At 63.9% G+C, this 56,057-nt stretch carries 55 protein-coding genes (2 of these 55 only partly in view); 20 read left to right on the top strand and 35 right to left on the bottom strand.

Translation table 11 applies throughout. The features are described from left to right. The 6 genes from NDB2M4_RS06025 to NDB2M4_RS06000 form a co-directional block, all read right to left on the bottom strand. Positions 1–961, bottom strand: partial view of a histone deacetylase family protein gene (locus NDB2M4_RS06025; RefSeq protein ID WP_072371444.1) — the 5' portion only. Its footprint begins 767 nt before the window's first position; the window shows 961 of its 1,728 coding nt (coding positions 1–961); its start codon is at positions 959–961; the stop codon falls past the left edge of the window. Beyond that, positions 958–1,701 (bottom strand): hypothetical protein, encoded by a 744-nt coding sequence (locus NDB2M4_RS06020; RefSeq protein ID WP_072371441.1) that lies wholly within the window; start codon positions 1,699–1,701, stop codon positions 958–960. Before NDB2M4_RS06020 ends, NDB2M4_RS06025 begins: the two co-directional genes overlap by 4 nt. Before the next feature lie 33 nt (positions 1,702–1,734). Next, positions 1,735–2,970: a GGDEF domain-containing protein gene (locus tag NDB2M4_RS06015; protein ID WP_072371438.1), complete on the bottom strand. Its 1,236-nt coding sequence runs from the start codon at positions 2,968–2,970 to the stop codon at positions 1,735–1,737. 155 nt (positions 2,971–3,125) lie between these two features. Beyond that, the gene (locus tag NDB2M4_RS06010; RefSeq protein ID WP_083555847.1) at positions 3,126–3,536 is read right to left on the bottom strand and encodes a nuclear transport factor 2 family protein; all 411 of its coding nucleotides are present in this window, start codon (positions 3,534–3,536) and stop codon (positions 3,126–3,128) included. A gap of 178 nt (positions 3,537–3,714) precedes the next feature. Then, complete coding sequence (locus tag NDB2M4_RS06005; RefSeq protein ID WP_072371432.1) at positions 3,715–4,086, bottom strand: hypothetical protein; 372 nt, start codon at positions 4,084–4,086, stop codon at positions 3,715–3,717. Positions 4,087–4,236: 150 nt separating this feature from the next. Then, the gene (locus tag NDB2M4_RS06000) at positions 4,237–4,440 is read right to left on the bottom strand and encodes a CsbD family protein (protein ID WP_072371429.1); all 204 of its coding nucleotides are present in this window, start codon (positions 4,438–4,440) and stop codon (positions 4,237–4,239) included. A gap of 84 nt (positions 4,441–4,524) precedes the next feature. Here NDB2M4_RS06000 and NDB2M4_RS05995 point away from each other — a divergent pair, with 84 nt between their 5' ends. Further along, positions 4,525–4,920, top strand: coding sequence for a hypothetical protein (locus NDB2M4_RS05995; RefSeq protein WP_072371426.1), 396 nt, complete (start codon positions 4,525–4,527; stop codon positions 4,918–4,920). Positions 4,921–4,994: 74 nt separating this feature from the next. Here NDB2M4_RS05995 and NDB2M4_RS05990 read toward each other — a convergent pair whose 3' ends face one another. The 5 genes from NDB2M4_RS05990 to NDB2M4_RS05970 form a co-directional block, all read right to left on the bottom strand. Then, on the bottom strand, positions 4,995–5,270 hold the full coding sequence (locus NDB2M4_RS05990) for a hypothetical protein (protein ID WP_072371423.1): 276 nt from the start codon (positions 5,268–5,270) through the stop codon (positions 4,995–4,997). Between the two features lie 75 nt (positions 5,271–5,345). Beyond that, the gene (locus NDB2M4_RS05985) at positions 5,346–5,804 is read right to left on the bottom strand and encodes a DoxX family protein (protein ID WP_083555844.1); all 459 of its coding nucleotides are present in this window, start codon (positions 5,802–5,804) and stop codon (positions 5,346–5,348) included. Positions 5,805–5,815: 11 nt separating this feature from the next. Continuing rightward, positions 5,816–6,814 (bottom strand): energy transducer TonB family protein, encoded by a 999-nt coding sequence (locus tag NDB2M4_RS05980; protein WP_083555842.1) that lies wholly within the window; start codon positions 6,812–6,814, stop codon positions 5,816–5,818. Between the two features lie 245 nt (positions 6,815–7,059). Then, complete coding sequence (locus NDB2M4_RS05975) at positions 7,060–8,832, bottom strand: OmpA family protein (protein WP_083555839.1); 1,773 nt, start codon at positions 8,830–8,832, stop codon at positions 7,060–7,062. Between the two features lie 303 nt (positions 8,833–9,135). After that, entirely contained in the window at positions 9,136–10,617 is a 1,482-nt protein-coding gene (locus NDB2M4_RS05970) for a catalase (protein ID WP_072371418.1), read from the bottom strand. A 617-nt stretch (positions 10,618–11,234) separates the two neighbouring features. Here NDB2M4_RS05970 and NDB2M4_RS05965 point away from each other — a divergent pair. The 3 genes from NDB2M4_RS05965 (at position 11,235) to NDB2M4_RS19920 (ending at position 14,754) form a co-directional block, all read left to right on the top strand. Continuing rightward, positions 11,235–13,055, top strand: coding sequence for a methanol/ethanol family PQQ-dependent dehydrogenase (locus NDB2M4_RS05965; protein WP_072371415.1), 1,821 nt, complete (start codon positions 11,235–11,237; stop codon positions 13,053–13,055). Positions 13,056–13,275: 220 nt separating this feature from the next. After that, a complete protein-coding gene (rnd, locus tag NDB2M4_RS05960) occupies positions 13,276–14,451 on the top strand; it encodes a ribonuclease D (RefSeq protein ID WP_171988030.1) in 1,176 nt (391 codons plus the stop codon). Positions 14,452–14,550: 99 nt separating this feature from the next. Further along, on the top strand, positions 14,551–14,754 hold the full coding sequence (locus tag NDB2M4_RS19920; RefSeq protein ID WP_072371412.1) for a hypothetical protein: 204 nt from the start codon (positions 14,551–14,553) through the stop codon (positions 14,752–14,754). 17 nt (positions 14,755–14,771) lie between these two features. On the opposite strand, the gene NDB2M4_RS05950 is transcribed toward NDB2M4_RS19920, so the two are convergent. The 7 genes from NDB2M4_RS05950 to NDB2M4_RS05920 all read right to left on the bottom strand — a co-directional run bounded on the left by NDB2M4_RS05950 (position 14,772) and on the right by NDB2M4_RS05920 (position 23,353). After that, positions 14,772–15,683 (bottom strand): DnaJ C-terminal domain-containing protein, encoded by a 912-nt coding sequence (locus NDB2M4_RS05950; RefSeq protein WP_072371409.1) that lies wholly within the window; start codon positions 15,681–15,683, stop codon positions 14,772–14,774. A gap of 159 nt (positions 15,684–15,842) precedes the next feature. Next, entirely contained in the window at positions 15,843–17,381 is a 1,539-nt protein-coding gene (locus NDB2M4_RS05945; RefSeq protein WP_072371406.1) for a Ppx/GppA phosphatase family protein, read from the bottom strand. 26 nt (positions 17,382–17,407) lie between these two features. Beyond that, on the bottom strand, positions 17,408–19,606 hold the full coding sequence (locus NDB2M4_RS05940; RefSeq protein ID WP_072371403.1) for an RNA degradosome polyphosphate kinase: 2,199 nt from the start codon (positions 19,604–19,606) through the stop codon (positions 17,408–17,410). Positions 19,607–19,696: 90 nt separating this feature from the next. After that, entirely contained in the window at positions 19,697–20,383 is a 687-nt protein-coding gene (locus NDB2M4_RS05935; protein ID WP_072371400.1) for an HdaA/DnaA family protein, read from the bottom strand. A gap of 44 nt (positions 20,384–20,427) precedes the next feature. Next, positions 20,428–21,561, bottom strand: a complete 1,134-nt coding sequence (locus tag NDB2M4_RS05930) for an AI-2E family transporter (protein ID WP_072371398.1) — start codon at positions 21,559–21,561, stop codon at positions 20,428–20,430. 55 nt (positions 21,562–21,616) lie between these two features. Then, positions 21,617–22,168: a CDP-alcohol phosphatidyltransferase family protein gene (locus NDB2M4_RS05925; protein WP_072371937.1), complete on the bottom strand. Its 552-nt coding sequence runs from the start codon at positions 22,166–22,168 to the stop codon at positions 21,617–21,619. Between the two features lie 96 nt (positions 22,169–22,264). Next, complete coding sequence (locus tag NDB2M4_RS05920) at positions 22,265–23,353, bottom strand: DUF2066 domain-containing protein (RefSeq protein WP_072371395.1); 1,089 nt, start codon at positions 23,351–23,353, stop codon at positions 22,265–22,267. Between the two features lie 266 nt (positions 23,354–23,619). On the opposite strand from NDB2M4_RS05920, the gene purM reads away from it, so the two are divergent. From purM to NDB2M4_RS05880, 8 genes are all read left to right on the top strand, one after another. Then, on the top strand, positions 23,620–24,744 hold the full coding sequence (gene purM, locus NDB2M4_RS05915; protein WP_072371392.1) for a phosphoribosylformylglycinamidine cyclo-ligase: 1,125 nt from the start codon (positions 23,620–23,622) through the stop codon (positions 24,742–24,744). Positions 24,745–25,197: 453 nt separating this feature from the next. Next, complete coding sequence (locus NDB2M4_RS05910) at positions 25,198–25,884, top strand: recombinase family protein (RefSeq protein ID WP_072371390.1); 687 nt, start codon at positions 25,198–25,200, stop codon at positions 25,882–25,884. Positions 25,885–26,078: 194 nt separating this feature from the next. Further along, entirely contained in the window at positions 26,079–27,353 is a 1,275-nt protein-coding gene (locus tag NDB2M4_RS05905) for a porin (RefSeq protein ID WP_072371388.1), read from the top strand. A 176-nt stretch (positions 27,354–27,529) separates the two neighbouring features. After that, on the top strand, positions 27,530–28,507 hold the full coding sequence (locus NDB2M4_RS05900; RefSeq protein WP_139247093.1) for a hypothetical protein: 978 nt from the start codon (positions 27,530–27,532) through the stop codon (positions 28,505–28,507). Then, positions 28,504–30,207: an autotransporter outer membrane beta-barrel domain-containing protein gene (locus NDB2M4_RS05895; protein ID WP_072371382.1), complete on the top strand. Its 1,704-nt coding sequence runs from the start codon at positions 28,504–28,506 to the stop codon at positions 30,205–30,207. Before NDB2M4_RS05900 ends, NDB2M4_RS05895 begins: the two co-directional genes overlap by 4 nt. A gap of 85 nt (positions 30,208–30,292) precedes the next feature. Then, the gene (purN, locus tag NDB2M4_RS05890) at positions 30,293–30,970 is read left to right on the top strand and encodes a phosphoribosylglycinamide formyltransferase (protein WP_072371379.1); all 678 of its coding nucleotides are present in this window, start codon (positions 30,293–30,295) and stop codon (positions 30,968–30,970) included. Between the two features lie 230 nt (positions 30,971–31,200). After that, a complete protein-coding gene (locus NDB2M4_RS05885; RefSeq protein WP_244536052.1) occupies positions 31,201–32,601 on the top strand; it encodes a cytochrome P450 in 1,401 nt (466 codons plus the stop codon). A gap of 218 nt (positions 32,602–32,819) precedes the next feature. Further along, a complete protein-coding gene (locus NDB2M4_RS05880; RefSeq protein ID WP_083555837.1) occupies positions 32,820–33,173 on the top strand; it encodes a c-type cytochrome in 354 nt (117 codons plus the stop codon). Between the two features lie 534 nt (positions 33,174–33,707). Here NDB2M4_RS05880 and NDB2M4_RS05875 read toward each other — a convergent pair. Beyond that, complete coding sequence (locus NDB2M4_RS05875; protein WP_072371377.1) at positions 33,708–34,232, bottom strand: dihydrofolate reductase family protein; 525 nt, start codon at positions 34,230–34,232, stop codon at positions 33,708–33,710. Between the two features lie 42 nt (positions 34,233–34,274). Then, a complete protein-coding gene (gene ndk / locus NDB2M4_RS05870) occupies positions 34,275–34,697 on the bottom strand; it encodes a nucleoside-diphosphate kinase (protein WP_072371373.1) in 423 nt (140 codons plus the stop codon). A gap of 226 nt (positions 34,698–34,923) precedes the next feature. Between ndk and NDB2M4_RS05865 the strand changes: the two genes are divergently transcribed. The 3 genes from NDB2M4_RS05865 to NDB2M4_RS05855 all read left to right on the top strand — a co-directional run bounded on the left by NDB2M4_RS05865 (position 34,924) and on the right by NDB2M4_RS05855 (position 38,454). Further along, positions 34,924–36,117: a DUF4339 domain-containing protein gene (locus tag NDB2M4_RS05865; RefSeq protein ID WP_072371371.1), complete on the top strand. Its 1,194-nt coding sequence runs from the start codon at positions 34,924–34,926 to the stop codon at positions 36,115–36,117. 6 nt (positions 36,118–36,123) lie between these two features. Continuing rightward, a complete protein-coding gene (locus tag NDB2M4_RS05860; RefSeq protein ID WP_072371368.1) occupies positions 36,124–36,474 on the top strand; it encodes a DUF3147 family protein in 351 nt (116 codons plus the stop codon). Between the two features lie 63 nt (positions 36,475–36,537). Beyond that, a complete protein-coding gene (locus NDB2M4_RS05855; protein ID WP_072371365.1) occupies positions 36,538–38,454 on the top strand; it encodes an ABC-F family ATP-binding cassette domain-containing protein in 1,917 nt (638 codons plus the stop codon). A 227-nt stretch (positions 38,455–38,681) separates the two neighbouring features. Here NDB2M4_RS05855 and NDB2M4_RS05850 read toward each other — a convergent pair whose 3' ends face one another. Further along, positions 38,682–39,101, bottom strand: a complete 420-nt coding sequence (locus NDB2M4_RS05850) for a gamma-glutamylcyclotransferase family protein (RefSeq protein ID WP_072371362.1) — start codon at positions 39,099–39,101, stop codon at positions 38,682–38,684. 92 nt (positions 39,102–39,193) lie between these two features. Here NDB2M4_RS05850 and NDB2M4_RS05845 point away from each other — a divergent pair, with 92 nt between their 5' ends. Further along, positions 39,194–39,493, top strand: a complete 300-nt coding sequence (locus NDB2M4_RS05845) for a GIY-YIG nuclease family protein (RefSeq protein WP_072371359.1) — start codon at positions 39,194–39,196, stop codon at positions 39,491–39,493. Between the two features lie 171 nt (positions 39,494–39,664). Here the strand turns inward: NDB2M4_RS05845 and glyS are convergent, their stop codons facing one another. The 6 genes from glyS to NDB2M4_RS05815 all read right to left on the bottom strand — a co-directional run bounded on the left by glyS (position 39,665) and on the right by NDB2M4_RS05815 (position 46,683). Continuing rightward, a complete protein-coding gene (glyS, locus tag NDB2M4_RS05840) occupies positions 39,665–41,746 on the bottom strand; it encodes a glycine--tRNA ligase subunit beta (protein ID WP_072371356.1) in 2,082 nt (693 codons plus the stop codon). Positions 41,747–42,205: 459 nt separating this feature from the next. Further along, a complete protein-coding gene (locus tag NDB2M4_RS05835) occupies positions 42,206–42,436 on the bottom strand; it encodes a hypothetical protein (protein WP_072371353.1) in 231 nt (76 codons plus the stop codon). Next, a complete protein-coding gene (locus NDB2M4_RS05830; protein WP_072371350.1) occupies positions 42,436–43,389 on the bottom strand; it encodes a glycine--tRNA ligase subunit alpha in 954 nt (317 codons plus the stop codon). Before NDB2M4_RS05830 ends, NDB2M4_RS05835 begins: the two co-directional genes overlap by 1 nt. Positions 43,390–43,454: 65 nt before the next feature. After that, positions 43,455–44,111, bottom strand: coding sequence for a GNAT family N-acetyltransferase (locus NDB2M4_RS05825; protein ID WP_072371347.1), 657 nt, complete (start codon positions 44,109–44,111; stop codon positions 43,455–43,457). Between the two features lie 50 nt (positions 44,112–44,161). After that, positions 44,162–45,745, bottom strand: a complete 1,584-nt coding sequence (locus tag NDB2M4_RS05820) for an autotransporter outer membrane beta-barrel domain-containing protein (protein WP_072371344.1) — start codon at positions 45,743–45,745, stop codon at positions 44,162–44,164. Between the two features lie 167 nt (positions 45,746–45,912). Next, entirely contained in the window at positions 45,913–46,683 is a 771-nt protein-coding gene (locus NDB2M4_RS05815; RefSeq protein WP_072371341.1) for a helix-turn-helix domain-containing protein, read from the bottom strand. 57 nt (positions 46,684–46,740) lie between these two features. Between NDB2M4_RS05815 and NDB2M4_RS05810 the strand changes: the two genes are divergently transcribed. Then, positions 46,741–47,766, top strand: coding sequence for an MBL fold metallo-hydrolase (locus NDB2M4_RS05810; RefSeq protein ID WP_072371339.1), 1,026 nt, complete (start codon positions 46,741–46,743; stop codon positions 47,764–47,766). 237 nt (positions 47,767–48,003) lie between these two features. After that, positions 48,004–48,579, top strand: coding sequence for a glyoxalase superfamily protein (locus NDB2M4_RS05805; RefSeq protein WP_072371928.1), 576 nt, complete (start codon positions 48,004–48,006; stop codon positions 48,577–48,579). Positions 48,580–48,683: 104 nt separating this feature from the next. On the opposite strand, the gene NDB2M4_RS05800 is transcribed toward NDB2M4_RS05805, so the two are convergent. The 5 genes from NDB2M4_RS05800 to NDB2M4_RS05780 form a co-directional block, all read right to left on the bottom strand. Continuing rightward, complete coding sequence (locus NDB2M4_RS05800) at positions 48,684–48,887, bottom strand: hypothetical protein (protein WP_072371336.1); 204 nt, start codon at positions 48,885–48,887, stop codon at positions 48,684–48,686. Positions 48,888–48,970: 83 nt separating this feature from the next. Then, positions 48,971–49,189: a hypothetical protein gene (locus NDB2M4_RS05795; RefSeq protein ID WP_072371333.1), complete on the bottom strand. Its 219-nt coding sequence runs from the start codon at positions 49,187–49,189 to the stop codon at positions 48,971–48,973. A 52-nt stretch (positions 49,190–49,241) separates the two neighbouring features. Further along, positions 49,242–50,084, bottom strand: coding sequence for a S49 family peptidase (locus NDB2M4_RS05790; RefSeq protein WP_072371331.1), 843 nt, complete (start codon positions 50,082–50,084; stop codon positions 49,242–49,244). A gap of 95 nt (positions 50,085–50,179) precedes the next feature. Next, positions 50,180–50,983, bottom strand: a complete 804-nt coding sequence (locus NDB2M4_RS05785) for a tRNA1(Val) (adenine(37)-N6)-methyltransferase (RefSeq protein ID WP_072371328.1) — start codon at positions 50,981–50,983, stop codon at positions 50,180–50,182. Positions 50,984–51,145: 162 nt separating this feature from the next. Continuing rightward, positions 51,146–51,370, bottom strand: a complete 225-nt coding sequence (locus NDB2M4_RS05780) for a putative signal transducing protein (protein WP_072371325.1) — start codon at positions 51,368–51,370, stop codon at positions 51,146–51,148. A gap of 115 nt (positions 51,371–51,485) precedes the next feature. Here NDB2M4_RS05780 and NDB2M4_RS05775 point away from each other — a divergent pair, with 115 nt between their 5' ends. Both NDB2M4_RS05775 and NDB2M4_RS05770 read left to right on the top strand, forming a co-directional pair. Continuing rightward, positions 51,486–52,493: a polyprenyl synthetase family protein gene (locus tag NDB2M4_RS05775; protein ID WP_244536069.1), complete on the top strand. Its 1,008-nt coding sequence runs from the start codon at positions 51,486–51,488 to the stop codon at positions 52,491–52,493. 87 nt (positions 52,494–52,580) lie between these two features. Then, positions 52,581–53,072, top strand: a complete 492-nt coding sequence (locus NDB2M4_RS05770) for a hypothetical protein (RefSeq protein ID WP_072371320.1) — start codon at positions 52,581–52,583, stop codon at positions 53,070–53,072. A gap of 26 nt (positions 53,073–53,098) precedes the next feature. On the opposite strand, the gene NDB2M4_RS05765 is transcribed toward NDB2M4_RS05770, so the two are convergent. The 3 genes from NDB2M4_RS05765 to NDB2M4_RS05755 form a co-directional block, all read right to left on the bottom strand. Continuing rightward, positions 53,099–53,965: a 4-(cytidine 5'-diphospho)-2-C-methyl-D-erythritol kinase gene (locus NDB2M4_RS05765; protein WP_072371317.1), complete on the bottom strand. Its 867-nt coding sequence runs from the start codon at positions 53,963–53,965 to the stop codon at positions 53,099–53,101. Between the two features lie 77 nt (positions 53,966–54,042). Continuing rightward, positions 54,043–55,836 carry a tetratricopeptide repeat protein gene (locus NDB2M4_RS05760; protein WP_083555834.1) on the bottom strand — a complete coding sequence of 598 codons (1,794 nt, stop codon included), beginning with the start codon at positions 55,834–55,836 and terminating at the stop codon, positions 54,043–54,045. A 154-nt stretch (positions 55,837–55,990) separates the two neighbouring features. Continuing rightward, positions 55,991–56,057, bottom strand: partial view of an electron transfer flavoprotein-ubiquinone oxidoreductase gene (locus tag NDB2M4_RS05755; RefSeq protein ID WP_210186509.1) — the 3' end only. It continues 1,616 nt past the right edge of the window; only the last 67 of its 1,683 coding nucleotides appear in the window; its start codon lies beyond the right edge, outside the window; the stop codon is at positions 55,991–55,993.

Raw genomic sequence — 56,057 nt, 5'->3', positions numbered from 1 at the left:
AGATCAGCGCCTTGTCGTCGAGCTTCTGGCCCATGGCCTTCAGGTAGCCGACGAGGGCGGGCGTGTGCACGGCGGTGAGGTGATCCTCGCCGAAGTGGCGGGTGGCGACGCGCTCGATGGGGAGGCCTTCGAGGCCCTTGAGGATGGCGGCGACGCGCACGGGGCGCTCGACGTAGCCCTTCTCGCGCAGGTGATGGATGTTGTGGCGCTCGGAGACGACCATCTTGATGGGCAGCAGGTATTTGCCGCGCGTGGGGACGGCGCGCTCGGGCTGGGTGCCGATGGGGGCGAGGCGGACGGGGTTGTCGGCGAAGGAGCCGACGATGCGCATGACGAAGGGGTCGTCGGACTCGAACGCGTACTGGTCCACCAGGATGTTGCGGACGACGGCGCGGGCGTCGGATTTGGGCAACATGGGCTTGCGGCCGAGCGGGTCGAACAGCAGCGTCGTCAGGTAGCCGTCGTTGCGCGGGTTGGCGTCGACGTCCCAGAGCGTGCCGAGCACCTTCTGCACGTCGTAGCGGGCGTAGAAGCGCAGGCGGCGGCGGTTGATGGCGGCGCGCGATTTGTCTTTCAGCTTTTCGGGCTCGGCGGGGGGCACGTCGAGGAACATGCCTTTGGCACCGCGGGCGGCGAGCAGTTCGCGCAGGGCTTCGTAGAGGGCGATGCCGATGCCGCGGGCGGGGCGGCGCGGGTCGGAGGCGAAGTACTGCAGGTAGCCGTAGTTGAGCTCGGAGAAGTAGTAGACGAAGGCGAGGCCGGTGATGCGGTCGCGGGCGTCGGTGGAGAGCAGCAGGATCGGGTCGAAGGTGATGGAGCGGCGGTTGAGCAGCATGTAGGCGATGCGGTCGATCGCTTCGGCCTCGTAGGGGAAGGCGGCGCGGAACAGGTCGGAGGCTTCGGCGAAGCGGCGGCGGTCGGCGTCGGAGACGAGTTCGAAGAGCCGCCGGAACCTGATCATTCGGCGCGCTCCGTGTGCGGTTGCGCTGTTGCTGGGGGCGGCGGCTGCGGGTCGGGGAAGGCGAGCGTGTCGGCGGTGTAGGTTTCCGTCACCTGACTGATGGGCGTGCCGTTGGGCAACGTGAGGATGGCGCGGTGCTGCAGGACCTCGTGCGGGATCTGCAGGGTGCCGTTTGCGGGGGCGGCGGAGAGTGGCGTGTTGTCGTTGGCGGCGCGCATCTCCCAGCCGTCGGGTAGCGGCGACCATAGCAGCTTTGCCGATAGCGTGCGGCGGCGGAAGTCGAGCGGCTTCACAACGCGGCCGAAGGCGGTGTCGGTGGTGTCGAGCGTGGCGTTCATCTCGGGCGTGAGGCGCGAGGGGACGTACCAGTTCTGCGCCTCGGAGAGGACGTGGTCGCCGCACTTCAAACGCACGCGACGGAAGCGGACGGGCTCTGTGGCGCTGACGCGAAGAAGCTGGCGCTGCTCGGGCGTCGGCGGCTCATCGGCGCTCGTGACGCGCTCGGCGATGATGCGCGCGGGTGAGGCAAGGGCGTGCGTGGCGCACCAGCGGTCGAGAGTGAGCGTGGCGCTGTCGTTGGACAGCAACTCGACGTTGAGCGTCTGCAGCAGCGCGAGCGCTTCGAGGCGCGTTACGTAGTCATCGCGCCAAGAAGCAGGCGCAGGCGATCCGGCGCGCGCCAGCGTGGCGAGAAGCAGCAGCGCGAGCGGCGTCAGCGCGGTGCGAAAGATGAGACGCATTGGTTTCCACCGTCGAGGGATGCCGCGTATTCGTCACGCAGCGTCGAGATAGGTCGCCTCAAGGCGATTGCGACCGCCGTTCTTGGCTTGATACAGCGCCCGGTCGGCGGCGTCGATCATCGCCTCGACGGTGAGCGATGGGGAGACCGTCGCGGTGGCAATGCCGACGCTGATGGTCACGTACGGCAGGCCGTCGTGGCGGCCGAGATGGCGGATGTTCAGGTCGCGCACAGCGGAGCAGAGGCGCTCGCCCAGGATGCGCGCCTGATCGGCGTCGACGCCGAGGAGGCAAGCGATGAATTCCTCGCCGCCGAAGCGGGCAACCAGGTCGCTCCTGCCACGGATTCCGGATGCGATGGCACTGGCGACGAGACGCAGACATTCATCGCCGGCGAGATGACCGTAGTGGTCATTGTAGGCTTTGAAGTGGTCGACGTCGGCGAGCAGGACGGTTACCGGCATACCGAAGTTGTCGGGATTGTCGAAAATCGCCGCGCAGTGACGATTCGAGGCACCGCGGTTGGCGAGGCCCGTCAGCTCATCCGTGTCGGAGAGCGTCTTGAGCAATTCGCGATCGGCGTTGAGTGCCGCCGTACGCTGCGCCTCGCGCGCGCTGAGCAGATACTCGAACCGCTCATGACGCTGGATGCGATAGTTGGCGAGCAGACTGAAGGCTCCAACGAGCATTACCTCGATGCAAACGGCCCAGCCGAGTGGACCTTGCCACAAGGCGGCGGCGGCCATCGCGAGACAACAGATGACAGTCGAAATGCAGGCGAGACGGAATCGTGGAACGACCGTAGTGTTGCCGAATGCGAGGCCAAAGAGCGGCGACATGAACGCTGCGGGGGCCGACGGCGCCGCAGAGAGAAGCGGTACGCATGTGAGCACGATGGCAAGGAATGTGCCGCTCGCGACAACCAGCTTTTCGCGCAGATCCGGCGAGGCATGGCGTGCTGCGATCGCCGCGACAACGCACACAGGCAGAGCAGCGAGGCGAAGCCAGATCCCCTCGAAACCTATGTCGGGCAGAAAGGCAAAATCGGTCAGCGCAGTAAGCACGAAGGCGATACCACCGAACGCCATCGTGAACTCGAGGTGGCGCTGGCGGTCATCCGCAGTATCCTGCTCGTAGCGCCGCCAGAGGCGCTCGGAAAAAACGGTTGTGTAGGACGCCTGAAAGCGCGCGATCGCCTCATCCAGCATGCGGATGAAGTCCGGATCAACGGCTGCATTCTGGAGCGGTCGGCGTCTCGCGAGAAACGGCATTCTGACCTTGGATCGCTGGCTTACCTTGGATCGCTAGAACCCTGATTTGAATCTTATCCGCAGAGCAGATGCGGATTCGTATCCGTCGCGATGCGCGATGATGGGTTGCAGAGACAGCGTAAAGGAACAGTTGCCCTGCTCGCTCAAGCCTTTTTTCAATTTTGGCCAAACAGCCGCATGAAGGTTTCGATCAAGGCGGCGTCGACGAACTCATCCACCCGGACGACCAGCCCGTCGCGCACCGTGAACACCGAGCGCATCTGTCCCGAGAGAAGCTCACCGCTGGGCTTGTGCCGGTAGACGAACTCGATGCGTGTGCGCACGACATCTCCGCTTACGGAGAAGATGCGCGGCTTGAAAACGAGGTAATCGAACTGCTCGCGAATGCCGAGCATCTTCGCGGTGACGCTGTCACGGCCGCGCGTCTCCCCCCCGAGCAGCAAAGCGTCAGGTGAAACGTTGAGCGTGTAGACGATGTCTGGGTCCACGTAAGCCGCCATGCAGCCTGCGGGATCAGCCTGCCACTTGCTCAGCAGCGTTTCTGTGACTTCCAAAGGGGTTCGCATGCGCCCTGCTCAACCGGAGGATGGCGCGGAACTTAGTACAACGCGTGCGGGAATGTCAGTGACACCGATTACACTGGACCGGGAAAATTTGGCATTTCGCAGGGCTGGAAACCGGCGCAACTGCTCAGCGCATGGCTGCTTTTGCTAAGCCATATCAATCGTTTCGATGTTTCCACCGTTAGTGCAGGGCGGGGCGGGAAGTGTCGCTCAATTCGTCGCTTTGTTCCTGGAGTTGCTCGGCTAAGGCCTGAGCCACCTCAAGCTCGATGGCGTATGGGGCGTCATCGTCAAACCGGAGAAGCACCATCCGCTCTCCGGTTGCATGACCGACCGAGCAGGTCTTCGGCAGACGGGTCATTTCCGCAACCGCACCGGCGCGGGGCGCCATGGCGGCAATCGCTTCCAGAACCGGCACGAGATCTGCGGCCAGTCCGGCAGGAATGCTGAGTTCGCACTCCTCACCCTTGGAGTTCACGAAAGTGAGCTGAAAACGGCGCTTGTCCTGCGAAACTGCCGTCTCGGTGAGCGTAGTAGCATCGAATGTTTTCATCGCTGACCCCCCAGCCAAGCCTCGTTCCATTGTGGAATCGAGTCGAGGCCCGTCACAAGGGGCGGGCGGGGGGTAGGGCGATTTAGCGCTTTACCTGTGGTCAAAAAGAATAACGCGGCCAGTGGCCGCGTTATTCTTGTGCAGTTGCTGCTAGCTGTTGCTGTTGTTGAGCCAGCTATCAACGTCCTGCTTCACTTGGTCCTTCGCGTAGCCGTAGCGGGCCTGGATCTTGCCCTCGAGCTGCTCGCGGTTGCCGTTGATCTGAGAAAGATCATCGTCAGTGAGCTTGCCCCACTGTTCCTTGACCTTACCAGTGAACTGCTTCCAGTTACCTTCAACGCGATCCCAATTCATCGGGTATTACCTCCACATTTGAACACGGAGATAGAACGCGCGGAGCGGCGGTGCGTTCCAATCATTTCGAGCCACTTATTCAGTATGACGGATCAAATGGACAGCGTGCTGACATTATTTCAGGATCCCGCGTTCCGGCTCTGGTACATGCTGGGCGGAGCTGTGCTGTTAGCGCTGCCAATGGTCTTACTCGCGCGCTGGTATCACCGAGAAATCCTGAAGTCGCCGGGTGGCCGCGAATTGATGAAGCGGCAAAATCGCAATCCCGTTCGCAGGGGAAACGTCGTTGCGGCGTCATCGCAGCTCAATACCGGCATCGGCCTGATGAAGAGCATCTCACGCGGCCGTTTTGGCGATCACGCTCGGGCTACGCAGAACAAGGCGTACTGGGTCGTAGGCTTGTGGGTCGCGGCGAACGTCATCTATTTCGGACTGCTCATTTGGGCGGATGAAGTGGCCCGCTCGTCGCTCGCGCCCTGATACGGGTGCGCGGCACAGCACTGTTGCACTGCGCCGCGGACACCTCTTTTTCTTAGTCGTTCGAAGAGCGCGCGTTAGTTCGGCGCGTGATTGCCCGGCGTACGGTCGGACGTCTCGCCGCTCTTCGTCGTGTCGACCTGCGTGGGCGGTGTCGTGGTATCCTTCTGGGGCGTGCGATCGGACGTCTCGGCGCCCGGCATCTGGTTCGACGGAGCGCCCGTGCCCGCGGTTGGATTCATGGTGCCTTCCGTCTTCATCTTGCCGTCGGAGGCTTTGTAATTATCGTCGGCAAGTGCCGGCGAAGCGGCAAGCGGAATGGCGGTAAATGCGATTATCAGCAGTTTGTTCATAGCGTTTCTCTCCTTGGCTGCGTGAGAGGGAAACGCACTGATCACCGTCAGGTTGCATTCCGTGTACGGCTCGGCTCACAGCGCTGAGGCTGCGGTTATCAGCAATCCGCCGACGATCGCCGTATTAGAAGCGAAAACGCCCTTCAATGCCTCGCGAAGCTGGCCTTCAGGCTGGTCCCAGAAGTTCACAAGTACCAGGCTGGCGATGACCGTGAAGATGGCGAGGCCGATCGCTGCCGGCGCCACGGCGACGCCTACCATCAAACACGCGCCACCGATCAGCTCGAGCACGCTGGCGATGTAAAGGCATTCACGCGGCTTAGGCACACCGCGTGCTGCCAGCATCGCGGTGACATTCGCGCCAACAGGGCCGAAGTGATTTAGGCCCGCCCAGACAAAGAGACTGCCCATCAGCATCTGACCGATGGTGATGAGAATGCTGATGATGCTGGCGTCCATCGCGTGCTTTCCCTGATTGGTGAGGCTCGCCGCACTGGCGTAGCCACCGACTCGGCGCGTTGCGGCATCATGCATGCCGCCCGCGGTCAGCGGTAGATGTAGGTGACGGTGAACGTGCGATCGACGAGCGTCGCGTTTCTGGGAGGAAACGGGTAGGCGGTCTGGCGCGCGGCAAAGATGACGTTGAAGTCGAGATCGGAATCGCCGCCGCTCTTGAGCAGCTTGACGTCGGCGCGTGAGCCATTCTCGTTGAGCACGATGCGCACGGTGACGCGACCGCGTGCGCGCTCACGCGGCATCGTCTTCTGCAGCGCGCGAATGACGTTGCGGGCAAACTCGTCGTTTTCGCCCGAGCGCGTGATGCCCGGGGGCCGCTGCACGGCGGAGGAACTACCGGCATCCGACTGCGTCGCGGCGCCATCGTAAGGCACCGACAAATCGAGCGCCGAGGTCTGCGTGCGCTTTTTCTGCGGCTGCTTGGCCTGCTGCTTGGCGGGCGGCTTCTTCGCTGGTTCGGCCTTCTTTGCTTCCTGCTTGGGCGGCTCGGGCTTGGGCTCTTCCTGCTTTGGCGCCTCTTTGGGCTGTTTGAGTGCGTCGGCGGTCGGCGCGTCCTCGAGCGCGGGCAAAGCCTCGGCGGCGGCGTCAGGTGCAGGGGTCTCGACAGGCGGGGCCTCTGCGGGCTGCGCCGCCTCTGGCTCTGGCGTCGGCGGCTGGGGCGGCTCGGGAGGCGTCTGCTCGGCCTGCTGCTCGGGTTGCGGCTCTACCGGCTGCTGCTCGGGCAGTGCCGCCGTCTGCTGCTGCTGAGGCTGGGCGCCGGGAGGGGGCTGGGCCGGCGTCGGCGGCTCCATGCTGTCCTTGAGCGTCGCGCCATCGACGAGCTCGACGGCAATCGCATCGCTGGCGCCTTCAGGCGTGCCAAGCGTGCGCTGATTGGCGGAACCGATACCGATGATGAGCAGCGCATGCACCAGCATCGCGCCAGCAAAGCCCGCCCAGAACACGCGGTCGCGCCGACGCAGGCTGGCGAGGTGCTCACTCGTCGCCGCCGGCCGATCCACCGTCAGCACGATCCCCCCGGCGTTCATGCAGCTTGCTCGTCCCGTCCTGTTCGCGATTGCGGCATGGCGCGATGATTGCGCCGCCCTCGTGCCAGTTGTCCATGCGATCTAGGCATTTTCAACAACGCGACGGTCGCACGTGGGACACAGGGCGCGGAAAATTCACCGAAAAACGCAGAAAGGGCCCCTTCTCGGGGCCCTTTTCATCGTGCTCGGCGGCGGATCGGCGGTGGCAGCCCTTCGGGGCCGAGCTAATGCTGCAAACTGTAGAATCAGGGGCTGAGGTTGGCAACCGCCGGGATGTAGGTCGGGTCGAGCACCTCGGCGAGGTCCCACATCACGCGGCGGGCAGCGGCGTCCATGCTGGGGTCGCGGACGATGAGCTCGGCGCGGCTGCCCAGCGGGTCCTCGTACTCCTTCGAGTAGGGGAGCACGGGCTGGCGGCCGCCGCGGCCGATGGCGGCGATGCGGTTGGGGGCGACGCCCGAGGCGATCAGGTAGTCGGCCACGGCGCGGGCCCGCTGCTGGGACAGGTGGGTGTTGTTGGCGCGTGAGCCGCCATCGGTGTAGCCGTGCACCTCGACGCGCATTCCGGGGCAGGTCTCGACGAGGCGGGCAAGGCGATCGAGCTCAGGGCGTGCTTCGCTCTCGATGCGGCCGCTGCGCGTGAACGGCACGGGGTCGAACAGGCCGACGCGGCAGGGATCGTTCGAGATGTCATGGAAGCGCGAACCGCGGCGCTCCATCTCGACCGCGGGGGTCTTGGGGAGCTGCGGCACGCTGATGGCGCCGGTCTCGATGGAGTTCGAGTGCGGCTGCGTGGTAGCGGCGGTGTCGAGCAGGCCACGGGCACGAGCGGCGGCAACGGCGGCGATCGAGCGATCGATCTCGTTGTTGCGGGCGATACGGAAGTCCCGGGCACGCTCGGCTTCACAACGCGGGCTGGCGTCGGTTGCAGACTTGCAATGCGTCAGGCTGGCCTGAAGCTGATGGGCGCGCTCGGCTTCGCAGCGCGGGCTGGCGTCGGTTGCGGACTTGCAATGCGTCAGGCTGGCCTGGAGCTGATGGGCACGCTCGGCTGCACAGCGCGGGCTGGTGTCAGAGGCCGACTTGCAGTGCGAGAGGCTGTAGGACACCTCGGTGGTGTTCGCGCGATCGATGCGGCAACCGGGGGCGGAGTAACCGACAGAGCGGCAGTCGCTGAGCGCAACTTGCGGCGCCTCGATGGGCTGGCATCCAGCGGCTGCAGAATTTGCGCAGATCGATGCGGGATGACCGACGGCGGCGACGTAATTGTTCGGGACCTGGCCGCGCGCCGCGGCAACCGCCGCAAGCGAGGCATTGATCTCATTGTTGCGTGCTACGGCGAAGGCGCGGGCGCGCTCATCGGCGACGCGCTGCAAGGAAGCCGTGGCGAGTGCCTGCTGGGTGGCTGCGAATTCGCGAGCGCGCTGCATCTGGCACTTCGCGCGATCATCGTTGGCCAGCGTGCACGGAGCGAGGCGAGCCATGCGCTGACGCTGACGCTCGGCGGCAACGTTTGAAATCGAAGCGTTCGCGAGCGCGTTCTGGCGCGCCGCGAACTGACGCTGACGTTCGGCGGCGACGGAGCTGAGAGAAATCTCGATCAGAGCGTTCTGCTGGATCTCGAGACGGCGGGCTTCCTCGGCGCGGGCGCGGGCCATGACGGCTGCGCTCTCGGCTGCGCGGGCTGCCTGACGGGCGCGCACCTCAGCGGCGAGCGCCATGGAGGCGGCGGCCAGAGCGTTCTGGCGGGTTGCGAAGTCACGCTGACGCTCGGCGAGGCAGCGCGGCGTCTGCGAATCCGGCGTCTTGCAGTGCGTGGTGCTGAGATCGTGGCGGCTGATGCGCTCGACGCGGGCGATGGCCGCGTTGATTTCCGCATCGCGCTGACGCTGCATGGCGTCCTCAATTATGAGGCAAGCGACGAAATCGGAAGCGGTGGCGCAGTGGGTATGATCGGCCGCTACGGCCGGTATGGCGATCGTCGATAATAATATCGGCAGGAGCGGGCGAATACGCATGAACAGGTCCTCGGCTGCTGGGCGGGCGCGGCTAAGACGCGCTTGAAAGACCTGATCAAATTGCAGCTAATTTGCTTAAAATTCAGTGCGGTGTAGGACTAAGTTCAAGCCAACTCGTGACACAAAACGGAACGATCGGCGAAAAAGATCGCTGTACGACAGCAACTCTCACGGGGATCGGAATAGGGCCTCGTTGAGGCAAAGTCGGCGCGGTGCGTGCGCCTGCTGAACAACGCCGGGCCAAATAGAAAAGGCCCGCCGCGGAGATGATCCACGGCGGGCCTTCGATGCTTCGCGGACTGATTACTCGGCGGCTTCGGCAACCTCGGTCACAGTCACGCCCATGCGTTCGGCGACGCCGCGGCCGTAGGCGGGGTCTGCCTTGAAGAAGTGGGCGACCTGACGCTTGACGATCTCCTCGGGCACGCCCTGCATCGCCTCGGCGATGTTGTTCATGAGCTGAGCCTGCTGATCAGGGCTCATGAGGCGGAAGAGATCGCCAGGTTGCTTATAGTCGTCGTTGCCGTCGCGATGGTTGTAGCGCGTCGCATCGCCGGAGATCTTCAGCGGCGGTTCGGCGAAACGCTCGTCCTGCTTGGCGGAGCCGGCAACAGAGTTTGGCTCATAGTAGGCATCGACGTTGCCCGTCACCGGCGGGAAGAACCGCATCGGTCCGTCCTTGTGATAGTGGTGCACCGGGCACTTGGCGGTGTTCACGGGCAGATGCTCGTAGTGCGTACCGAGGCGATAGCGATGCGCATCCGCGTAAGAGAAGATGCGCGCCTGGAGCATCTTGTCGGGTGAGAACGAAATGCCGGGCACGACGTTCGAGGGCGAGAAGGCGGCCTGCTCGATCTCGTTGAAGTAGTTCTCCGGATTGCGGTTGAGCTCCATCACGCCGAGTTCGATCAGCGGGTAATCTGCGTGCGGCCAGACCTTCGTCAGGTCGAACGGGTTGTACCAGTGCTTGCCGACGTCGGCCTCGGGCATGACCTGGACGAACACGTTCCACCTGGGGAAGTCGCCGTCCTCGATCGCGCCGAACAGGTCAGCCTGATAGGATTCACGGTTCTTGCCGATGATGCCTTCGGATTCGCGATTGGTGTGGTTCTTGATGCCCTGCTGGCTCTTGAAGTGGAACTTCACCCAGAACCGCTCGTCCTTATCGTTGATGAACGAGTAGGTGTGCGAACCGAAGCCGTGCATGAAACGCGGGCTTTGCGGAATGCCGCGATCGGACATCAGGATCGTCACCTGATGCAGGCTCTCGGGAGACAGCGACCAGAAATCCCACATGGCCGTGGGCGAGCGCATGTTGGTCTTCGGGTGACGCTTCTGGGTGTGGATGAAGTCGGGAAACTTGTAGGGATCGCGAATGAAGAACACCGGGGTGTTGTTGCCGACGAGGTCCCAGTTGCCTTCCTCGGTGTAGAACTTCAGAGCGAAACCGCGCACGTCGCGCTCATGGTCCGCGGCTCCCATCTCGCCGGCGACGGTGGAGAAGCGGGCCAGCATTTCGGTGCGGGCGCCGGGCTGCAACGCCTTGGCCTTGGTGTACTTGGTGAGATCGCCGGTGATTGTGAGCGTGCCGAAGGCGCCCCAGCCCTTGGCGTGAACGGTGCGCTCGGGAATGCGCTCGCGGTTCTGATGCGCCAGCTTCTCGATGAGCTGATAGTCCTGCATGAGGACAGGGCCGAGCGGCCCAGCAGTGAGAGAATTCTGGTTGTCGGCGATCGGTGCGCCGGCGGTGGTGGTGAGCGTTACCTTGGGCGATTTGTCTGACATGGGGTGACTCCGGAGTGGCTCGTCGCTTCCCACTCAAGGGGCCGTTACCTTAGAGTGCTTGTAAAATGATCTTTCCTGAGATCGCCTATAAGGCAATCTTATTGGCGCGCTTAAAAATCTGCATAAATACTTATGTTTGCGGCCGGGCCACTGACGACCGTCAGTCAGTCGGACCCCCGGGCGCTTCATCCTACCGCACGTAACGGCTAGCGAGTCCTGAATCCCGTGGAGAATTGTCGTGTTCTCCACCAGGGCCACGCGCCAAAAGTTCTTCCCCCGAGACACATGTTGGGCCGGCGGCGCAATTGCAAGCGCCCGCACCATTGCTCGCGCAGGCTGCAGGGCGGTCTACGCACGTGCAGTTTCTGCCGCGCTTCCTCGCGCCACTCCGACTTTAGTCGATGCCCGAAAATCCATGCGCATGGCTGCCGTGCGTTGGCGCGCTACCTCTCACCATCCGTGTTCACTACTTCGTGATCGGCTCTGCGTGTTAGCCGAACATGTGTTTGCGCGCTCCCTTCATGAGGAACGTCTCACTCACCTTCTCGGCCACCCAGCGGAGCAGTGCCCGGCGATGACGTGATCGTCGGCAAAGATCTATGGGAAGGAGCGAGTGAATGATTGCTAGTCGATTGGTAGGAGCGATGGCCGCGACCGTCGCCCTCACGGCGACGGCGTTGGCCAACGATAGCGTCCTCAAGTGCATCGAGGATGCGAACAACTGGTGCATGCAGCAGGGCGATTACGCCAACACGCGGTACTCCAAGCTCGACCAGATCAGCACCGGGAACGTCGGCGAACTGCGCGTCGCCTGGACGTTCTCGACTGGCGTGCTGCGCGGGCATGAGGGCTCTCCGCTCGTCGTCGGCAATACGATGTACCTTCACACGCCGTTCCCGAACATCGTCTACGCTCTCAATCTCGACGACGAGAACCGGATCATTTGGAAGTATGAGCCGAAGCAGGACCCGTCGGTTATTCCGGTGATGTGCTGCGATACGGTCAATCGCGGCGTGCAGTACGCAGACGGAAAGATATTCCTCTACCAGGCCGACACATCGGTCGTGGCGCTCGACGCCAAGACGGGCAAAGAGGTGTGGAAGGCCGTCAACGGCGATCCGAAGAAGGGTGAAACCGGCACCAGCGCCGTGCTCATCGCAGGCGACAAGGTGATCGTCGGCGTCTCCGGCGGTGAGTTCGGCGTGCGGGGCCACATCTCGGCGTACGACATCGCCGATGGCCGCCGTGCATGGCGCGCATACTCGGTCGGTCCGGACAGCGAGATCCTGTTCAACCCAGAGAAAACGATGTCGCTCGGCAAGCCGGTCGGCAAAGATTCGTCGCTGAAGACCTGGAACGGCGAGCAATGGAAGCTCGGCGGCGGAGGCACCTGGGGCTGGTATTCCTGGGATCCGAAGCTGAACCTCATCTACTACGGCACCGGCAATCCCTCGACATGGAATCCCGCGCAACGCGCCGGACCCGATGGCAAGCAGATCGATCAGAAGTGGTCGCAGTCGGTCATCGCGCGCAATCCGAAGACAGGCGAAGCCGTCTGGGCCTACCAGTTCACTCCGTTCGACGAGTGGGATTACGACGGCGTCAACGAGATGATCCTCGTCGACGACATGGATGTGAAGGGCGCGAAGCACAACGTGCTCGTGCACTTCGACCGCAACGGCTTCGGCTATACGATCGATCGCAAGTCGGGAATCCCGCTGGTCGCGCAGAAGTTCGATCCGGTCGTCAACTGGGCAACGCACGTCGACCTCGACCCCAAGAGCCCGACGTACGGACGTCCCGCGGTCGTGGCCGCCAAGTCGACCTTCCTCAACGGCGAAGACTCCAACACCACGGACATCTGCCCGTCGGCGCACGGCACCAAGGACCAGCAGCCAGCTGCATACTCGCCGCTGACCAAGCTGTTCATCGTGCCAACGAACCACGTCTGCATGGACTATGAGCCGTTCAAGGTGGAGTACGCGGCGGGACAGCCGTATATCGGCGCCACTGTGTCGATGTATCCGCCGAAGGGCTCGCCGAACATGGGCAACCTCATTGCCTGGGATGCATCCGAGGGCAAGATCGTGTGGGCGAACAAGGAGCAGTTCTCGGTGTGGTCGGGCGCGCTGACGACCGCGGGCGGCATCGCCTGCGTCGGAACGCTCGAGGGCTACTTCAAGTGCGTCGACCAGAAGACGGGCAAGCTGCTCTACAAGAACCGCACGCCGTCCGGGATCATCGGCAACGTGTTCACCTACGGCCACAAGGGCAAGCAGTACATCGGCGTGCTGTCCGGGGTTGGCGGCTGGGCGGGCATCGGCCTTGCCGCGGGCCTCACCAACCCGACCGATGGCCTCGGAGCCGTCGGCGGCTATTCCGGCCTCAACGGCTATACCGCACTCGGTGGTTCGCTGACGGTGTGGTCGCTGCCATAAGCCCGAGCGCTGGCCACGGCCGGCCCGTGAGAAAATCAGCGGGCTGGTGCGCTTTGGCGCACCAGCCTTTTTTTCTGCCGAGTGAGCCGCCGGGACCGCCCGAAAAACCGCCCTTTGGGGGTGCCTAGTGTTGCATCCCCATCTTCCGGCCGCCGCCGTGGTGAGCGATGTTTCTGCCTACCCGCGACAAATCCGATTTGATGCGCTATACGGCGATCAAATGCGTATCGTCAGCACCTCAGAAGATCTCTCCCAAGCCGTCCGGCGCCTTTCGACGAGTGACTTCGTCACCGTCGACACCGAATTCCTGCGCGAATCGACGTTCTGGCCGCAGCTCTGCCTGATCCAGATCGCCTCGCCCGAGGAAGCGATGATCGTCGATCCGATGGCGCCCGGCATCGACCTCGCCCCGTTCTGGGAGCTGATGGCCGAGGAACGGGTCATGAAGGTGTTCCATGCCGCGCGGCAGGACATCGAAATCGTTTATGCCCGGGCAGGACTGGTGCCGCGGCCGGTGTTCGACACGCAGGTGGCCGCGATGGTGTGCGGCTTCGGCGAGAGCGTGTCGTACGTCAACCTCGTCAAGAGCGTGACCGGGGCCGACCTCGACAAGTCGTCGCGCTTCACCGACTGGAGCCGCAGGCCGCTCTCCGACAAGCAGCTCGAATATGCGCTCGGAGACGTGACGCACCTGCGCGAGGTCTATCGCCATCTCAGGGCCGACATCGACAAGGCGGGCCGCTCGGACTGGCTGAACGAGGAGATGGGCATCCTCACCGATCCCAAGACCTACGAGCAGCATCCGGAAGAAGCCTGGCAGCGGCTCAAGCTGCGGGTGAAGAACCGCAAGGCGCTGGCGGTGCTGATGGAGCTGGCGGCGTGGCGCGAGCGGCTGGCGCAGGCACAGGACGTGCCGCGTTCGCGCATTCTGCGCGACGATGCGCTGTACGACATCGCCAATCAGGCGCCGACGTCGGCGGAGCAGCTCAGCCATCTGCGCACGCTGAGCGAGGGCTTTTCGCGCTCGGCGCGGGCGCGCGAAATCATCGAAGCGGTGAAACGCGGGTTGGCGCGCGATACCAAGAGCGTGCCGCCGATCTCGCGCGGCGCCCAGCTTACGGCCGAGTCGACCGCGCTGATCGAGCTGCTGCGGGTGCTGTTGAAGGCATCGGCTGCGCGCCATCGCGTGGCGACGAAGCTGATCGCCGGCTCCGAGGACCTGGAGCGGATCGCCACCGAAACCGAGCCTGACATCCCCGCGCTCAAGGGATGGCGGCGGCGCCTTTTCGGCGAGGACGCGCTGCGGCTGAAGCGCGGCGAGATCGCGCTGACGCTGGCGGGCAGCGAAGTGGTGCCAATCGCGACGGCGAAGGCCGATCGGGAGCCCGCGGAATAAGATTCGCCCCTGCGTGCGAGCCAGTCGCGTAGAGATGACAGTCTCTGGCGCGCGGAGTAGTCTTCGCGCTCCGAAGCAACGCAATGGGTTCACCGAGCAATGCCGAAAACTGCTCCGCCGCGCTTGCCCGTCGCACAGCTCGCGTATCTCGCCGTGTTCGGCGTGTTCGTGTTCATCTATCTGCGGCGCGTGCTGAACGGGACGGCCACGGATCTCGACTGGATCACGCTCGGCGTGGCAACCGTGCTGCTGCTGGTGACGGCCTATCGCGTGTTGATTGCGCTGACCAAGCCCGGTGCGTAATGCCGGCGCGGGCCGGGCTATTTGCGACCGGGATCGTAGTGGTTCTTCTGGCGCCACTCGGAGAAGAAGTAGGCGAGCGTATCGTCGATGTTCTCCGGCAGCACGATGCGCACGGTGATGAGCTGATCGCCAGGCTCTGATCGGCCGGCGGCCTTGACGCCCTTACCCTTCAAGCGAAACACGCGGCCGGAGCTGGTCCCTTTGGGGATGGTGATCTGCACGCGGCCGGAGATGGTCGGGACTTCGACCTTGGCGCCGAGCACTGCCTCGTCGATCGTGATCGGTACGTCGATGAGGATGTCGTCGTCCTCGCGCTTGAACTGCGGATGCGGGCGCACGCGTATCTCAATCAGCGCATCGCCGGCCTCGGCCGCGCCAACACCGCGCTGGCCTTTGCCTTTGAGGCGAAGCACCTGCCCATCGGTGACGCCGGCGGGCACGTTGAGATCGAGCATGCCGCCGCTCGGCAGCGTGACGCGCTTGGTGGCGCCTGCCGCTGCCTCGAGGAAATCGACCTCGAGGGTGTAGCGGACGTCCTGGCCCTTGGCGGAGAAATTGGAGCGGGGGCCGCCGGCAGCGCCGCCGCGTCCCATGCCGCCGAAAATGTCGGAGAAGATGTCGCCGAAGCCGAACTCCTCGAAGCCGGCCGCCCCGGCGCCGGCACCTGCCCTGGCGCCATTGCGGGCATACTGACGGAAGCCTGGGTGGCGCGGCTCACCGCGGGCGTCGATCTCGCCGCGGTCGAACGCGCGGCGCTTGTCGGCGTCGCCTAGGATCTCGTAGGCGGAGGAGACCTTCCTGAAGCGCTCCTCGTTACCCTTGGAAATGTCGGGGTGGTATTCCTTGGCGAGTTTGCGGAAGGCGCGCCGAATGTCCTCGTCCGAGGCGTTCCGCGATACGCCCAGGGTTGCATACGGATCATCGGCCATTGCGAACGTCCTGTCCCCTTATGCCGACCCCCCGGTCAGCTGCCACAGTCTAGCAGGAAATATGGCGGCGGCAGGCCGGTGACAATGGGTTGGTGCTGACACCTGGGGAGAGAAGCATTGTTTGCGGATGGTGTGGCGCAAGTGGCGAGCAGGAAGCGGTTAACGGCCGATGCGGATTTCCGGGGTCTTTTCCACGAGCTGGGCGAGGGTATCGAAGCGGCGGCGCAGGCGCTCGCCGTCGAGGCCGGCATAGGCCTTGGGGATGGAGAGGACGAGCTTGTCGCCATCGTAGCTGAGCGGGGTTTCGTCGATGACGCCCGGCACTCCGACCGACAGCATGTGCGCGGTGCGGATGGCGGCGGCGATGATGCGGGCGCGCTTCTGGGCCCGTTTGGAGATGAGCAGCTTGAGGCGGGAGGAGAGGTCGTCGGCGTGCTCCTGGGAGGCGCCGGCGTGGCGATAGAAGATCGCCAGGGCCATGAAGACGCGGCCAGGGTGATCGATGCCGGAAAGTCCGGAGTGGGCGAGCAGGTTGAGGCTCTGCTCGCCGCGGTAGTCGGGGTGTTCGCGCCAGCCGATGTCAGAGATGAGGCAGGCGGCGTAGCGCAGACGGCGCTCCTCGGGCGTTTCCTTGGGACCGGGCGGCTCGAACAGCGCGTCGGTCCACTTGCACAGCTCCCAGGCGTGGTCCACGGAGCGCGACCGCAGGCTGGCGTATTCGGCGCAGAACGAGAGCAGAGGATCCTTGCGGCGTTCGTGCGCGGGCAGCAGCGAGTAGATGAGGCCCTCGCGAATGCCGAAGACGGAGAACACCACCTCGCTGGGGTTGAGCGCTTTCAACAGGCGCTCGAGGACGAAGGCTCCGTAGGGCAGCACCTCGCGGCGCGCCTTGGCCAGCTCGTCATAACCGGAAAGACCGGCGAGCTTCTTGGTCTTGCGCAGGAACTCGCAGAAGGAGATCGCGACCATGGTCGGGATGGCGTAGCCGTGCGTGACATGCAGCGGATAGTTGGTCTGCTCCATGTGCAGCTTGGCGATGGCGCGCCAGCTTCCACCGACGGCGAAGAACGGGCGGCCGGCACCCTGGCCGATCCAGGGGACGCTTGCCAGGGCATCATCGATGAGCGGCTGAGCCTTCTCGATCTTGTTGCCCGTGGCATCGATGAGCCGGAGACCGCCGACGGGAAGCGTGACGGCCTGCTTGGTCCGGTCCGCGGAAATGTCGATCAGTTCCAGGCTGCCGCCGCCCAGGTCGCCGGCAATGCCGTCCGGGTCGACGAAACCCATCATGATGCCTTGCGAGACGAGGCGCGCTTCCCGCTCGCCGGAAAGTATCTCGATGCGCAGGCCGAGCGCCTTCTCGGCGCGAGAGATGAAGTCAGCGCCGTCTTCGGCTTCGCGAACCGCGGCGGTGGCGAAGGCGCGCACGTTCTTCACTTCGAGGATGCGGGTGATCGTGCGAAAGCGGGAGAGCGCGGCAAGGGCGCGGTCGACGGCATCGGTGCCGAGGCGTCCGGTGGACGCGATGGACTTACCGAGGCCGCAGAGAACCTTCTCGTTGAACAACGGCGTCGGCGCGCGCACGGCGCCCTCGTACACCACCAGGCGCACGGAGTTGGAACCGATATCGATAACGCCTATGGGCTCGAGCTCGTGCACCCGGTTTTGCTCGCCGAACAACCGCTCCAAGCTCGTCAAAGGCAGCCCCGCTTCGTCTTTTTAAGTCAGTCTTTGTGCAGCATGCTGAAGCGGGGTGGAAAGTTCTCCTTGAGCGCCTGGCCACGTCCCGAAAGACTCGGGTTGGTGAGAAAGTAGCGATGCGCGTTGAAGGCTTCCTCGCCCGGTGCCGGATGAATGCGCTCCGAGGAGCCGTCCGACAAAATCCTCCAGCTCTGCTGGTTGTCCTTGAGGTTCGCGACCATGATCTGATCGAGCACCTGCTCGTGCACGGTGGGGTTCATGATCGGCACCATGGCCTCGACCCGGCGGTCGAGGTTGCGTGGCATCATGTCGGCGGAGCTGATGTAGACGGCGGCCTTCGGGGAAGGCAACCCCTGGCCGCGCCCGAACGCGTAAATACGGGCATGCTCGAGGAAACGGCCAACAATGCTTTTTACGCGAATGTTCTCGGATAGACCGGGGATGCCCGGACGCAGGCAGCAAACACCGCGGCAGATGAGGTCGATCTCGACGCCGGCCTGACTCGCCTCGTAGAGCGTGGTGATGATCTGGCTGTCGACGAGGGCGTTCATCTTCATCCAGATGGCGGCGGGGCGGCCGGCCTTGGCGTGCTCTATCTCCTCGCGAATGTGCGCGATGATGCGCTGGCGAACGCCGTGCGGGCTCGCAGCCATGGCCTCGAGCTCGGCGGGCTCGCCGTAGCCAGTGACGAAGTTCAAGATGCGCGTCACGTCACGGGCGATAGCCGGGTCCGTCGTGAACAGCGAAAGGTCGGTGTAAACGCGCGCAGTGAGCGGGTGGTAGTTGCCGGTGCCGATGTGGCAGTAGCTGACCAGCTCCGATCCTTCGCGGCGCACGATGATGCCGAGCTTGGCGTGCGTCTTCAGCTCGATGAAGCCGTAGACGACGTGCACGCCGGCGTTTTCCAGATCGCGCGCCCAGCGAATGTTGGCGGCCTCGTCGAAACGGGCTTTCAGCTCCACCACGGCGGTGACGGATTTGCCGGCTTCGACGGCTTCCTTCAACGCCTGCACAATGGGGCTGTCACGCGAGGTGCGATAGAGCGTCCACTTGATGGCCATGACGTTCGGATCGGCCACCGCCTGACGCAGGTACTGCACCACCACGTCGAAAGATTCGTACGGGTGGTGGACGATGATGTCCTTCTTGCGCACGGCGGCGAAGCAGTCGCCGCTGAACTCGCGGATGCGCTCGGGGAAGCGCGAGACGAACGGCTTGAAGAGTAGATCGGGCCGGTCGGCGACGATCAGCTGCGCGGTGTCGGCGAGCGCGAGCAGGCCGTCCTTGATGAAGACCGCGTCCTCGCCGACCTCCAGCTCCTCGATGACGAACTTCTTCAGGCGATTGGGCATTGCCGCTTCGAGCTCGAGGCGGATCACGTGGCCGCGGCGGCGACGCTTCAAAGCGGATTCGAACGAGCGGACGAGGTCTTCGGCTTCTTCCTGGATCTCGACCTCGCTGTCACGCAGCACGCGGAAGGCACCCTGGCTCTTGATTTCAAAGCCGGGGAACAGCTCGGAAATGAACAGACCGATGATGGTCTCGATCTTGATGAAGCGCAGGTCCTTGTGCTCGGCGTCCATGCCACCGAGGCGGATGAAGCGTTCGAGCTGGCTCGGGATCGGGATGAGGCCGTTCATCGACTTGGAGTCGGAGCTGCGCAGCATCTCGACGGCCATGGTGAGGCCGCGGTTGAGAATGAATGGGAACGGGTGCGCGGGGTCGACAGCGATCGGTGTCAGGATCGGGAAGATATGTGTGAGGAACAGGCGTTGCAGCCAGCCTTTCTCGGCCGGCTTCAGATCTCCGGCTTCGAGAATATGGATGCCGTTCTGCGCCATCTCCGTTTTCAGGCTGCGCCAGCACGCTTGCTTGTCGGCAACGAGCGAGGCAGCAAAGCGGTTGATGGTGCGCAGCTGCTGCGACGGCGTGAGGCCGTCCTGCGAAGGCGTCTGCACACCCGCTGCCACCTGACCGTAAATGCCGGCGACGCGCACCATGTAGAACTCGTCGAGGTTCGACGCGGAGATCGATAGGAAGCGCAGGCGCTCGAGCAGGGGGTGGCGCTCGTTCTGCGCCTCTTCGAGGACGCGACGATTGAATTGCAGCCAGGACAGTTCGCGATTGTAAAAGCGCGCGGGCCCCTCGGGCGGGGGCTCGATTGCTGCTGCAGATTTACGTACCGCTGCCTTCTCGCGCACTTTGTTCCTCGCGCTGGCCATCGTGAATTGTCCTCGCCCGCGTCGTTTGTGATCGCGGGGACGCTAAGTCACAAATATGACATGCTCGCCACGGGCGGCATTTAAATCGCGTTACTCACGGGTTTCCCCCATCGCTGCCAGCACCTGTGCGGCCAGCGGTCGCGTCACCTTCCTGTGCGTCGCCAGAGCCAAACGGTCGATGCCGGCGACAATATTGCTTGCCGCAGCCATCGAACGCTCCATGCGGACGCTGAGATAGTCGATCACCTGGGGCTCGACGTAGAGCTGGCGGTCATCGAACAGCTTGACCAGCACCGCCTTGAGAAGCGCCTCGTCGGGGGGCTGAACCTCCACCATCGGCAGCGCGCGCAGCCGCGAGCGAAGGTCGGGCACGTGAAATTCCTGCTCGCCCGGTGGCACGCGCGACGTCAGCAGGACGGAAAGTTTGCTCTCGCGCGCCCGGTTGAGCAAGTGGAAGAGCACCTTTTCATCGGCAATCCCCCGGTCGATATCCTCGACGACGATGGCGGCGGCGTCCGGCAGGCTGGCCACCAGGGTGTCGCTCAGCTCGGCGGCGCCGACGATGCCGGCTCCCGAACGCAAGCGCCAGACGTTGGCGAGATGGCTCTTGCCGGAACCCTGCGGGCCGGCAACGAAGGAAGCCGGGTGCGGCCAGCGAGGCCAGGCGTCGATCATCTCGACGGCGGCGGCGTTGGAATTAGAGACGAGAAAGTCCTCGGCGCCCAAAGCCTGGCGGTGGGCGAGATCAAAGACAAGCTGGCGCGGAGAGGCGGTCATTCATATTCGCGAGTTGTGAACGGGTGGTGGTGTGTTGCCGATGATTACGGCGAAACTGGCTTCTCGAGCGTAGGTGACGTGGCGGTCGCTGTGGGCAAAGCGGTCAGCGTGGCTGGCGGCGCGATGCCGCTGTAGAGCGGGCTGGCGAGATAAATCTTCAGCGCGAACCTGACAAGCACACCAACGGCGGCTGCGATCGGCACGGCGACGAGCACGCCGACGAACCCGAACAGGTAGCTGAACACGAACAGCGAGAAGATGAGCCAAACAGGGTGCAGGCCGATTTTGGAGCCGACGATGTTGGGTGAAAGGAACCCGGCGTCCAGCACCTGAGCGCCGGCGAAGATCCCGACGACGATGAGAATCGGCACCGCGTCGGGCCAGAACTGTACGATCGCGATGGTGGTCGCGGTGATGAAACCCAGCGCCCAGCCAACGAACGGCACGAAGCTCATGAGGCCGGTGGCGAGGCCGACGAGAAGGCCATAGCGCAAACCCATCAAGCCCAGCGCTACCGCATAGTAGACGGAGAGCACGAGGCAGACGGTGCCTTGACCGCGGATGAAGGCGGAGACGGCGTCGTTCACCTCGGAAGCCAGACGGCGAATGGTGGGGGCGTGTGCGCGCGGCAGCCAGGAATCGACCTTGGCGAGCATCGGGTGCCAGTCGATCAGCATGTAGAAGACGACGAGCGGCGTCACGAGCAGCAGCGACAGGAAATCGAACAGCGCCCGGCCCTGGCTCCACAGCGAGCCGGCGACGAAGCCAGCGAGGCTGGTGATGTTTTCGGCGATGGTATTGGAGCTCCGGTCGAGACCTGCGGCGACTTCCGGATAGTGGGTGCCCAGCCGCTCGCGCGCCCAGACCTCGAGAAGTCCGCGCAGCCGCGCAATCTCATCAGGCAGGGCGACGGCGAACTGCTGCGCCTGGGTCAGCAGCAAGGGGACGAGGAAGATGATCGCGGCGGCAATGATGCAGGCGAAGGCTGCGACCATGAGGGTGGCGGCGATGCCGCGCGGCAGCCCCCAGCGCGCTAGGCGGTCGGCGGCCGGGTTGAGGAAGTAGGCGATGACCATGCCGGCGACGAACGGCAGGATGACGCCGCGCAGCAGGGCAACGAGCAGGATGAGCACGAGCCCGGCGGAGAGCCAGAACAGGACCTGACGTTCGACGCGCATCGCTCAAAGCCTCTCGTCCGGCCGATCGGCCAACCCTTGGCGATGCCGCTGTCCCTCAGCCGCCCGCCTCAGGCGATTCATCCGACATGTGTCGCAGCCAACTATGCAGGTAAGCAGCGAGCGACGCCACAGTCAGCGCGCCCGTCAGCCACACCAGCACAAAGCGCGTCCAGCCGAGCCCGAGCCCGAACCCTTCGTCGGCAAGAACTGTCGCCGCCAGCACGATCTGCGCGACGGTGTTCGCCTTGGAGACGATCAGCGGCTTGATACGGACGGGGTGATCGAGCACCCACGACAGAATGACGGCGATGACAATGAGGATGTCGCGCGAGACGACGGCGACGACGAGCCACAAGGGAAGCTTTCCGTCAACGCCGAGCGCCAGAAAGATGCTCACGATCAACAGCTTGTCCGCAAGCGGGTCGAGATAAGCGCCCAGCTCGGTCTGCCAGCCGAAGGTCTTGGCGAGGTAGCCGTCCACGGCGTCGGAGATGCCGGCAATGATGAAAACGATAAACGCGACCTGCGTCTGACCGGTGATGAGCAGCCAAAAAACCACCGGGACGAGGATCACTCGCCCCACGGTGATGATGTTGGGGATGTTCAGCAACCGGTCCACGCGCGTCCACCTGTTTTGGCGACGCGTCGAGGCGCTCCGCCTTGTTGTTATTTCGCCGCTTGTCGCCGCTGCGTTATCGCTGGCCTAATAGGATGAGCGAAGAATGAGACGGTCTGAGCCATTTTCCAGCGCCAGGCCACTGCCGTAAAGGGCCGTGGCGAGTTCGCGCGCGCCGCCGGGGAAGCGCAGGGTGAGATCGGCACCGCGGGCCGATTCCACTTCGATGCGCACGTCCTCCACGCCCGGCAGACTGAGGAGCTGACGACGCATCTGGCTCCATTCGGCAAGGCTCTGATACTGGGCGCGCATGGCGACTGCAACACCCCCGCCCGAACCTGCGGACGAGTAGGCCGGCGCATAGGCCGATGAGGATGCGGGCGAGACCTTGGTCGCCTTCCAGCGGCCTTCGAGCACACCAAGCCCGACGACGGCTGCGAGCTCCATCGAATAGGCGGTGTCGCCATCGAAGATGCGATAGCTGCGCTTGAGGTTGAAGCTGCCGACGGCATCGATGCCTGACATCGTGACGTTGAGGCGTCCGGTTGCCGGATCGGGATCGGCGATGGCGAGCACCACGTAAGGCGAGCCGTACTCACCGGCGAGAGTGCGTTCCGCACCGCGGCCCTCGGTGGCCGTCTTGAGGGTGTCGGGGCGGACTTCGCCCTTCACCGCCTGCAGCGCGAACGGCGTCAGGGAGTGCTCGAGGTCAAGTCCGCGCCAGGCGTTGGTCCAGGCGCGCGCGGCCGGGCCGGTGTCGATCAAGCCGTCGGCGGTGCGCACCACCGGCACGACAATGATCTCGCGCGCCTGTTCTTCGACGAAGGCGATGCCTTCCTGCTGCAGCACGGAGCGGACGCTGTCGGCGCGGAAGGAGAAATCGAGACTGGCGATATAGCGGGTGGACGAGTTGCGCTCGGAGCGCACTGAGACACCTTCGAGGAAGCCTGACGATCTGAGGCTAGAGAGGCGCTTCAGACGGTCGAAGTCGGTGACGGGCACAAGTCGCTTCAGAAGCGAGTGGAACGCGGCCTGCTGGCCATCGCTCATCGCCTGCTTCTTGGCGGCAACGGCGTTGGCGGCCTCGGCATCGACAGGGTAGTTGCCGACAGTGAACACGTCATCGCTGGCCGAAGCGGCGCTGGCCGCTGCCCAGACAATGGCCATGGCGGCCATTGTGCACACAATCTTCAACCGGATGGCCGGCACGCGACTTCCCTCCCCGCTCTGCAGCCTTGCCTCGCCGGCAGAATCGCCGCGAGTTGCCGACCTGACGCCTAAGCTGCTAGAGCCTTTCCGCTTTTCGTTGAAACGCGGACAGGCTCTAGACTTGTGTGTTGTCGTGCTTCTTATCGGAAAACCGGTTCCCACTTTTCCGGAAGCACTCTAGGACGCCGCATCTCCGGCAGGTAAAGCCGGCAAAAGTTGGGTTCCGAGGTCACATGACAGACGCAGATCGGGAACGCAACCCGGCCATCACCTATCGCGACGCCGGTGTTGATATCGATGCGGGAAACCGCCTCGTCGAGCTGATCAAGCCGCTGGCGCGGTCGACGCGGCGCGCCGGGGCCGATACGGACCTCGGCGGGTTCGGGGGGCTGTTCGACCTGAAGGGCGCGGGTTTTCGCGACCCGGTGCTGGTTTCAGCGACCGACGGCGTCGGCACGAAGCTGAAGATCGCCATCGACACGGGACAGCACGCGACGATCGGCATCGACCTCGTCGCCATGTGCGTCAACGACCTGGTCGTGCAGGGCGCCGAACCATTGTTTTTCCTTGACTATTTTGCCTGCGGAAAGCTCGACGTGGAGACCGCCAAGGCGGTGGTGTCGGGCATCGCGGAAGGCTGCCGGCAGGCCGGGAGCGCGCTGATCGGCGGGGAAACGGCTGAGATGCCCGGGATGTATCAGCCGGGCGACTACGATCTCGCCGGCTTTGCGGTCGGCGCGGTGGAGCGCGGTGAAATCCTGCCGCGCAGCGATATCGTCGCGGGCGACATGCTGATCGGGCTGGCCGCTTCAGGCGTGCATTCCAACGGCTATTCGCTGGTGCGGCGCTTGGTTAAGGAAAGCGGGCTTGCCTGGGAGACCGAAGCGCCATTCGAGCCCGGGCGGACGCTGGCCGAAGCGCTGCTGGCGCCGACGCGCGTCTATGTGAAGCCGGTGCTGGCGGCGATCGAAGCCGTCGGCGGCACGCAAGGGCCGATCAAGGCGCTTGCTCATATCACCGGCGGTGGGCTTTCGGAGAATTTGCCGCGGGTGCTGCCCGACGACGTGGCGGCACGAGTGGATCTTTCCTCATTCGTGGCTCTGCCGGTGTTCGGTTGGCTGGCGAAGACGGGCCGGCTGCCCGACGAAGAGATGCTGAAGACGTTCAACTGCGGCGTCGGCATGGTGATGGTCGTCGCCCGGAACGAGGCGGACGCGCTGGTGCGGCTGATGCAGGAGTGGGGCGAGGCGCCTTACGTCATCGGCGAGATCGTGCCGGGGAGCGGCGAGCGCTCGGACGCCAAGGGCAAGGGCGATTCCTGGGCGGTTCAGTATTCGGGCGCGCTGCGCTACGCCTGATCATCACGTGTAATCGGCCTCGGAGCGCTGCCGCGGTAGGAGCGCGCCGACGTCGTGCATGCTACGGCGCATTGCTGGGACCCGAGCAGACCACCTGCTCCTGTGTGCTTGGCACGCAACAGCCGCCACATTTCACAAAACCGTCAAACGCAGGAGATTCCCGCTGCTCGCGCACATCCGATCGGCGGCGGCAAAATTCGCGCTTTTTCCTTCGTGTGACAGGTCGTGACGGGCGCTTCCGAACCTTACCGATCGGTAAGGATTCCGTAAGGCCATGGCCAAGTAGGAAAGGCAATGTCAGGCCGATTAGGGGGGCTGTTAGAAGCCTCGCCGACGGGAAGTGTATTTGCGTACCCTGCTGCCCCTGTAGCCAATGGCTGCGGTTGCCGCTTGAGCGCGCAGAAACGGGCGATGAAATCACGTTATCCGCTTGATCGTTAAACGAGCCGTTTAATGCTCCAAAAAGTCGGCGCGGAGCTGAAACCTGCCCTGGCATTTTTGCGGCGAGGCTTCGGCGTCGCTCAGCGAAGTGCTATTCAGGCTTTTGCCGCTGCCTCCGGGTTCGAAATCGTCGCGGAAATAAGCACGGCAATTGATGGCGGTGTCATTCCAGCAATGACGCTTGCTGCGCTCACCGATCTTCTCGTGCGCGTCGATTTGAATTCGGCACGCACAATTATCGTCAGCACCGCGAGCCTCCTGTCGGACACCGGCTTCGAGCGTATCGTATGCTACGAGCGGTTGCGCGAACGTGGCATCGATCTCATTTCCGCCGACGCCCCGGATGCCTTCGCTGCAGAGTCTGACGAACATCCGGAAGTGCGGAAAATCCTTGCTGCATCGGCACAATTCGATGCCGCGTCGGCGTCGTCCGCATCGCGACTGACTGTCAGCGCACGGCGCGCATCGACGGGTCCGGCGCGGCGGCGTCGCTATGCGGATATCGAGCCGGAAGCCACGCTGATGGCGAAGCGCATCTACCAGTCCAGTCGCGTCAGCGGTGAGCGAGTCACTCTGCGCGAGATTAGCGCGAAGCTAGCTGAAGTCGGCTTTGTCGGCGCGAATAAAAAGCCGTTTCATCCCGAAGCAATTCGGCGAATGCTGAAGGGCCATTGGCCGCGGAATAAGACGTCGCAGTGATGCAATTCGTCCAAGTGATTGCGTCATAAATTGTCATATTCCGAATCAGTGTTTACGCACCCCTGATCCCCAAGTTATCGATGCCTCGGCTAGCGCGGATCCGGCAGGGTCCTCGTTCGGCGGCATGGTCGCGTAATTAGGTTCAAGTTGCGTTGGCCGTAGGCCAGTTGAAGCGTAGTGCGTAGGAGTTGGGTATGAGTGGGGGAGTAAAGGCTGGGTGGATCTCCGCCCTTGCCGTTAGCGGTCTGATGCTGGGCGTAGCCAACGCTCAAGCCGCAGACCTCGGTGGAGATTGCTGCAGCGATCTCGAAGAGCGTGTCGCCGAGCTCGAGGCGACGACGGCACGGAAGGGCAACCGCAAGGTCAGCCTGACAATCTCCGGCTGGGTCAACGAGTCCGTCACCTTCTGGGACGACGGCAAGGAGAGCAACGTCTATATCGGAACGAACTCTTTGGAGCAGTCGCGCTTCAAGTTCGCCGGCAAGGCCAAGATCGATAAGGATCTCGAGGCCGGCTACACGATGGAAATCGGCATTGCCAGCAATGGGTCCGACAAGTGGACTCAAGATGCTTCGAACAACGAGAGCAGCAGCTTCAAGCTCCGCAAGAGCAACTGGTACATCAAGAGCAAGACCTACGGTAAGGTCACGGTCGGCCTCGAAGGCACCTCGACCTATCACTTGCTCGACGATGCCGACGGCGCCAACACCCGCAATTACTCGGACGCCCAGGCCGCTTCCGTGGCGATGGGCAAGTTCAAGACGGTCAAGAGTGCGACCAACAGCTACGGTCTGTACTGGACCGACATCATGCGTGGCTGGGACGGCTCTACGCCAGGCCAGAGCTCGCGCAAGAACATCGTGCGCTACGACTCGCCGGAGTTCGGCGGCTTCGTAGCCTCGGCGTCTTGGGGCGAGGACGACATGTGGGATACCTCGCTGACCTACAAGGGCGAGCTCCACGAGTTCAAACTGATCGGCAAGATCGGCTATGGCGAGAGCACCGATCCGACCGCCACGAAGTGCGGCGGTCCTGCTGGCGACTTCAAGTGCACCTGGTGGGGCGCTGCCGGCACGGTGATGCACGCGCCGACCGGCCTCTATGTCTACGGTGGCTACGGCGAGCAGACGATCGACTCGCTGGGTGCGGGCGCCGAAGATTCTAGCACGACCTGGCTGGTCCAGGCCGGTATCGAGCGCAAGTTCCACTCGCTCGGCACGACCACGCTCTTCGGCGAGTTCCGTCACGATGACGCGGGCGCCGGGTTCAACAGCAGCAACGTTCAGGTTTCGAACGGTGCCGACCTCGACTTCTGGGCCGCGGGTGTGGTGCAGAACATCGAGGCTGCGTCGATGGATCTCTACCTGATCTATCGCCACGCCGAGGGCGACTACACCGACACCAGCAACAAGCTCGTCAACATCGACGACTTCGACATGCTGATGTCTGGCGCGCGCATCCAGTTCTAAGCGCTAGACCAAACCTACTCTCTCGACTTGGGCCGCCATTGTTGGCGGCCCTTTTTTGTTTGCAGAATGCGCGTTTGTCGCGTGGCGCGATTGCATCGCGCAGATTCAATTGAACGTCATTAATCCATAGTGAACGGGAGTTACCTCGCTCGGGTCGTGTTCCAGTGGGGGTTCTCGTGTCGCGTACTTCACTTCTGAGCGGTGCATCCGCTCTTGCGCTCAGCGCATTCTCGGTCTTCTCGATCTCCGTCCCGGCAGCCGCCGACTTCACGATTCCAAGCGGCACCACGAGTACCACTGCGCAGACGCTGACCGATGGCCAAAGCGGTGTCGTTGAAAGCGGTGGAACGCTGCAGGTAACGGGAACGGCCATCACGTGGTCGGCGGGGTCGGTCGTCATCACCAATGACGGCCTGATCGAGGCCACGAGCCGCGCGATCAACACCAGCGGCAGTGCCAGCAACCGAAGCGTTACGTTCACAAATACGGGTACGGTCGACTCGGCGGACGATGCGTTCCGCATCAACGTCAACGTGACGAGCGGCACGATCATCGTGAAGAACAGCGGCACGCTGCACTCGGACACCGGACAAGCGATCGACTTCAATTCGATCACGGCGGGGACGGCGACTATCGAGATCTATAACTATGCCGGCGGCATCATTTCATCGTCCGGGCACGATGCGATCCGTCCGGGCCAGAACAGCACAGTTTACAATTACGGCACGATAACCAACGAGGGCGCCGATCCGCTGGAGCGCAGCGGCATTCGCGGCGACAACGCAACCAACTTCACCGTCTACAACTACGGCGAAATCATCGGCGCGCACCATGGCGTCGACCAGAACAACGACGGCACGCTGGGCGACCCGACCGGAAGCACCGTAACCGTGGTCAACTACGGCACTATCACCGGCCTCAATGGCTCGGGCGTGGGCTCGGACGGTTACGGTACGGTCACCAACTACGGGACGATCACGGGCTCCTATGACGAAGACGCCGGTGAGGGTGACGGCGATGGCGTCGACATCGACTTCATCGGCACGATCAACAATTACGGCACCATTCAGGGCACCGGTGCCGACGGCGTAGAGAACCACTCCGAAGGCATCGCCATGGGCGGTGGCACAATCAACACTATGCTGGCGCGGTGATCGCCGGTGCAGACCGCGGCATTCTCATCGACGACAGCAACGGCGGCAATGCGTACGGCTCCGTCAGCATCATGAACGCGGGCACAATCGTCGGATATGGCGGCGATGCCATCACCGTAATCGGCGACAAGGACGATGATCTCACCAACTACGGAACGATCATCGGCAACGTGGATCTCGGTGGCGGCACGAACATCCTGGACAACAAGGCCGGGGGCCTGCTCGAGGTCGGCACGGTGCTGAGCATCGGTGCGGGGAATACGGTCAACAACGACGGCACCATTTCGCCGGGCGGAACTGGCACGGTGGAGACGACGGCGCTGACGGGCGGGTTGGCGCAGAGCGCGACCGGCGCACTCGCCATCGATCTCGATGCTGCTGCAGGCACGTCGGATCGCGTCGACGTGTCGGAAGCGGCGGACCTCGATGGCGTGGTCAAGCTGTCGGTCGCAGGTCTGGCAATTGCGGGCGGGACGACCACAGTGCTGACAGCCGGCGACGGTGTTACGCTCGACGGCCTCGAGCTGATCGCCAGCCCGGCGCTGCAAGCGTTCCTGATCTACCCGGACGCCAATACGGTGCAGGTTTCCTACAATCTCAGCTTCGCTCCGAATATCGGACTGACGCAGAACGAGACGGCGATCGGCGAGCATCTCAACGACGCGGTCGATTCCGATGCGACGAAGCTCACCGACATCACCTCGGCGCTGCTGGCGGTGACCACGGATGGCGAGTACCGCTCGGCGCTCGATCAGCTTTCGCCGGAGATCTATGGCGACAGTGCCGTTTCCACGCTGTACGGCGCGCACGCTTTCGGCAATTCGCTGTTGAGCTGCCACAAGCGTGAAGCGCAGTTCGCCGCGGTGAGCGAGGACGAGTGCCTGTGGGCGGCGTTCGCGGGCCGCACTCTTGATCAGAACGCTTCCGCCAAGGGCCTCGGCTACGACGAGCAGACGTGGGGCTTCTCCGGCGGCGGCCAAGTTGCCGTTGCGCCCGGGCTGATGCTCGGCCTTGCGGGCGGCATCGAACAGGGCAACGCCGATGCCACGAACGGGGCGAGCGCAGACATCGACCGGGCGTATGCTGGCCTGGCGCTGAAGCATGTCGCCGGTCCGTGGGTCGTTGCGGGCGCAGTGTTCGGCGGCACGGGCTCGACCGACACCACGCGGCCGATCAACTTCGGTGGCCTCGGCACCACGGCAACCGGCGACCAGACGGTGTCGCATCTGAGCGGCCGCCTGCGCGTCGCCTATCAGATGGGCGGCAACGCGCTCTATGCGAAGCCGATGATCGACGTGGAGGCAACGCACCTTTGGATCGGCTCCGTACAGGAGCAGGGCGGCTCGGGTGCTCTGTCGATCGCCAGCAGCGAGGAGACGGTTTTCTCCGCCGCTCCGGCTGTTGAGATCGGCGGCGAGGTTATGATCGACGGCGGCACGCTGGTGCGTCCGTTCGCGCGCTTGGGCGGGGTGTTCTACAGCGAGGACCACGTCACGATCACCAGCAGCTTCATCGGCGGACCAGCGGGCGTTCCCGGGTTCGCCACGCAGGCCGAGGTCGAGGACGTAATGGGGAACGTCGGCGCGGGGCTCGACCTCGTGTGGCGTGACGGCACGACGATCAAGGCGCAGTACGACGGGCTGTTCGGCTCCGAGGTGCAGCAGCACACATTCGGTGCCAAGGCGAGCGTGAAGTTCTGACGCGGTCGGGAACCGATAACCATCCAGGCATCCGGGGTCGCCGACACCGGATGCCTGACGGCCCCGGGCGTGCTAATGGGCGCGAATGAGCACCACGTCATCGGGCCCGGATAAGAAGCGGGTCGGCATCCTGATCTCTGGCCGCGGCTCCAACATGGTGTCGCTGATCGAGGCCGCGCGGGCCGGCGACTATCCGGCGGAGATCGTCTGCGTCATTTCCAATCGCCCCGAGGCTGCGGGCCTTGCCCGGGCGGAGGCGCTCGGCATTCCGACCCAGGCGATCGACCACAAGGCGTTTGCATCGCGCGAGGCGTTCGAGGTGGAACTCGACCGCGCCTTGCGTGGGCATGGCGTCGAGATCGTCGCGTGCGCGGGTTTCATGCGCAAAATGACCGCGGGCTTCGTCGAGGGCTGGCGCGATGCCATGATCAACATCCACCCCTCGCTGCTGCCCTCATACAAGGGGTTGCATACGCACGCGCGGGCGCTGGAGGACGGCGTGAAGATCGCCGGGTGCACGGTGCATTTCGTTCGGCCGGAGCTCGATTCAGGCCCCATCATCGCCCAGGTGGCGGTGCCGGTGCTCGACGGCGACTCGGAAGACAGCCTGGCGGCGCGAATCCTGGAGGCGGAGCACCGTCTTTATCCCCACGCGCTGGCGATGGTCGCATCGGGGGCGGCGAAGGTCGAAGGCGACAGGGTGGCTTACCGGCAATTCCAGATTAACCAAATGAATTCATTGTATTGGCCACCGTTGAGCTGACCATTCGGCGTTGCAGCAGATCAGCGGTCTAGCGCCAAAATGAAGCGGAAACGTGCAGTCGCATGGACACTTATGACAGCCCGGTGATACTCCTCGGCGAGCCTTGGGGGGCACGGTTCTAATCCGTGCGCGGTTCTGCACGGGCCCGTTTCGTCGCCCAGTTTACAACCCGTTGGCTGGATTAGGCATAGAAGCTCATTCTTTGCGGCTTTTCCGCCGGGAGACACGTCATGACCGTGATGTCGACGCAGCCGACGGCTGCTGCTGCTGAAACAGATGCACCTGCCCACGCGCAGGGTCTGGGCGATGAATCTAGCGTCTGGTTCAAGCTGTCGCCGCTTCTAAAGGCTGGCGTCGATAACCCGCTGCACATCCTGATGCAGATGGCGGAGCGCTACGGGCCGGTCATTCCGATCAACCTCGCCAACCAGCGCATCGTGCTCTTGTCGGAGCCGGAAGACTTCAAGCACGTGCTGGTCACCAAGGCCGACGCTTACATCAAATACTTCGACGGACTGAAGCCGATCTTCGGCAAGTCGATGATCACCAACGACGGCGCGCTCTGGCAAAAGATCCGCATGCCGCAGCAGCCGGCGTTCCACCCGGATATGTTCGCCGAGTACATCCCCTACTTCCTGGCGGCGATCCGCACGAAGATGGACATCTGGTCGGATGTGGCAAAGTCCGGCGAGACCATCGAAATGGTGGAGCAGACCTGGACGCTCGCTGCAGACATGATCTGCAAGGCGCTGTTCGACCGCGACATGCCGTTCAATCCGCACTTCGTGTTCAAGTGCGTGAAGACCTATACCGACGTGATGAACCACAAGGAGATCCGCCTCAAGAAGCAGGCTGGCGAGATCTTCGAGATCACCGAAGAGGACGCCGCCAAGGCGATGGAGGCCTGGGCTGCCGTGCCGCCTTCGCTGCTCGCCGCCGACCCGCGTGAAGAGCGCGAGCGCACCCTCTTGAAGATGATCGAGGCCGTCGTCGCCGATCCGAACGTGCCGGAATTCGACCAGCAGCAGGCGATCGACGAGATCAAGCAGTATCTGTGGGCCGGTACCGAAACGACGGCGCTGACACTGGCGTGGGCGCTCTATGAGACCGCGCGCCATCCCGAAATGGCGGAGCGCATCCGCAAGGAAGGCGAGGAAGTCTACGGCGATCGCGAGCCGACCGCCGCCGACTATTCGGCCCTCGCCTATACCCGCGCGCTCATCCAGGAAACGATGCGCATCTATCCTCCGGTCTGGGGCCTGATCCGTGTCGCCAACGAGCACGACGTGATCGGCGGCAAGGAGATCCGACCCGGCGACCGCGTGGTGCTGTTCTCATATGGCGCACATCACAATCCGCGCTTCTGGGAGAGCCCGGAAGAGTTCCGGCCCGAGCGCTGGATGGCGGGCGCTGCCAAGAAGCAGGTGAAGTATTCCTACCTGCCGTTCGGCGGCGGCAAGCGGTCTTGCATCGGCGGCGCCATGAGCCAGGTGGAGAACACGCTGGCGCTATCGCTGCTGCTGCGGCGCTTCCGTCCCGAGTACGTCGGCAACGATCCGGCCGGCATCAACGCGACGGTGACGCTGACGCCGAAGGGCGGGCTCAAGTTCAAGATCCGCGAGCTGAGCTAAGGACTTATTGTGCTGCGGGGCTGGGTGTGCCGGCCTCTGCCTTCCGACAACAACGGACAAGAAAAAAAGCGCCGCCAATCGAGCGGCGCTTTTTTTGTGCCTGAAGCGCTGTCGCTGATCTTAGTCAACCGGCTGCCGCCGCATTGGGCTAGTGTGGGGGTAAGGGAGCAGAACCGAGTTGCAGCTCCCGTCAATGGACAGAAAGGCGAAACCTTCAGATGCTCCTCCTTGCCCGCATGATCTCTCCGCGCTCTCTTGCTGTTTCGGGTATTGCAGTCATCACGCTGGCGCTCGCCGGAGCGGCGGTCGCGCAGATTCATCCGGACGCCAAGACCGGAAAGGCTATCGCCGAAAAGCTCTGCGTTGGCTGTCATATCGTCGGCGCAGAAGCTGCGGGCGCGTCGGTTTCCTCTGACGTGCCGAGTTTCGAGCAGATCGCCAACGTGCCGGATCAGACGGTGAAGTCGATCGCCGGCGCGATCGTCATCCCGCATCCGCCGATGCCGCAGATCCAGCTGACGCGCGAAGAGATCGGCGACGTCGCCGCGTATATTATAAGTCTCAAGAAGTAGCTGACACGCTCTTGCTTGAGTGACACGAGCGGAAATCAGCCTTGCATGCGGCGGAGGTCGCGCAAGCTGATGGCCGGCGCTCGCGCCGGGCGCCCTTGGCACCTTGCCGCTGCGCGGCGCTCTTTTTCAGAGCGACATGAGCTGAGAGCGGCTTTGTGTGCGGCGAGCGCCGTGCGCGTTGATAGCCGCGCCTTAGGCGCGGGGCGCCTTGCGCCCTGGCCGCTGCGCGGCGCTCTTTTTCAGAGCGACATAAGCTGAGAGCGGCTTTGTGTGCGGCGAGCGGTGCGCGCATTGATCGCCGCGCCTTAGGCGCGGGGCGCCTTGCGCCCTGGCCGCTGCGCGGCGCTCTTTTTCAGAGCGACATAAGCTGAGAGCGGCTTTGTGTGCGGCGAGCGCCGGAAGATTTGGTGCGCTCGATCATCGGCATGAAGCCGAGGATGACAGGCCCCCTCCCCGACCCTCCCCCGTGATCGGAGCGGCTACGTGCGCTGCCGATTCACGCCCTCGCTGATAGGCGCTCGGGCGATCGGAGCGCTAGCGGGGGACGAGGTAGCGGAGCTTGACGACGCCGTCGGGGAAGGCCTCGATGCCGTCGAAGGTGAGCGTCGGGCGGATCGTCAGATCATTCAACAGGTTGAGGCCGGCGCCGAGCAGAACCGGGACCAGGAAGATCTCGACCATGTCGGCGAGCCCTTCCTCTAGCGCCGACTGCATGGTGACGGCGCCGCCGACGATCCAGATGTCGTTGCGCGTCTTCTCGCGGGCGAGCTGTAGCGCCGCGCGGATGCCGCGCGTCGTGGTGGTGACCCCTTCGGGGAGGTCGCCTAGGGAGCTCGATGTGAGAACGTAGACCGGCTTACCGGCATAAGGCCAATCTTCGCCAATGGCGGAGATCAGCTCGAAGGTGCGGCGCCCCATGATCAGGGCGCCGACCTCGTCTATGAATTTGTCGTAGCCGTAGAGGCGCGCGTCGTATGGCGCCAGCCAGTCCACGCTCCCCTCGCGGTCGGCGATGAAACCGTCAAGACTGGTGGCAACATAAAGCCGGACGCGCGCCATTAGGAGTTAGTCCCCCCTGGACCGCGCGTTGGTACGCGGTCGTTAGCCGACAATTTCCTTCGTCGTGAAGTTCAATGCAATCTCGCGCTTGGCAGAAGCGGCGCTATCGGACCCGTGGACCGAGTTGGCGCCCTTGGATTCGGCAAAGCGCTTGCGGATGGTGCCGCGCTTGGCCTCTGCCGGATCCGTCGCACCCATGAGAGCGCGATAGGTGGCAACGGCGTCCTCGCCTTCGAGAACCTGAACAACGATCGGGCCGGAGGTCATGAACTCGACCAGCTCGCCGAAGAAGGGGCGGGCCTTGTGCTCGGCGTAGAATTCCTTGGCCTGAGTTTTGGTCCAGCGCACGCGCTTCTGGCCAACAATGCGCAGGCCGGCCTTTTCGATGGCTGCGTTGATTTCGCCCGTCAGGTTACGTGCGGTAGCATCCGGTTTGATAATAGAAAACGTTCGCTCGATGGACATCCCTCGACCTCTTTAAGGGGTTGGATTTTTATTGAATTGCGGCGCCTTATAGCCGGGGCGCGGCGGCGCAGCAATGCTGCGGTGGACGAACCGACAAGCCATTGGTGCGGCCAATTGACGAAGCAGGGTGCATCGAACCACATTGGTGCCATGCGAAAAGGCCAGCATAGGCCAGGGGCTGAGCATTAGACGTTGCGTCAGTTTCCCTTCTTGATACGAGATCTCCATGACTGGCCAGCAGGCTGACATCCAGTGGTACATCGCGCGTGAGGGCAAGCAGCACGGCCCGCTTTCCGACGCCGAAATGCGCACATTCGTCGCGCAAGGACATCTAAAACCGACCGATCTCATCTGGCGTCCCGGGTTTGCCGATTGGCGTCCAGCTCCGGCGGTATTTCCCTTTCAACAGCCTCCGCCCCCTGCTGCGCCGCCACGCCCCGCGGCACAGGGCGCGCAGGGAGGACCGGCCCGCGGTCTCGCCGGACCAGCGGCCCAGCCGTCATTCGAGCCCGACCGCATTCGCGTGTCCGACCATGCCGATGGCGGCGGCGGCTCGCGTATCAAGCGCTTTGCGTTGGTAGCGGTGCTGCTGGCCCTGATCGGCGGCGGCGGATGGTTCGCCTGGCAGAGCGGCGCCCTCAACATGGTGCAGGACAAGCTCAGCGCGTCGCGCGAAGGTGAGCAGGTGCCGACCGTGTCGGCGCCAGCCGATAGCTCCACGCCTCCCCCGGCGCCGAGTGTCGCTCAGGCCGATGTCGCTGCGGGCGCAAGCCAACTCGACGGCAAGTTCGAGCAATTGCCGGCCTGGAGCGTTGTGAAGCGCGAGTTCCCCGACTGGTACAACGACCAGCTTCGTCAGGCCGCGACCCTTTCAGCGCAAAACCAGCCGCAGGACGCCGTCAACAAGCACCTCGCCGAGGCGCTGGTGGCGTTGCGCCGCCAGCATGCCAACGAGGCGCTGTCGGCCAGCACACCGCGGCTGAAGGACGTGGCTTCCGCGTTCCTCGCCAATCTCAAGTCGTTGTCGACCAAGAGCGTGGGGGCTTGCTACGGCTTCATCTCGCAGGGCGAGACTGCACCGGCGGTGCTCGAGGTGCTGCAATCGCCCGAGCAGGGCGCGGCGGTGCAGACGCAGATCGCGGCCATCTTCGAAGCTATTGCCGACGGGCGCAAATCGCCCTCGCCGCACGACCGGGCGGTTAAGGAAGACTACGACGTTCTGGTGCAGGAGCTGGGCAAGCTGGGCTGGAAGGAGCAGGACCTGCAGGTCTTCTCGAACCCGTCGCTGCTGTCGCGCGAGCCGCCGGAGCGCGTGTGCCAGATGGTGCAGGACTGGTTCGCCGCGCATCTGTCCATCGCCGACCAGGGCACGCAGGAGCGTCTGTTGGTCGAAACGCTGAAGCCAGTCGTTTCGGGATAAGCGGAGATGCTCGCGACCGCCACGAAGATCGCCATTACCGCCATTCTGGTGGTGGCGATCGCGGAGGCGGCGAAGCGGTCCTCGTTGCTGGGGGCCGTGCTGGCGTCGATCCCGCTGACGTCGGTGCTGGCGATGATCTGGCTCTATGCCGATACGGGCGACACGGGAAAGGTTGCCGATCTGGCGGCGGGGATCTTCTGGCTGGTATTGCCTTCCCTGGTGCTGTTCATCGCGATGCCGCTGCTGCTGCGAGCGGGTTGGGCGTTTGCGCCGAGCCTTGCCGTATCGTGCGGCCTGACGGTCGCAGCGTACTTCCTGATGCTGGCCATCTTGAAGCGGTTCGGCATCGCCATCTAGCTGCGGCGGGCGGTTCGCCGGCCCGAGGATGACACGGCGAGGCGGAGCGGCTATGTGCTCGCCATGCTGCACATCAACGATCTCAGCTATCGCATTGAGGGCCGGCCCATATTCGAAGGGGCGACGGCTGGCATTCCCACCGGGCACAAGGTGGGCCTCGTCGGCCGTAACGGCGCCGGCAAGACGACGCTGCTGAAAATCATCGCCGGCGACCTTGCTCCGGACATGGGCTCGATCACGGTGCCGCGCACGACGCGCATCGGCCACGTGGCGCAGGAGGCGCCGGGCGGGAACGAGAGCATCATCGACACGGTGCTGGCCGCCGATACCGAGCGGGCGCAGCTGCTGGCCGAGGCAGAGCACGCCAGCGACGCGCACCGCATCGCGGAAATCCACGAGCGATTGTCGGATATTGGCGCGCATTCGGCGCCGGCGCGGGCGGCGCAGATTCTCTCAGGCCTCGGCTTCGACGAAGTGGCGCAGCAGCGCGCGTGCCGGGAGCTGTCGGGCGGCTGGCGGATGCGTGTGGCGCTGGCCTCGGTGCTGTTCTTAGAGCCGGAAATTCTGCTGCTCGACGAGCCGACCAACTATCTCGATCTCGAAGGCGCGATGTGGCTGGAGACGTACCTGCGCTCTTACCCGCATACAGTGCTGATCGTCAGCCACGACCGCGACCTGCTCAACCGCGCGGTGACGGCGATCCTGCATCTCGACCGTGGCAAGCTCACCTTCTATTCGGGCGGCTATGACGATTTCGAGGAAGCGCGACGCGAAAAGCAGCGGCTGGAGCTGAAGCTCAAGAAGCACCAGGACGAGGAGCGGCGGCGCATCCAGGCGTTCATCGACCGCTTCAAAGCGAAGGCGACCAAGGCGGCCCAGGCGCAGAGCCGCGTCAAGGCGCTGGCGAAGATGCAGCCGATCGCGGCGCAGGTGGATGAGCGGGTGAAGCCGTTCTACCTGCCGAACCCGGCGAAGGCGCTGGCGAGCCCGCTGATGCGCTTCGAGGACGTGTCGGTCGGGTATGCGCCGGGGGCACCGGTGCTGACAGGCATCAACCTGCGGATCGATCAGGACGATCGCATTGCGCTGCTGGGCCAGAACGGCAACGGCAAGTCGACCTTTGCAAAGCTGATCGCGGGCAAGCTGAACCCATTGTCGGGCAATGCGTTCGGGGCGAAGCGGGTGGACGTTGGTTATTTCGCGCAGCATCAGCTGGACGAGCTGAACCCCGGCAAGACGCCGTACGATCACATGGTTGAGCTGATGCCGGAAGCGACGGAAGCGCAGCGGCGCACGCGGCTTGGCACGTACGGGTTTTCGGCCGACAAGGCGGACACCAAGTGCTCCAACCTGTCGGGCGGCGAGAAGGCGCGGCTGCTGCTGGCGCTCGCGGCGTTCCATGCGCCGCATCTGCTCATTCTCGACGAGCCGACGAACCATCTCGACGTCGACAGCCGCGAGGCGCTGGTGCACGCGCTGACCGAATACGAAGGCGCGGTCATCCTGATCAGCCACGACCGGCATCTCATCGAAGCGTCGGCAGATCGGCTGTGGATCGTGCGCGGCGGTACGGTGAAATCCTACGATGGCGATATGGATTCATATCGCGCCGACCTGCTTGCCGAACGCGGTTCGGCAACGCGTGCGCGCAATGGCGGCGCGAAAGCGGAAGCCTCGCGCGACAGTCGCGCGGACCAACGGCGCGCTGCGGCTGATCGGCGCGCACAACTCGCGCCGCTGAAGAAAGCGATGCAAGCGGCTGAGAAATCCGTCGAAAAACTGAGCGCGGAAATCGCGCGTCTCGATCAGCTGCTCGCCGATCCGCAACTCTATGCGAAGGATCCGCAGCGCGCGCAGAACACTGCGATCGAGCGCGGGCAACTTGCGAAGCGTTTGAGCGATGCGGAAGAGCAATGGCTGCTCGCAAGCGATGCGTACGAACGTGCGAATGTTGACGCAGCCGACGCTGCAGATGCGTAGCGCGCAAACTTTTCGTGACGATTCAGCGACAAGCTAAATGTGCGAGATATGCACATGAATATTTGTTTTTGCGCGCCCCAATAGTGGCCGCTGCATGGCCAGTGTAAGAACGAACGTCTGGGAGCTGGCAGCCTCGGTCTTAAGCGGGGACCGTGCCCAACGCGGTGAGGGCCGTTCGGGGTCCGCAGCCAGCTCTCAACAGCATTCCCCTATCATTGACCTACTTGTCAGCGGCTGCCCCAACGGCCGCTGACAACACGTCGTCCGTGTTCGGGCGCGCGGCGCAGCATGTAGGCCCATGCATCGAGCGTTTCGCCGCCGGCAAGACGCACTTGCCTGACGATGCGATCGTACTCGTTGTCATCGGCGCCGTGCACGAAGCCTTCGTATTCGTCGAGCCAGATGAGCGAGGCTTGCGGTTTCGACATCAGCACGAGCTCGCCGTGCACGATGGCGTCGATGTCGTCGACGGCGAGCGCGCCGGGATAGTCGCCGAGGTCGAAGAGCTGGGCTTGCGGTAGCGAGGCGGGGCCGAGGCTGTCGGACTCGCGCGCCAAGCGCAGCCGCTCCTCGGTGCCGAGGGCGCTGCGCACGCCGCTCATCAGCGTGCCGTAGACGAAGAGATAGCGAGCCGAGTCGTCGTTCATCGGTTCTATGAGCCTCCGGCAGCCCTTATGCTGGATCCCGGGTCTTCGCTCGGCGAGCCTCGCGCGCCCGGGATGACAGAGAGTTTCGCGTCGTGAAACGAGAATACGCTTATTTCGTCTACATCCTCGCAAGCAAACGCAACGGCACGCTTTATGTCGGCGTCACGAGCGACCTCTACGGGCGCATGAGCGAACATCGCGACGGTCTCATACCAGGATTCACGCAGAGATACGGTGTGAAGACGCTGGTCTATTTCGAGGAACACGACGACGTTGGGGAAGCCATCCGCCGCGAGAAGCGGATTAAGCGTTGGCGACGCGCCTGGAAAATCGCGCTGATCGAGGGCGGCAATCCGGGATGGCGGGATCTTTGGCTCGATCTCACGGCATAAGTCTGTCATCCCGGGCGAGTGAGCGCAGCGAACGATGACCCGGGAGCCAGCACAAGATTCCGATTCTGCGACGCTCCTCTCCTGGGTCCCGGATAGCGGCTCGCGGTGCTCGCCACTTCCGGGATGACAGGCGTGGCTCTCTCCCCGCGCGCGGGGAGAGAGGAGCGGCGGTTAGCCGGCGATTTTGGTGAAGTCGGCGACGTTGAGGGTGGCGGCGCGGATCTGCGAGAGAAGATGCAGACGATTGAGGCGCAGCGCGGGATCGTCGGCGTTGACGGTGACCTTGTCGAAGAAGGCATCGACGGGGGCGCGCAGCTCGGCGAGCGCGCGCATGGCGCCGGCGAAGTTCTCGACGGCGAGGGCGGACACCGTGTCGTCCTTCACCTTGTCGATGGCGGCGGCGAGCGCCTTTTCCTCGTCGAGCTGCAGTAGCTCCGCGTCGTAGTCGCCAGCGTGGCTGGTCTTATCCTTCTTTTCCTCGATGGAGAGGATGTTCTGCGCGCGCTTGATGCCGGCGAGCAGGTTGACGCCGTCGTCGGTGCCGAGCAGCTCGGACAGCGCTTCGACGCGCTTGACGATGAGCGCGAGGTCGTCCTGGCCGGGGAGCGCGAACACGGCATCGATGAGGTCGTGGCGCGCGCCCTTGTCGCGCAGGTAGACCTTCAGGCGCTCGGCGAAGAAGGCGAGGAGATCCTTAGCTGCAGCTTCGTCCGCTTTTGCACCCTGAGCGAGCGCAATCGTTCTTAGCAGCGGCATACGCAGATCGTTTTCAATGACGATGCGGATGACGCCGAGAGCGGCGCGGCGCAGCTGGTAGGGATCGCCGGAGCCGGTGGGCTTTTCGCCGATGGCCCAGAAGCCGACGAGCATGTCGAGCTTATCGGCGAGCGCGACGGCAACGGCGGCGCCGTCATCCTCGCTTTCGAGCGGAACGGAATCGGTCGGGCCCTTGGGCTTGTAATGCAGCTCGATGGCGCGGGCGATTTCCGGGTTCAGCTTCTCGTGCGCGGCGTAGTAGCGGCCCATGAGGCCCTGAAGCTCGGGGAACTCGCCGACCATGCCAGAGACGAGATCGGCCTTTGACAATTCGCCCGCACGCAGGGCCAGCGCTGCCTCGCACAGCTCCTGCTCGGTGGCGATCTGGTGGGCCAGCTCCTTGATGCGCTCGGTGCGCTCGAACTGGGTGCCGAGCTTCTCGTGGAAGGTGATGCCCTTCAATTCGTCGCGCATCTCGTCGAGGGTCTTCTTGAGATCGGTTTCCCAGAAGAACTTGGCGTCGGACAGGCGCGCGGCGATGACTTTCTCGTTGCCGGCGATGATGGTCTTGCCGCCGTCTTTGGCCTTGAGGTTGGAGACGAGCAGGAAGTGGTTTGCCAGCTTCTTGCCGTGACGCAGCGAGAAGCACTTCTGGTGGGTCTTCATCGCGCTGGTGAGGCACTCGCCCGGCACTTCGAGGAACGATTTGTCGAACTCGCCCATGAGCACGATCGGCCATTCGGTGAGGCCGGCGTTCTCGGCGGCGAGGGCGTCGTCCTCGACAAGCGTGAGCTTGGCTTCCTTGGCGAGCGCGTGCGCGCCTTCATTGATGGTGGCAGCGCGCTCGGCGAAGTCGAGCACGACCTTGTTGGCCTTGAGCTGCTTTTCATAATCGGCGAAGTCGGTGACCTTGAACGGCTCGCCGCCCATGAAGCGGTGGCCGCGCGTGACGTTGCCCGACTTGATGCCGGCGATTTCGAAGGGGATGACCTTGCCGTCGAGCAGCAGGATGATGGAATGCAGCGGGCGCACCCAGCGCAGCTCGCCGCCGTTGTCCAGCTTGGCGTTGAAGCGCATGGTCTTGGGCCAAGGGAAATTCAGGATCGTGTCGCGCAGCACCTCGGCGATGATCTCGCCGGCGGCTCGGCCGGGCTTCTCGATGCGCGCGAGATAAAAGTCGCCCTTCTTCTCGTCCTTGACGATGGTCGCCTCGTCGATGGAGGCGAGGCCGGCGGACTTGAGGAAGCCTTGCACAGCCTGCTCGGGTGCGTTCGTGCGCGGGCCCTTCTTCTCCTCGGAGATGGCGGGCGACTTCTTCGGCACGTCGGCGATGACGAGCGTCAGGCGGCGCGGCGTTGCGAAGGCGCGCGCATCGCCCACTTCGAGGCCCTTCGCCTTGAGACCGTCGACCATGAGGCGGCGCAAATCTTCCGATGCGCGCACCTGAAGACGGGCGGGAATCTCTTCGGAGAACAGCTCGAGCAGAAGCTCTGACATGGGGGCGCTTTTCTTCGGTTTCGTTGTGAAATTCGGAGGCGCACTCATACGTTATCGGCGCCGCGGTGTCATCTCGTAAGGATTTGATCTGACACGAGCGGAGAGAGGATTGGTCGGCTTCCAGCGTCGTGCGGGGGAAGGCCGGCGCTCGCGCCGGGGCGCCTTGCGCCCTGAGCGGCCTGCAGCCGCTGATTTGATTTGATCGGTCTGACACGAGCGGAGAGAGGATTGGTCGGCTTCCAGCGTCGTGCGGGGGAAGGCCGGCGCTCGCGCCGGGGCGCCTTGCGCCCTGAGCGGCCTGCGGCCGCTGCGCTGACACGAAGTCTGTCATCCCGGGCGAGTGAGCGCAGCGAGCGATGACCCGGGAGCCAGCACAAGATTCCGAGTCTGCGACGCTCTTCTCCTGGGTCCCGGTAGCGGCTCGCGATGCTTCGCCGCTTCCGGGATGACAGAGAAGTTCTAGGGCGAGACGGGCTGGGGCTCGGCGGTAGGGAGCGGCGCGGTCTCTCTTGCGACGACAGCGTCAGCGATGTCGACCAGAGCGCCCGTCGCTCCGAGATAGCCAAGGCCGACGAGGATCAGCGCTACGGCGAACCAGAACACTGGACGCGCCCGATTGAAGAGCAGCAGCCAGGCGACAATCAAAGCTGGCACACCGACGATTAGTCCACCAAGAACGACAGGCGGCATTATACGCTTCCTCCCGCGGTTTTCAGCCAAGCGCCGCAGCAGGCCTTGGCCAGCTCGCGCACCCGGAGAATATAGCTCTGGCGCTCGGTGACGGAAATGACGCCGCGTGCGTCCAGCAGATTGAAGACGTGGCTGGCCTTGATGCACTGGTCGTAAGCGGGAAGCGCCATCTCGTGGCGGCCGTCCTTCTCGCCCGCTTCCAGCAGCGCCTTGCACTCCTTCTCGGCGTCAGCGAAGTGCTGCAACAGCAGCGCGGTATCAGCGTACTCGAAGTTGAAGCGCGAATATTCCTGCTCGGCCTGAAGGAAGACATCGCCGTAGGAGAGCTTGCGCGCGTCGGTGCGGCCGTTGAATGACAGGTCGTACACGCGGTCCACGCCCTGGACGTACATGGCGAGGCGTTCGAGACCGTAGGTGATTTCGCCCGACACCACTTCGCAGTCATAGCCGCCGACCTGCTGGAAGTAGGTGAACTGCGTCACCTCCATGCCGTCGCACCAGACTTCCCAGCCGAGGCCCCAGGCACCGAGCGTCGGGCTTTCCCAATCGTCCTCGACGAAGCGGATGTCGTGCAACTCGGGAGCGATTCCGATGCGGCGCAGGCTTTCGAGGTAGAGATCCTGCATGTCGGACGGCGCCGGCTTCATGATGACCTGAAGCTGGTAGTAGTGCTGCAGGCGGTTGGGGTTCTCGCCGTAGCGGCCATCCTTGGGACGGCGTGAGGGTTGTACGTAGCAGGCGTTCCACGGCTTGGGGCCAAGGGCGCGCAGCGTCGTTGCTGGGTGGAACGTGCCGGCGCCGACTTCCATGTCGTAGGGCTGCAGGATGACGCAACCCTGCTCGGCCCAGAAGCGCTGCAGGGTGAAGATGAGGTCCTGGAAGGACTTCTTCGGGTGCAGCGGCGGCACTTCTACGGCGTGCGCGCGGGCGGATTTTGCTTCGGCGGTCGGCATGTTGGGCGGCCCTTGTGGAGTTGGGCCGCACTATACGCATGGCGCGGGTTCTGTCACGCGGGCAGCTATTGCAGGCGCTCGGTGATGCGAACCTCGGGCGGCAATGGCGATATCATGGTGGCGATGCGGGGATCATCAGCCGGCTTGCCGTAAACCTGGGAATAGAGCGTTGCCAGCCAGCGCTGCAAATCTTCGCGCGCCAGCGTTGCCGGCGGGGTCTGCGCAAGCAGCAGGAGCTGCATGGGCGGCGGCGTGCCGGCGTGGGAGAGCGGCAGGATATAGCTGAGGCCTTCGATAAGACGGCAGCCATGGCGCGCATAGAAGGCGAGGCGGCGGCGGATGGGGCTGGAGGCGTCGAGGTCATCGCGAGGCGCGTCAACTTCGAGAATGCCCGGCGCGCCGGGGGCATGCTCGGCGGCATAAGCAACGGCGGCGGTCAGCAGCGCCGAGCCGAGGCCGGAGGAGCGCGCATTGCCCGCGACCGCCACGTACTCGAGCAGCCAGAATTCCTTGGAGTGCGGGATGAATGTGATGGCAAAGCCGATGATTTCGCCGCCGGCCGCCTCGGCGATAAGGCAGGCGTAGCGGTCGTCGTCGATCTGCGCGCGCAACTGCTGCAGCGACTTCTGCTCGGATGGCTCAATCGCGTCGCGATAAATGGCCGTCACTGCATCGAAGCGCGGATCGCCGGCAGAACGCAGGGGTACAATCGATACGGTCAATCGGCGGTCCTCGGGGCAACGACAGTCGCGGCTGGCCGAGTTTGCCAGCGCTAGTTCAACGGGACGTTGACGGTGCCTTGCAGAGTGTAGCCGTTGTAGTCGCCGGCACCGAGCCCATCCCAGGACGCGAGGCCGCGTACGTAGAGGCCGCTCGACGTCATCCAGTTGAGACCGCCCTGCAGACGACCCCAGAAATCGCCCGGACCGACGACGTAGCCGTCGATGATGGAGACGTTGGGGTTGTCGAAGTCCCATACACCTTTGATGGCAGCGAACGGCTCGATGAAGGTGTCAGCGGTGTGCGCGAAGCGATAGCCGATCTCAGGGCCGAACTGCAGGCGGCCGAGCGAGACGTCCTGCCCGGTGACGAAGGTGCCAGCCGAGTTGGTGAAAGCGTCGGCGCTCTCGGTGATGTAGGCGAGCTCAGCCATCGGCGTGATGCGCCAAGCGTCATACATCCAGTTACCAGAGAGCGTGCCCTTCACCAGCCAGCGCGAGGTGTCGAATGCGCCCGATGCTGCGTCGACGTCGATGTCGTTCGAGGAGCGGCCCCAGGCGGCGCGCAGATCGAAGTAAATGTTGTCGTGAATCTGCGCCGACATGTACGGGCCGATCATCCAGCCGTTGCCGTCGACTTTCGAGGCAAGGACACCGCTATCGTCCTTGGCCCAATCGAATTGCGCGAGGACACCGACGATCATGTTCTGCGCGAGGCGATAATCGCCGCCGACGTAAAGCACGCCGACGTGGCCGCTGCGATCGAGGCTGGCACTGTCGTCGTCATAGGCGGAGTAGCGTCCCTCGACCCAGATGTCCCATGGGGAAGTGGTTTCGTAGGCGAGAGGCAGAGCACCGCCGTCGCCGGCGCCAAGCGCCATACGATCGCGCTTCATTTGCGCGTCCGCCGACTGACGGCGAAGCTGGCTGAGGCTCTGCGAGAACTGGATGGGTCGCGATCCATCGACATCCGTTGCCGCGTCACTTGCGCCGAGCCCCATTGCATTGCCGAGACCAGAGCCAAGGCCCATGGCGGCGCCAAATGCAGAGGCGCTGCTGGCGACGTTGGTTGCGCCGCTGCGCGCGCTTGCGAACTGCTGGGGGGCCGCTGCGCCGGATCGGTTGAGCAGGCTTGTCGCTGACGGATCATTGAGCAGGATGCCGTTAATGCGCGAGGCGAGGAACGCGCGCGTGGCGTTCGATGCAGAACCGCCCTTATCGCCGCTACCTCCGCCTCCGCCGCTTGCGACGCATGAAGCCGCAATCGTGATCTCGAACGGGATCGCCTGCACCAGCATGTAGGTGTTGAGCGTCGTATCCGAGTTCGATCCGGTTACCGTGTAGGTGAGGGTGGCGGTGCTGCTGGAAAGCGGTTGAACTAGGAGGGCGGTGTTCAATGCACCGTTGATCAGCTCGAAACTGCTGCCGGCCATTCCGGAGACTCTGAACGTGATCTTGTCTCCGACCGCGAAGCCGGTGCTCGTGTTGAGAACGCCGCTTCCAGAGGGCGTGTAAGCGGTTCGATTGAACACACCGGAGTTTACGTCCGAGCAGTTGGCGAGGGCTTCTGAGGAAGTTGCAATCGGCAATGCAAAGCAGACAGCAGCCAGCAGTACATGGCGGTGTAGCGCGCGCATCGGTTCCTCAATGGATGAGTATGGAAAGCAAATGAGAACCCGACGCACGTCAGCCGGACGAACCCAGTAATTAACGATTCGTTAAAAAGTGATTCGCGGCGATTGACCACCGTTCAGCACAGAGTATCGCTTGGTGTTACCACCAGGATACACACAGGTTATCCACATCAGAGACCGCGCGAGGGCGGGGCACCGAAGGCCGTGCGGAAGGCGCGGGAGAAGTGCGCCTGGTCGGCAAATCCGGCAGCGTGCGCGGCTTGAGTGAGGCTGGAGCCGGCAGCGGCGTCGCGGATCGCCGTGCGCAGACGCTGCCAGCCGCGGTAGCGGCGGAAGGGCACGCCAACCTCAGCGGTGAAGAGGTGCTGGAAGCGCGAGATGGAAAGGCCGGCCGTGCGCGCCAGTTGCTCAGCCGAGACCAGTTCTGAATGATCGCTCTGAAGCAGCCCGATCGCGTGCGAGATGCGCGGGTCGAGCGCGCGCCTCGCGCTGCTGCGCGCGAAAGCGAGCGCGTCGGCAGTCATGTCGTGAAGCTCACCGGATGCGGGCCGCTGCTCAAAGAGGTTTCGCATGAGCGCCACGTCGCCTGACCCGACAAGCGCCCCGTCCACCTCTTCGGCGTTGCGCATCAGCGGAGCGAAGACTTCGGCGCGGCCCATGCTCGGTTCGAGATAGAGGACACCAAGCGGGGCGCCGCTGACGTCGAACTCGTACGTCGTCCCGGCGCGGATGACGGCCGCGCGGCAGGTGTGCCAGGCGCCATTGCCTATGCGCAGACGGAAGGTGTCGTAGAGGCCGGCAAGATAGACGGCGGTGCTGTGGGCGTGCGGCGCGTTGTGCGCCAGGGGACCGGCGAAAACGGACCAGCCGGCATCGACATGCCACAACGAACCGCGGGTGCGCTCGGCAGCACGTTCGTTCAAGCGCCGGGGCGCTGTCATTTTCTATCCTCACCACAACCAGACGCAGGAAGGTTGCAGAGGACAGACAAAGTGGCAATGGACGAAAATGGCGAATTTGCCCGGGGACGCGTTACGCGACGCGGGCTCCTTGGCGCGGCCGCGGGGCTCGCCGCGGCGCCGCTGGCGCGTGCTTTGTTGCCGGGTGAAGCGCTGGCGGCTGGACCGAAGCTTGGTCTCCCCAAGTCCAGCTTTGCACGCTTCAGGCTGGGCGCGTTCGAGCTGACGATGCTGCCCGATTCCGATGCCTTCATCGACGGCCCGTTTCCGATCATCGGCGAGAACGCTGCGGAAGCCGATGTGCAACGGTTGATGATCGAGAACCTGTTACCGCCGAAGACGTACCAGCCGGGCTTTACGCCGATGGTCGTCAATACCGGAAAGGAGTTGGTGATCTTCGACACCGGCAATGGCGCGAACGGCTTCGTGAAGCGCCCTGACGGCGGCTGGCTAGCGGCGCAACTGGCGCCTGCCGGTTTCACGCCGGAGCAGATCGACGTCGTGGTGCTTTCGCACGGTCATATCGATCACGTCGGCGGCATCATGGAAGGCGTCAAGCCGTTGTTCCCGAATGCGCGCTATGTGATCGCGGGAACCGAGTACGACTTCTGGACGAACGAGAGTGCACACACCAGCGACATGGCGAAGCTGATGGCGGGGGTGTTCCGCACCAATGTCGTGCCGGTGAGAGACCGCGTCACCTTCATCAAACCGGGGGACGACGTCGTCGGTGGCATCCGGTCGATGGCTGCTCCGGGACACACGCCTGGGCATCTGGCGTTCATGATCGAGAGCGACGGCAAGAACATGCTCTTCTGGGGCGACTGCGCGCATCATCAGGTGGCCTCGCTGGCGCGACCCGATTGGCATTGCATGTTTGATTCAGACAAAGAACAGGGCGCCGCGACACGCAAACGGATCTACGACTTGGCCGCCACGGAGCGAATTCCGGTGCAGGGCTATCACATGCCGTTTCCGTCGCTGGGATACGTCGAGCGCAGACCGGAGGGCGGGTATCGATGGCTTGCGCACACGTATCAGCTCAGCCAGCCGTCCGCGGGCTGAATACCCCCACTCTGCCCCTCCCCCGCAAGGGGGAGGGGAAGCTATCGATGATGGTCGCGTGTTGACGGGGCCAGCAGGCTACAGCAAGCTGCACGGAGGCCGATGCCGCCTGCCGCTTGCGCCCGAAAGGGTATGGTGAAGTGCATCACACGATGCGTTGATCCTTCAGCCAGACGGCGAACGGGTCGGCAATGCAAGCGCTGATCTATCTCGTTCGCCGCAATGCTAGAGGATCACATGGGTCAAATCCCTGACGCCAAAGCCATGGCACGCGCGCTGCGCAATGCCCTCGGCGACAAGCAGGTCACGCTCTCGCACAGTGAGTGTCTGGAAATCGTCGCCAAGCAATTCGGCGCGGAGAACTGGAACGTGCTCGCGGCGCGGATCGAGGCAGAGCAGAGCGCGGCGACACAGCCGGAGAAGAGCGCAGTTCGCTTCGCCGACGCCATCCCCATCCTGCGCATTTTCGATGTCGAGAAGGCGAAGGAGTTCTACGTCGGCTTTCTCGGTTTCACGATCGATTGGGAGCATCGCTTCGGCGACGACTTTCCGCTTTATGCGCAAGTCTCGCGCGCGGACATCAAGCTGCATTTGTCGGAGCATCACGGCGATGCCAGCCCCGGCTCGACCGTGTTCGTGTGGATGCGCGGGATCGCCGATTACCACCGCGAGCTGACCGACAAGAAATACCGGTACTACCGGCCGGGGCTCGAGGACGCGGCGTGGGATGCCAAGGTGATGCAGGTGGCCGATCCGTTCGGCAACCGGCTGCGCTTCAGCGAACCGAACGCGGCGGACGATCCGCGCGCGTAGCAGCGTGCAGCGCCCGCGGGCGCGATCTTGCCGCTGACAGGCAGGGGCGTGATCCTCGGGACGAGCCCGCGGATCAAAACTCTCAAGCCGCGCTGATTTTTGGCTTACTTGTTGGCTTTGAGGAGCTGCTCGCGCTCGGCGAGCAAAGAGTCGAGCTTGGCCTGCTGATCGGCGATGCGATCGGCGGTGCGGCTTTCGTCGGCAGCGCCGGAATAAGCCGCGGCCTGCTCGACCAGCTCGCGCAGGTTGTCGCGCAGGACAGCAATTGCATTGTCGAGCTCGGCAAGCAGTTCGGGGTCGGCGGCCATGGGCTTCCTCTACGTGGGATCAGTCGTGACGATGATAGGCTGCCCACTCTGATAAGCCTTGAGCCTTATCAAGGGCTGAACCTTTACGCGCTGCGGTGACGAGCGGGCCGATAAACGCCGGCCTCGGGGTCCCACTCGAGCTTGCCTAGGTCTTTCGGCACCGTGTTCAGCTCGGGACCGCGCGCCATCTGCTCCTGAGTTTCGCGTGCTACATCGGCCGCACGCGCCATCTCACGCGCGATCCATTTGAAGCCAGCAGAAATGCCAGCGCCAATGAGCAAGGCGGCGACGAGCTGGGGCATCGGTGACACTCCCTCATGCAACGCGCGCCGGCCCTCTAGACGGCAGCGCAGGTTACAACCCGAACCTAGACCAGAGGGCCCGGGCTTCGACAGCGGATATCAAGTCCTCGGCAAAGGCAAGACGCGGCCTCGTTAATTCCTCGTAACCCGCGGCCGACGGCGAACGGCGCAAGCGGCTCAAAAGCCCACCCTTTTCAAGGGGAACGACCTTCAGGCGCACCTTTTCGCCGAACAGCTCGCGCATTTTTGTGCGCACGTCCGAGATGCCGTCGATGAGGCCGTATTCGAGAGCCTTCGGGGCAGACCAGAAGGCGCCGGTGAACAGCTCATTGTCGGCGGCGGCGAGGCGGCCGGCGCGGCGCTCCTTGACCACACCGATGAAGACGTCGTGCACGTCGCGCTGCACGGCCTTGATGCGCTCGACGTCTTCGGGGCGCTCGGGACGGAACGGATCAAGCGAATCCTTGGCCGTACCGGCGGTGTAGACGCGGCGCTCGATGCCGAGCTTCTCGATGGCCTTGTCGAAACCGAAGCCAGAGAAGATGACGCCGATGGAGCCGACGATGGAGGACGCGTCGGCGTAGATCTCATCGCCCGCGACCGCAAGGTAGTATCCGCCCGATGCCGCGACGTCCTCGCAGAAGACGTAGACCTTCTTTTTGTTCTCTTCGGCGAGCTGGCGGACGCGATGGAAGATCAGGCTCGACTGCACGGCAGAGCCGCCCGGCGAGTTGATGACGATGGCGACGGCAGGCGTCTTCGAGGCTTCGAACGCCTTCTCTATCGCGCTCGCCGCATGGCCGAGGGAGAGGCCGGGACGCAGCGGCGTCGACATTCCGATCGGACCGGAGAAACGCAGCACGGGGACAACTGGACCCTGGCCGAAGAACCACATGCGCTATGAGCCTCGCGAAGACCTGATCGTTGGGTGAGGCGCCGGTTTTAGGGCATTGGCTCTGCGCACGCTAGAGCCCCGTTGCGGCTGGGCCGTCAGCGGCGCGCCCCAGGCAGCGGCAGGCTTGCTCCAGCGCGCAGAACGGCCTGCACGGCGGGGGTGAAATCGTTTCCACCGCTGTGGAGCACAAGGCCCGAGAGAAGCTGCAATGGTGCACGGCTGCCCTTCATGCCCTCGACGATGACACGATGCGCGTTGTCACCGGGGCGGGGATAGAGGGGCATGATCTTGATGCCGCCGAAACGCGGATCGAGAGCGGCGAGCACACGCAGCATCGCATCTGCCTTGTGCACGATGGTGGCGAGCCCACGCGGTGCCGCCATGCGCGCCATGAAGCGTGCCCAGCTATCCAGCTCATCATCGGGCATGGCATGCGCCGCGGCTTTGGTCGCGTCGGGCGCGAGCGTGCCGGAGGCGGTGTTGTGATAGGGCGGGTTGGCGATAACGTGGGTGAAGCTTTCCTCGATCAGCCCCGCGGCGCGCACCTCGGTGGCCGATGCGCCAACCGAGAGGGTGACGACGCGGACGCGATCTGAAAGGTCGTTGCGGCGGACGTTCTCTGCGGCGAGCGCTGCCAGTTGCGGGTCGCGTTCCAGCAGCACGACTTCGGCGGTTTCGATACGTCGGGCGACGCATAGCCCCGCGGTGCCGACGCCGGCGCCGAGGTCGAGCACGCGTTGCGGGCGATCGACTGTAGCGGCGACAGTCGCGGCGAGCATCACGGCGTCGAGCCCGGCGCGATAGCCGGAACGCTGCTGCAGGATCTGCAGCGCGCCGCCGAGGAATGCATCGTCAGTAACGGCTGAGCAATCGCGTGAAATGGTTGGCGGAACTGTCATAGCGGATGGCCCGGACTCAGCAGGGAGTGCCTTTCGCCGCACCTACGACGCAGAGGGCGACAAATGAGCATTGCGCCAGTCCTGCAGCGGCGATGGCAAGCAGAACCATCCACAATACAACGCGCAGTGCACGCCCCATCGGCTTAGGTACCGGAGCATCCGTCATGGCTCGACCATCCACTGGCCGAGGTCGGCATCGAGAAGGAGCCGGCGGGCGGCATCCCAGCGATCATCAGGCACGGCGATCCGCTGCATCACGGCGCCGAGCGAGCCCTGCACGGTGCTCATGTTGCCATCGAACAAGGCCGTCTCGATCCCCGCATCCTCCAGCAAGGCACGGAGAAAGCTCAACAAGACCGGATCGTTAGTGGTTACGAGGTCGCGCATGGGCCTACAGTAGCCGCTCTGGACCGGCTGCGGCAAAGTTTGATAGTACGGGGGCCGATAGCGGGGCTATACCAACAGCAACAAACGAGAACCCGGAATCCCGCCTTTGGCCCAGATCATCCCCCTCGACTCCGCCCGGAATGGCCCCAATGGGTTGCAGCCGCTGCTCGACCTCGTTTCGGCGGACATGGAGGCGATCAACCGCATCATCCTCGACAAGGCCGTGTCGGATGTCGAGCTCATTCCGGAGCTGGCACATCACCTGATCGATTCTGGTGGCAAGCGCCTGCGGCCGATGCTGGCGCTCGCGTCGGCCAAGCTTTGCGACTATCCGGGGCAGGGGCATATTCGCGTCGCCAGCGCGATCGAGTTCATGCACACCGCGACGCTGCTGCACGACGACGTGGTCGATGAAAGCGGCCTGCGCCGCGGCAAGCAGACGGCGCGCATCCTGTGGGGCAACCAGGCGAGCGTGCTGGTGGGCGATTTCCTGCTGGGCCAAGCGTTCCGCATGCTGGTGGATGTCGGCTCGCTGCCGGTGCTGAAGATCCTTTCGAACGCGGCCGCCGTCATCGCCGAAGGCGAAGTGATGCAGTTGGCCGCCGCCAACAACACGGCGACGACCGAGGACGAGTATCTCGCCATCATCAACGCCAAGACAGCGGCGCTTTTCTCAGCGGCGGCAGAAGTCGGGGCGGCGATCTCCAATCGTCCGGCGGCCGAACAGACGGCCCTCAAGGCTTATGGGCGCAACCTGGGTCTCGCGTTCCAGCTGGTCGACGATGCGCTCGATTATTCCGGCGACAGCTCGAACCTCGGCAAGGCGGTGGGCGATGATTTCCGCGAGGGCAAGATCACGCTGCCGGTGATCCTATCGTTCCGGCGCGGCTCGGAGGAGGAGCGGCGGTTCTGGACGCGGACGATTGCCGAGGGCGATATCCAGGATGGTGACCTGGAACGGGCTGTGTCCTTGATGAAACAGCACAAGGCCATCGAAGCGACGATGGAGCGGGCGCGCTCGTTCGGTGCCGTGGCGCATGATGCCCTGGCGATTTTCCCGGACCGGCCCGAAAAGGCCGCAATGCTGGACGTCATCGAGTTCTGCGTGCATCGCTCGCACTGAAAACGTGGGCGGCTTATACGCTCTTATTGCCGGCCGCAGGGCTCCATCCTAGGATTCGGCGCTTCGCATCAGGATCGGGGAACGCCGGTGGGTTCGCTTAAGCAGACGATCGGACGTAAGGCCGGCATGGCCGGCTATATCCTTGGGGCATTGTGCCTGGTGGCCGTGGCGGGTGCTGCCGCTCAGTCGGCGGCCGCGGAGCAACCGGGCATCGTGCTGGTGAAGCTCGGCATCGCGGACATGAGCAAAGCCGAGCAAACGAACCTTTGGAAGCTGGTCGACGAGTACGCGACCGTCGATGCGCTGCAGGAATTCTGCGGGACGAAGCTCAATCTGCAGCGGCGTGCGTGGGTTGCGGTTGCCTCGTGCGTCGAGCCGGCATCGCTGAAAAAGGTGTTCGCCAAGTTCCGGACCAAGAAGAGCGAATACCTGAAGCAGTGGCAAACGCTGCACGGCGAGGCGGAGGCCAAGAAGAACGTCTGCGAGCGCTTCAAGCCTAAGCTGGCCGAGTATACCAAGATCATGAGCGGCCAGATCGAGCAGGCCGCCACCGCCTGCCGCAATTGTTTTTTCTGTTAAGTTGGCTGAGGCTCAAGCGGGCGAGGTTAGTTGCCGAGAGTGGTGGCGGTGATCCACCACTCGGGATGGTGAGCCTTGAGGCTGTCGGCTGCGTCGGCCGCGGCACCGGCATCGGTGAAGATGCCGTAGGACGTCGGTCCCGCACCCGACAGGCTGACGTACTGGCAGCCCGGCTTTGCGGCGAGCGCCGCTTCGGCCCAGGCGCTCTGCTCCATGATGGCGTGCGCGGCGTTGCGCAGATCATTGCCGATCCCGCGCATGTGCGCGATGAGCGCGTCGGCGTCCGACATTTCAGGCGGGATGACCGGCGGGTTGGCGTGCTCGAGCGGCTGCGTGGCGAGTTGCCGGAACACCGTGCGCGTTTTTTCCAGCGGCGCTGCTGCCATCGGGCAGACGAGCACGGCATCGAGGCTGGCGAGCGCGGGCAATGGCTCAATGTGCTCACCGACGCCCCATACGAGCGCGGAGCAGTCGGCAAGGCATACGGGAACATCGGCGCCGAGCGAAGCCGCGATGGCGTGCCAGTCGATCTTGCTTTGCGGGTTGACGCTGCGCACGGCGCGCAGCACAGCCGCCGCATCGGCCGAACCGCCGCCAATCCCAGCTGCGATGGGGAGAGCTTTCTCGATCTCGACGGCGCCCAAGGTCAGGCCGGGATCGGCTGCTGCGAGGCGCTCCAGCGTCGTATCGACGAGATTGCGGCCGGTGATGGCGCCGACGTAGGGGCCTGACACCGTGACTGACGGTGTGGCGCCGGGGCGAAACACCACTTTGTCGCCGACGTCGGCGAAGACGATCAGACTTTCGAGGAGATGATAACCGTCCGCACGGCGACCATGAATGCGCAGCGTAAGATTGACCTTGGCGCGCGCGCGTTCGGCAATGACCGTCATTGGACTTCGACCATTAAAGAAGCGGCCCCGACGAATTGACGGGGCCGCTCGAATTACACGCCTGTCGTTGGCGGAGGTTACTCTACCAGGGCAGGGTTAAGCTTGGTTTCCTTACGGCGCTTCTGCTGGATCTTGCGCATCGTCTCGCGGGCGCCGACCCGGGCTTCAAGGCTGGGCGGCAGGCCTTCGACGAGCTTCTGCTTGATCTTCACAACCTCTTCGGGCTCTGGGTCGAGCGTCAGTGCCTGATCCCACTGGAATTTCGCCTCGCGCTCACGGCCGACGCGCCACAGGGCATCGCCGAGGTGATCGTTGAGGACGGGGTCCTGCGGCTTCAGTTCCACGGCGCGCTCGAGGAAGCGCACGGCCTCCGCGTAGTTGCCGAGCTTGTAGTGGGCCCAGCCGAGGCTATCGACGATGTAGCCATCATCCGGCTTCAGGGCGACGGCCTTCTCGATCAGGTCCATGCCCTCCTTGAGGTTCATGTTCTGGTCGATCCAGCTATAGCCGAGGTAGTTCAGGGCGAGCGGCTGGTCCGGGTAAAGCTCCAGAGCCTTCTTCAGATCGGCTTCGGCAGCCGGCCACTTCTTGAGGCGCTCATAGCAGGTGCCGCGCGAATAGAAGATGCTCCAGTGGCGCTTGTCCGGATTGGGGATCAGCGCGATGGCCTTGGTGTAGATGTCGGCGGCTTCCGCGTAACGCTTGCGCGCACGCAGGATGTTGCCCAGCGCATCGAGCGGCTTCAGGTCGGTCGGGTTCTCGGCGATCTGCTTGTCGAGGATGACTTTCGCTTCCTCATCGCGATCGAGCGAGTTGAGATCGAAGGCCTTGCGGATGTCGATCGCCGGCTGCAGGGCGCTGCCGGGAGGGATGCGGTTGTAGGCGTCGATGGCATCCTTGTAGCGCTGGCCGGTCTCGTAGGCGCTGGCGAGTGCGGCAAGGGCGAATGCGTGATTGGGCTGAGCGTGCAGAGCCATCTGCAGATAAAGGACGCCCATGCTGAGGCCGCCCTCACTGGTGAGCGCTTCGCCCAGACCATAGAACACCTCGGCCATGCCTTCGGCCGGCGTGGTGACAAGCAACTGGGTCTTTTTGCCGGGGCCGATTTCTTCGCGCAGCTCGCGCACGAGAACGTGCGGCTCCGACTGGTTGCGATCGGTCTGCTGGTCGAGGATCTCGTTGGCGAGCTTCAAGTTGCCGTTGCGCGCGGCGTGGCGTGCGTAGGCCAGCGCGATGCGCAGTGTGGTGGCGTCCTGGCGCATCGAATGCTCGTACGCGGTCTCGGCCTCTTTGCTGCGGCCGAGCACGTCAGAGATCAGCGCCTTGTGATAGTTGAGATAGAACTGCGCCCACTCGGCCTGCTTGGGCATGTCGAGGAATTTGAGCGCGCGCTGCGCATTGCCATCGGCCGCGGCGGCCCAGGCGCGGGCAAGCGCGCTGGTCAACTCGCCGATCGGACCGTCGCTGGCCTTGCGGAATTCATCGTCCGATTTCTTGAAGTCGCCCTTCTTGAAGGCCTCGAGACCGAGCAGAAGGTGCGCCATCCGGTTGGTGGCATCCTTGGCGACAAGCTGGCGCGCGAGCGGCACGGCTTTGTCCCAATGTCCTTCGGTCGCTTCGGTCTGGAAGGCTTGCTCGATGAGCACCTTGTTATTGGGATCGAGCGACAGGGCGCTGCCATAGAACGAGGACGCGGCGTCGGCGTCATTGATGCTCTTGGCGATGTTGGCGGCGAGGTAGCTGCCGAACAGCGAGTGCGCGGTCGTCTCGGTTGTGAAATCGGTGGCGGCTTGTGCGGCACCAAGGCCGAAGGTGAGGACGCCGATGGTGGTCACCGATGAGTGCAACACCTTGCGAAGGCTAGCCCGCATTCAACCTGATCCTTCTTGGAGGCCGGAGGTGATTCCCGTAGCGGCACAGACTAGCAAATAACGCGGCGATTTGGCGACAGCCACGCACTGGGTAACGTTGAATCCGAATAATTCACCGCGCCCCGGTTTTGCTCTCTGTGAGAAGCCAGCCGGCTCACATTCCAGCGTAATTCGGGCCACCCCCGCCTTCGGGGCAAACCCAGTTGATGTTCTGGCTGGGG

The sequence above is a fragment of the Hyphomicrobium sp. NDB2Meth4 genome, assembly GCF_900117445.1.
In the GTDB taxonomy this organism is placed as follows: domain Bacteria; phylum Pseudomonadota; class Alphaproteobacteria; order Rhizobiales; family Hyphomicrobiaceae; genus Hyphomicrobium_A.
This window is presented reverse-complemented; position numbering and strand designations above follow the sequence as displayed.

Bases quoted from the DNA above. Each gene is read 5' to 3' on its own strand.
- NDB2M4_RS06020 (WP_072371441.1), bottom strand. From the start codon at position 1,701: ATGCGTCTCATCTTTCGCACCGCGCTGACGCCGCTCGCGCTGCTGCTT.
- NDB2M4_RS06015 (WP_072371438.1), bottom strand. From the start codon at position 2,970: ATGCCGTTTCTCGCGAGACGCCGACCGCTCCAGAATGCAGCCGTTGAT.
- NDB2M4_RS06010 (WP_083555847.1), bottom strand. From the start codon at position 3,536: ATGCGAACCCCTTTGGAAGTCACAGAAACGCTGCTGAGCAAGTGGCAG.
- NDB2M4_RS06005 (WP_072371432.1), bottom strand. From the start codon at position 4,086: ATGAAAACATTCGATGCTACTACGCTCACCGAGACGGCAGTTTCGCAG.
- NDB2M4_RS06000 (WP_072371429.1), bottom strand. From the start codon at position 4,440: ATGAATTGGGATCGCGTTGAAGGTAACTGGAAGCAGTTCACTGGTAAG.
- NDB2M4_RS05995 (WP_072371426.1), top strand. From the start codon at position 4,525: ATGACGGATCAAATGGACAGCGTGCTGACATTATTTCAGGATCCCGCG.
- NDB2M4_RS05990 (WP_072371423.1), bottom strand. From the start codon at position 5,270: ATGAACAAACTGCTGATAATCGCATTTACCGCCATTCCGCTTGCCGCT.
- NDB2M4_RS05985 (WP_083555844.1), bottom strand. From the start codon at position 5,804: ATGCATGATGCCGCAACGCGCCGAGTCGGTGGCTACGCCAGTGCGGCG.
- NDB2M4_RS05980 (WP_083555842.1), bottom strand. From the start codon at position 6,814: ATGAACGCCGGGGGGATCGTGCTGACGGTGGATCGGCCGGCGGCGACG.
- NDB2M4_RS05975 (WP_083555839.1), bottom strand. From the start codon at position 8,832: ATGCGTATTCGCCCGCTCCTGCCGATATTATTATCGACGATCGCCATA.
- NDB2M4_RS05970 (WP_072371418.1), bottom strand. From the start codon at position 10,617: ATGTCAGACAAATCGCCCAAGGTAACGCTCACCACCACCGCCGGCGCA.
- NDB2M4_RS05965 (WP_072371415.1), top strand. From the start codon at position 11,235: ATGATTGCTAGTCGATTGGTAGGAGCGATGGCCGCGACCGTCGCCCTC.
- rnd (WP_171988030.1), top strand. From the start codon at position 13,276: ATGCGTATCGTCAGCACCTCAGAAGATCTCTCCCAAGCCGTCCGGCGC.
- NDB2M4_RS19920 (WP_072371412.1), top strand. From the start codon at position 14,551: ATGCCGAAAACTGCTCCGCCGCGCTTGCCCGTCGCACAGCTCGCGTAT.
- NDB2M4_RS05950 (WP_072371409.1), bottom strand. From the start codon at position 15,683: ATGGCCGATGATCCGTATGCAACCCTGGGCGTATCGCGGAACGCCTCG.
- NDB2M4_RS05940 (WP_072371403.1), bottom strand. From the start codon at position 19,606: ATGGCCAGCGCGAGGAACAAAGTGCGCGAGAAGGCAGCGGTACGTAAA.
- NDB2M4_RS05935 (WP_072371400.1), bottom strand. From the start codon at position 20,383: ATGACCGCCTCTCCGCGCCAGCTTGTCTTTGATCTCGCCCACCGCCAG.
- NDB2M4_RS05930 (WP_072371398.1), bottom strand. From the start codon at position 21,561: ATGCGCGTCGAACGTCAGGTCCTGTTCTGGCTCTCCGCCGGGCTCGTG.
- NDB2M4_RS05920 (WP_072371395.1), bottom strand. From the start codon at position 23,353: ATGGCCGCCATGGCCATTGTCTGGGCAGCGGCCAGCGCCGCTTCGGCC.
- purM (WP_072371392.1), top strand. From the start codon at position 23,620: ATGACAGACGCAGATCGGGAACGCAACCCGGCCATCACCTATCGCGAC.
- NDB2M4_RS05910 (WP_072371390.1), top strand. From the start codon at position 25,198: ATGCTCCAAAAAGTCGGCGCGGAGCTGAAACCTGCCCTGGCATTTTTG.
- NDB2M4_RS05905 (WP_072371388.1), top strand. From the start codon at position 26,079: ATGAGTGGGGGAGTAAAGGCTGGGTGGATCTCCGCCCTTGCCGTTAGC.
- purN (WP_072371379.1), top strand. From the start codon at position 30,293: ATGAGCACCACGTCATCGGGCCCGGATAAGAAGCGGGTCGGCATCCTG.
- NDB2M4_RS05885 (WP_244536052.1), top strand. From the start codon at position 31,201: ATGACCGTGATGTCGACGCAGCCGACGGCTGCTGCTGCTGAAACAGAT.
- NDB2M4_RS05880 (WP_083555837.1), top strand. From the start codon at position 32,820: ATGCTCCTCCTTGCCCGCATGATCTCTCCGCGCTCTCTTGCTGTTTCG.
- NDB2M4_RS05875 (WP_072371377.1), bottom strand. From the start codon at position 34,232: ATGGCGCGCGTCCGGCTTTATGTTGCCACCAGTCTTGACGGTTTCATC.
- ndk (WP_072371373.1), bottom strand. From the start codon at position 34,697: ATGTCCATCGAGCGAACGTTTTCTATTATCAAACCGGATGCTACCGCA.
- NDB2M4_RS05865 (WP_072371371.1), top strand. From the start codon at position 34,924: ATGACTGGCCAGCAGGCTGACATCCAGTGGTACATCGCGCGTGAGGGC.
- NDB2M4_RS05860 (WP_072371368.1), top strand. From the start codon at position 36,124: ATGCTCGCGACCGCCACGAAGATCGCCATTACCGCCATTCTGGTGGTG.
- NDB2M4_RS05855 (WP_072371365.1), top strand. From the start codon at position 36,538: ATGCTGCACATCAACGATCTCAGCTATCGCATTGAGGGCCGGCCCATA.
- NDB2M4_RS05850 (WP_072371362.1), bottom strand. From the start codon at position 39,101: ATGAACGACGACTCGGCTCGCTATCTCTTCGTCTACGGCACGCTGATG.
- glyS (WP_072371356.1), bottom strand. From the start codon at position 41,746: ATGTCAGAGCTTCTGCTCGAGCTGTTCTCCGAAGAGATTCCCGCCCGT.
- NDB2M4_RS05835 (WP_072371353.1), bottom strand. From the start codon at position 42,436: ATGCCGCCTGTCGTTCTTGGTGGACTAATCGTCGGTGTGCCAGCTTTG.
- NDB2M4_RS05830 (WP_072371350.1), bottom strand. From the start codon at position 43,389: ATGCCGACCGCCGAAGCAAAATCCGCCCGCGCGCACGCCGTAGAAGTG.
- NDB2M4_RS05820 (WP_072371344.1), bottom strand. From the start codon at position 45,745: ATGCGCGCGCTACACCGCCATGTACTGCTGGCTGCTGTCTGCTTTGCA.
- NDB2M4_RS05815 (WP_072371341.1), bottom strand. From the start codon at position 46,683: ATGACAGCGCCCCGGCGCTTGAACGAACGTGCTGCCGAGCGCACCCGC.
- NDB2M4_RS05810 (WP_072371339.1), top strand. From the start codon at position 46,741: ATGGACGAAAATGGCGAATTTGCCCGGGGACGCGTTACGCGACGCGGG.
- NDB2M4_RS05805 (WP_072371928.1), top strand. From the start codon at position 48,004: ATGGGTCAAATCCCTGACGCCAAAGCCATGGCACGCGCGCTGCGCAAT.
- NDB2M4_RS05800 (WP_072371336.1), bottom strand. From the start codon at position 48,887: ATGGCCGCCGACCCCGAACTGCTTGCCGAGCTCGACAATGCAATTGCT.
- NDB2M4_RS05795 (WP_072371333.1), bottom strand. From the start codon at position 49,189: ATGCCCCAGCTCGTCGCCGCCTTGCTCATTGGCGCTGGCATTTCTGCT.
- NDB2M4_RS05790 (WP_072371331.1), bottom strand. From the start codon at position 50,084: ATGTGGTTCTTCGGCCAGGGTCCAGTTGTCCCCGTGCTGCGTTTCTCC.
- NDB2M4_RS05785 (WP_072371328.1), bottom strand. From the start codon at position 50,983: ATGACAGTTCCGCCAACCATTTCACGCGATTGCTCAGCCGTTACTGAC.
- NDB2M4_RS05780 (WP_072371325.1), bottom strand. From the start codon at position 51,370: ATGCGCGACCTCGTAACCACTAACGATCCGGTCTTGTTGAGCTTTCTC.
- NDB2M4_RS05765 (WP_072371317.1), bottom strand. From the start codon at position 53,965: ATGACGGTCATTGCCGAACGCGCGCGCGCCAAGGTCAATCTTACGCTG.
- NDB2M4_RS05760 (WP_083555834.1), bottom strand. From the start codon at position 55,836: ATGCGGGCTAGCCTTCGCAAGGTGTTGCACTCATCGGTGACCACCATC.